Annotated in this window: 56 protein-coding genes, 1 tRNA gene and 2 pseudogenes (2 of these 59 cut by a window edge); 30 read left to right on the forward strand and 29 right to left on the reverse strand. The window is 51.0% G+C overall.

What is annotated here, in order from left to right; all coding sequences use genetic code 11:
* The 7 genes from CKO12_RS00230 to CKO12_RS00260 all read left to right on the forward strand — a co-directional run.
* Positions 1-474, forward strand: the final stretch of a protein-coding gene (locus CKO12_RS00230) for an XrtA-associated tyrosine autokinase (protein ID WP_200152725.1). 519 nt of this gene lie to the left of the window's left edge; 474 of the gene's 993 nt are visible here — the last part of the coding sequence; the start codon falls outside the window, past its left edge; the stop codon is at positions 472-474.
* 64 nt (positions 475-538) lie between these two features.
* Positions 539-1972, forward strand: coding sequence for a TIGR03016 family PEP-CTERM system-associated outer membrane protein (locus CKO12_RS00235; RefSeq protein ID WP_338032673.1), 1434 nt, complete (start codon positions 539-541; stop codon positions 1970-1972).
* A gap of 38 nt (positions 1973-2010) precedes the next feature.
* On the forward strand, positions 2011-2862 hold the full coding sequence (locus CKO12_RS00240; protein WP_200152726.1) for an XrtA system polysaccharide deacetylase: 852 nt from the start codon (positions 2011-2013) through the stop codon (positions 2860-2862).
* A 25-nt stretch (positions 2863-2887) separates the two neighbouring features.
* Entirely contained in the window at positions 2888-3931 is a 1044-nt protein-coding gene (locus tag CKO12_RS00245; RefSeq protein WP_200152727.1) for a FemAB family XrtA/PEP-CTERM system-associated protein, read from the forward strand.
* A 12-nt stretch (positions 3932-3943) separates the two neighbouring features.
* Positions 3944-5146, forward strand: coding sequence for a TIGR03087 family PEP-CTERM/XrtA system glycosyltransferase (locus tag CKO12_RS00250; RefSeq protein WP_200152728.1), 1203 nt, complete (start codon positions 3944-3946; stop codon positions 5144-5146).
* Positions 5143-6696, forward strand: a complete 1554-nt coding sequence (xrtA, locus tag CKO12_RS00255; RefSeq protein WP_200152729.1) for an exosortase A — start codon at positions 5143-5145, stop codon at positions 6694-6696. The genes CKO12_RS00250 and xrtA overlap by 4 nt, the downstream gene beginning before the upstream one ends.
* 49 nt (positions 6697-6745) lie before the next feature.
* Positions 6746-8635 carry an XrtA/PEP-CTERM system amidotransferase gene (locus CKO12_RS00260; protein WP_200152730.1) on the forward strand — a complete coding sequence of 630 codons (1890 nt, stop codon included), beginning with the start codon at positions 6746-6748 and terminating at the stop codon, positions 8633-8635.
* A 3-nt stretch (positions 8636-8638) separates the two neighbouring features.
* On the opposite strand, the gene CKO12_RS00265 is transcribed toward CKO12_RS00260, so the two are convergent.
* The 13 genes from CKO12_RS00265 to ffh form a co-directional block, all read right to left on the reverse strand.
* Positions 8639-9286 carry a response regulator transcription factor gene (locus CKO12_RS00265; protein ID WP_207146191.1) on the reverse strand — a complete coding sequence of 216 codons (648 nt, stop codon included), beginning with the start codon at positions 9284-9286 and terminating at the stop codon, positions 8639-8641.
* The gene (locus tag CKO12_RS00270; RefSeq protein ID WP_200152732.1) at positions 9274-11103 is read right to left on the reverse strand and encodes an ATP-binding protein; all 1830 of its coding nucleotides are present in this window, start codon (positions 11101-11103) and stop codon (positions 9274-9276) included. Before CKO12_RS00270 ends, CKO12_RS00265 begins: the two co-directional genes overlap by 13 nt.
* Before the next feature lie 91 nt (positions 11104-11194).
* A complete protein-coding gene (gene ubiB, locus CKO12_RS00275; protein WP_200152733.1) occupies positions 11195-12841 on the reverse strand; it encodes a ubiquinone biosynthesis regulatory protein kinase UbiB in 1647 nt (548 codons plus the stop codon).
* Positions 12838-13479, reverse strand: a complete 642-nt coding sequence (locus CKO12_RS00280) for an SCP2 sterol-binding domain-containing protein (protein WP_200152734.1) — start codon at positions 13477-13479, stop codon at positions 12838-12840. Before CKO12_RS00280 ends, ubiB begins: the two co-directional genes overlap by 4 nt.
* The gene (gene ubiE, locus CKO12_RS00285) at positions 13476-14225 is read right to left on the reverse strand and encodes a bifunctional demethylmenaquinone methyltransferase/2-methoxy-6-polyprenyl-1,4-benzoquinol methylase UbiE (RefSeq protein ID WP_200152735.1); all 750 of its coding nucleotides are present in this window, start codon (positions 14223-14225) and stop codon (positions 13476-13478) included. The genes CKO12_RS00280 and ubiE overlap by 4 nt, the downstream gene beginning before the upstream one ends.
* Positions 14226-14310: 85 nt before the next feature.
* Positions 14311-14670, reverse strand: a complete 360-nt coding sequence (locus tag CKO12_RS00290) for a gamma-butyrobetaine hydroxylase family protein (protein ID WP_200152736.1) — start codon at positions 14668-14670, stop codon at positions 14311-14313.
* Positions 14671-14800: 130 nt separating this feature from the next.
* The gene (locus tag CKO12_RS00295; protein ID WP_200152737.1) at positions 14801-15280 is read right to left on the reverse strand and encodes a DUF29 domain-containing protein; all 480 of its coding nucleotides are present in this window, start codon (positions 15278-15280) and stop codon (positions 14801-14803) included.
* 50 nt (positions 15281-15330) lie between these two features.
* The gene (gene xthA, locus CKO12_RS00300; RefSeq protein WP_200152738.1) at positions 15331-16146 is read right to left on the reverse strand and encodes an exodeoxyribonuclease III; all 816 of its coding nucleotides are present in this window, start codon (positions 16144-16146) and stop codon (positions 15331-15333) included.
* Between the two features lie 3 nt (positions 16147-16149).
* Positions 16150-17550 carry an FAD-binding oxidoreductase gene (locus CKO12_RS00305; protein WP_200152739.1) on the reverse strand — a complete coding sequence of 467 codons (1401 nt, stop codon included), beginning with the start codon at positions 17548-17550 and terminating at the stop codon, positions 16150-16152.
* Complete coding sequence (locus tag CKO12_RS00310; RefSeq protein WP_242466124.1) at positions 17547-18317, reverse strand: BON domain-containing protein; 771 nt, start codon at positions 18315-18317, stop codon at positions 17547-17549. The genes CKO12_RS00305 and CKO12_RS00310 overlap by 4 nt, the downstream gene beginning before the upstream one ends.
* Complete coding sequence (locus CKO12_RS00315) at positions 18295-18657, reverse strand: YraN family protein (RefSeq protein ID WP_200152740.1); 363 nt, start codon at positions 18655-18657, stop codon at positions 18295-18297. The genes CKO12_RS00310 and CKO12_RS00315 overlap by 23 nt, the downstream gene beginning before the upstream one ends.
* A gap of 4 nt (positions 18658-18661) precedes the next feature.
* The gene (gene mepA, locus CKO12_RS00320) at positions 18662-19516 is read right to left on the reverse strand and encodes a penicillin-insensitive murein endopeptidase (RefSeq protein WP_200152741.1); all 855 of its coding nucleotides are present in this window, start codon (positions 19514-19516) and stop codon (positions 18662-18664) included.
* Positions 19517-19527: 11 nt separating this feature from the next.
* Positions 19528-20922, reverse strand: coding sequence for a signal recognition particle protein (ffh, locus tag CKO12_RS00325; protein ID WP_200152742.1), 1395 nt, complete (start codon positions 20920-20922; stop codon positions 19528-19530).
* Between the two features lie 120 nt (positions 20923-21042).
* On the opposite strand from ffh, the gene CKO12_RS00330 reads away from it, so the two are divergent.
* From CKO12_RS00330 to CKO12_RS00340, 3 genes are read left to right on the forward strand one after another with little or no spacing between them, the layout of a single operon-like run.
* The gene (locus CKO12_RS00330; protein WP_200152743.1) at positions 21043-21852 is read left to right on the forward strand and encodes a cytochrome C assembly family protein; all 810 of its coding nucleotides are present in this window, start codon (positions 21043-21045) and stop codon (positions 21850-21852) included.
* A gap of 7 nt (positions 21853-21859) precedes the next feature.
* A complete protein-coding gene (locus CKO12_RS00335; RefSeq protein ID WP_200152744.1) occupies positions 21860-22255 on the forward strand; it encodes a DUF423 domain-containing protein in 396 nt (131 codons plus the stop codon).
* The gene (locus CKO12_RS00340) at positions 22255-22983 is read left to right on the forward strand and encodes a 16S rRNA (uracil(1498)-N(3))-methyltransferase (protein ID WP_200152745.1); all 729 of its coding nucleotides are present in this window, start codon (positions 22255-22257) and stop codon (positions 22981-22983) included. Before CKO12_RS00335 ends, CKO12_RS00340 begins: the two co-directional genes overlap by 1 nt.
* A 4-nt stretch (positions 22984-22987) precedes the next feature.
* On the opposite strand, the gene lgt is transcribed toward CKO12_RS00340, so the two are convergent.
* From lgt to CKO12_RS00355, 3 genes are all read right to left on the reverse strand, one after another.
* Positions 22988-23815, reverse strand: coding sequence for a prolipoprotein diacylglyceryl transferase (gene lgt / locus CKO12_RS00345; protein ID WP_200152746.1), 828 nt, complete (start codon positions 23813-23815; stop codon positions 22988-22990).
* A 13-nt stretch (positions 23816-23828) separates the two neighbouring features.
* Positions 23829-24047, reverse strand: coding sequence for a hypothetical protein (locus CKO12_RS00350; protein ID WP_200152747.1), 219 nt, complete (start codon positions 24045-24047; stop codon positions 23829-23831).
* Positions 24048-24214: 167 nt separating this feature from the next.
* Positions 24215-25153, reverse strand: a complete 939-nt coding sequence (locus tag CKO12_RS00355; protein WP_200152748.1) for a LysR substrate-binding domain-containing protein — start codon at positions 25151-25153, stop codon at positions 24215-24217.
* A 124-nt stretch (positions 25154-25277) separates the two neighbouring features.
* Between CKO12_RS00355 and clpB the strand changes: the two genes are divergently transcribed.
* A complete protein-coding gene (clpB, locus tag CKO12_RS00360) occupies positions 25278-27863 on the forward strand; it encodes an ATP-dependent chaperone ClpB (RefSeq protein ID WP_200152749.1) in 2586 nt (861 codons plus the stop codon).
* Positions 27864-27867: 4 nt separating this feature from the next.
* Here the strand turns inward: clpB and aat are convergent, their stop codons facing one another.
* The 6 genes from aat to CKO12_RS00390 form a co-directional block, all read right to left on the reverse strand.
* Positions 27868-28563 (reverse strand): leucyl/phenylalanyl-tRNA--protein transferase, encoded by a 696-nt coding sequence (gene aat / locus CKO12_RS00365; protein WP_200152750.1) that lies wholly within the window; start codon positions 28561-28563, stop codon positions 27868-27870.
* Between the two features lie 151 nt (positions 28564-28714).
* Positions 28715-30799 carry an EAL domain-containing protein gene (locus tag CKO12_RS00370; protein WP_200152751.1) on the reverse strand — a complete coding sequence of 695 codons (2085 nt, stop codon included), beginning with the start codon at positions 30797-30799 and terminating at the stop codon, positions 28715-28717.
* 217 nt (positions 30800-31016) lie between these two features.
* A complete protein-coding gene (locus CKO12_RS00375; RefSeq protein ID WP_200152752.1) occupies positions 31017-31916 on the reverse strand; it encodes a CoB--CoM heterodisulfide reductase iron-sulfur subunit B family protein in 900 nt (299 codons plus the stop codon).
* A gap of 14 nt (positions 31917-31930) precedes the next feature.
* Entirely contained in the window at positions 31931-32545 is a 615-nt protein-coding gene (locus CKO12_RS00380; RefSeq protein ID WP_200152753.1) for a 4Fe-4S dicluster domain-containing protein, read from the reverse strand.
* Between the two features lie 119 nt (positions 32546-32664).
* A complete protein-coding gene (locus CKO12_RS00385) occupies positions 32665-34947 on the reverse strand; it encodes a hydrogenase iron-sulfur subunit (protein ID WP_200152754.1) in 2283 nt (760 codons plus the stop codon).
* Between the two features lie 3 nt (positions 34948-34950).
* A complete protein-coding gene (locus tag CKO12_RS00390) occupies positions 34951-36234 on the reverse strand; it encodes a CoB--CoM heterodisulfide reductase iron-sulfur subunit A family protein (RefSeq protein WP_200152755.1) in 1284 nt (427 codons plus the stop codon).
* Positions 36235-36338: 104 nt separating this feature from the next.
* Here CKO12_RS00390 and CKO12_RS00395 point away from each other — a divergent pair, with 104 nt between their 5' ends.
* Positions 36339-37226 (forward strand): DNA ligase, encoded by an 888-nt coding sequence (locus CKO12_RS00395; protein ID WP_242466125.1) that lies wholly within the window; start codon positions 36339-36341, stop codon positions 37224-37226.
* A 1-nt stretch (position 37227) separates the two neighbouring features.
* On the opposite strand, the gene lspA is transcribed toward CKO12_RS00395, so the two are convergent.
* Genes lspA through dapA form a run of 3 tightly spaced genes read right to left on the reverse strand, consistent with a single transcriptional unit; the run spans position 37228 to position 39795 of the window.
* Complete coding sequence (gene lspA / locus CKO12_RS00400) at positions 37228-37728, reverse strand: signal peptidase II (protein ID WP_242466126.1); 501 nt, start codon at positions 37726-37728, stop codon at positions 37228-37230.
* Positions 37728-38915: an outer membrane protein assembly factor BamC gene (gene bamC / locus CKO12_RS00405; protein ID WP_200152756.1), complete on the reverse strand. Its 1188-nt coding sequence runs from the start codon at positions 38913-38915 to the stop codon at positions 37728-37730. Before bamC ends, lspA begins: the two co-directional genes overlap by 1 nt.
* A 4-nt stretch (positions 38916-38919) precedes the next feature.
* Positions 38920-39795: a 4-hydroxy-tetrahydrodipicolinate synthase gene (gene dapA, locus CKO12_RS00410; RefSeq protein ID WP_200152757.1), complete on the reverse strand. Its 876-nt coding sequence runs from the start codon at positions 39793-39795 to the stop codon at positions 38920-38922.
* 166 nt (positions 39796-39961) lie between these two features.
* Between dapA and ychF the strand changes: the two genes are divergently transcribed.
* The 17 genes and pseudogenes from ychF (at position 39962) to ubiT (ending at position 52824) form a co-directional block, all read left to right on the forward strand.
* Positions 39962-41053: a redox-regulated ATPase YchF gene (gene ychF, locus CKO12_RS00415; protein ID WP_200152758.1), complete on the forward strand. Its 1092-nt coding sequence runs from the start codon at positions 39962-39964 to the stop codon at positions 41051-41053.
* Positions 41054-41099: 46 nt separating this feature from the next.
* Positions 41100-41176: transfer RNA gene (locus CKO12_RS00420), tRNA-Met, on the forward strand.
* 93 nt (positions 41177-41269) lie between these two features.
* Positions 41270-41458, forward strand: a complete 189-nt coding sequence (locus tag CKO12_RS00425) for a hypothetical protein (protein ID WP_200152759.1) — start codon at positions 41270-41272, stop codon at positions 41456-41458.
* 76 nt (positions 41459-41534) lie between these two features.
* Entirely contained in the window at positions 41535-42968 is a 1434-nt protein-coding gene (gene gatB, locus CKO12_RS00430; RefSeq protein ID WP_200152760.1) for an Asp-tRNA(Asn)/Glu-tRNA(Gln) amidotransferase subunit GatB, read from the forward strand.
* 280 nt (positions 42969-43248) lie between these two features.
* Entirely contained in the window at positions 43249-44793 is a 1545-nt protein-coding gene (locus CKO12_RS00435) for a methyltransferase regulatory domain-containing protein (protein WP_200152761.1), read from the forward strand.
* A 41-nt stretch (positions 44794-44834) separates the two neighbouring features.
* Entirely contained in the window at positions 44835-45890 is a 1056-nt protein-coding gene (gene tssA / locus CKO12_RS00440) for a type VI secretion system protein TssA (RefSeq protein ID WP_200152762.1), read from the forward strand.
* A gap of 20 nt (positions 45891-45910) precedes the next feature.
* Positions 45911-46435, forward strand: coding sequence for a type VI secretion system contractile sheath small subunit (tssB, locus tag CKO12_RS00445; protein WP_200152763.1), 525 nt, complete (start codon positions 45911-45913; stop codon positions 46433-46435).
* A 3-nt stretch (positions 46436-46438) separates the two neighbouring features.
* Positions 46439-47935 carry a type VI secretion system contractile sheath large subunit gene (tssC, locus tag CKO12_RS00450; protein WP_200152764.1) on the forward strand — a complete coding sequence of 499 codons (1497 nt, stop codon included), beginning with the start codon at positions 46439-46441 and terminating at the stop codon, positions 47933-47935.
* Positions 47936-48064: 129 nt separating this feature from the next.
* Positions 48065-48118 (forward strand): annotated as a pseudogene (locus tag CKO12_RS15090) (hypothetical protein); the annotation flags it as partial.
* 20 nt (positions 48119-48138) lie between these two features.
* Complete coding sequence (locus CKO12_RS14795) at positions 48139-48294, forward strand: type VI secretion system baseplate subunit TssF (RefSeq protein WP_274599875.1); 156 nt, start codon at positions 48139-48141, stop codon at positions 48292-48294.
* Positions 48295-48300: 6 nt separating this feature from the next.
* Complete coding sequence (locus CKO12_RS00460; RefSeq protein WP_200152765.1) at positions 48301-48603, forward strand: type VI secretion system baseplate subunit TssF; 303 nt, start codon at positions 48301-48303, stop codon at positions 48601-48603.
* Positions 48567-49592, forward strand: a complete 1026-nt coding sequence (gene tssG, locus CKO12_RS00465) for a type VI secretion system baseplate subunit TssG (RefSeq protein ID WP_200152766.1) — start codon at positions 48567-48569, stop codon at positions 49590-49592. The genes CKO12_RS00460 and tssG overlap by 37 nt, the downstream gene beginning before the upstream one ends.
* A gap of 8 nt (positions 49593-49600) precedes the next feature.
* Positions 49601-49957: a cupin domain-containing protein gene (locus CKO12_RS00470; RefSeq protein ID WP_200152767.1), complete on the forward strand. Its 357-nt coding sequence runs from the start codon at positions 49601-49603 to the stop codon at positions 49955-49957.
* Between the two features lie 6 nt (positions 49958-49963).
* Positions 49964-51043 carry a cache domain-containing protein gene (locus CKO12_RS00475; protein ID WP_200152768.1) on the forward strand — a complete coding sequence of 360 codons (1080 nt, stop codon included), beginning with the start codon at positions 49964-49966 and terminating at the stop codon, positions 51041-51043.
* Between the two features lie 216 nt (positions 51044-51259).
* Complete coding sequence (locus CKO12_RS00480) at positions 51260-51556, forward strand: TusE/DsrC/DsvC family sulfur relay protein (RefSeq protein ID WP_200152769.1); 297 nt, start codon at positions 51260-51262, stop codon at positions 51554-51556.
* 149 nt (positions 51557-51705) lie between these two features.
* The gene (locus CKO12_RS00485; RefSeq protein ID WP_200152770.1) at positions 51706-52116 is read left to right on the forward strand and encodes a hypothetical protein; all 411 of its coding nucleotides are present in this window, start codon (positions 51706-51708) and stop codon (positions 52114-52116) included.
* A 240-nt stretch (positions 52117-52356) separates the two neighbouring features.
* A complete protein-coding gene (ubiT, locus tag CKO12_RS00490; RefSeq protein ID WP_200152771.1) occupies positions 52357-52824 on the forward strand; it encodes a ubiquinone anaerobic biosynthesis accessory factor UbiT in 468 nt (155 codons plus the stop codon).
* An 86-nt stretch (positions 52825-52910) separates the two neighbouring features.
* Here the strand turns inward: ubiT and CKO12_RS00495 are convergent, their stop codons facing one another.
* Both CKO12_RS00495 and CKO12_RS00500 read right to left on the reverse strand, forming a co-directional pair.
* Positions 52911-53564, reverse strand: coding sequence for a cytochrome b/b6 domain-containing protein (locus CKO12_RS00495; protein ID WP_200152772.1), 654 nt, complete (start codon positions 53562-53564; stop codon positions 52911-52913).
* Positions 53564-55201 (reverse strand): tetrathionate reductase family octaheme c-type cytochrome, encoded by a 1638-nt coding sequence (locus CKO12_RS00500; RefSeq protein WP_200152773.1) that lies wholly within the window; start codon positions 55199-55201, stop codon positions 53564-53566. Before CKO12_RS00500 ends, CKO12_RS00495 begins: the two co-directional genes overlap by 1 nt.
* 211 nt (positions 55202-55412) lie before the next feature.
* Here CKO12_RS00500 and CKO12_RS00505 point away from each other — a divergent pair.
* A pseudogene (locus CKO12_RS00505) lies at positions 55413-55972 on the forward strand (TIGR00645 family protein).
* Between the two features lie 66 nt (positions 55973-56038).
* Here the strand turns inward: CKO12_RS00505 and CKO12_RS00510 are convergent.
* Both CKO12_RS00510 and CKO12_RS00515 read right to left on the reverse strand, forming a co-directional pair.
* Positions 56039-56227, reverse strand: a complete 189-nt coding sequence (locus tag CKO12_RS00510; RefSeq protein WP_200152774.1) for a YgaP family membrane protein — start codon at positions 56225-56227, stop codon at positions 56039-56041.
* 108 nt (positions 56228-56335) lie between these two features.
* A protein-coding gene (locus tag CKO12_RS00515; protein ID WP_200152775.1) for a hybrid sensor histidine kinase/response regulator crosses the window boundary here: on the reverse strand, positions 56336-57671 show its 3' end. The gene runs 1526 nt beyond the window's last position; only the last 1336 of its 2862 coding nucleotides appear in the window; its start codon lies off the right edge, out of view; the stop codon is at positions 56336-56338.

Raw genomic sequence — 57671 nt, forward strand, 5'->3', positions numbered from 1 at the left:
AATTTTAAGCAAGGTCTCATTGATCTTTTAGAAAACGATCAGTTGTCCATTGCCGATGTATTAGTGAAAACTAACATTGAAAATATGCGAGTGATTCCGGCAGGGAAGCATCATGATCGCTCAACTGAGCTTTTAGCAAGCGAACGCATGTTGGCTATTATGGAAGAACTGTCAACGCGTTATCCAGATCGTATTGTTATCTTTGATTCACCACCACTTTTATTGACCACCGAGAGTGCGGTTTTATCAGAAATGATGGGACAGATTGTGCTGGTGGTGGCAGCAGAACAGACCGTACAACAAGCAGTTACTGAAGCCTTAGCCCGATTAGGACAAGATAAAATTAAAGGGTTAGTCTTAAATAAATATCGACCCAGTTTTGGAAATCGATATGGTACTGGATATGGTTATAGTTACAGCTATGGTTATGGTGATGCTCCAACAACTGATGTTAGTCATAAACCAAAAAATTAACAAAGTTTGGAGATTTAACTTGGTCACGTTGCGCACTAATCACAGTCAGTTAAAAACACTGATAGTGTGCCTATTGCTACTAGTAATACGTCCGGTTCTCGCTGCAGATTGGAATGTGTCTACACAACTTACCATGCAAACAACATACACTGATAACCTGCAGTTGACTCGTGATAATAACCTTGGTGAGGCTAAAAAAGAAGGTGATCTTTTTTTTGATGTTGCGCCAGGTGTTGTTGTGACGGGTAAAGGTCGTCATCTTAATCTGGATTTCGCATATTCTCCACAATATATTCATTATTTATCAGCACAAGCTGACGATCAAGTGAATCACCAATTACAGATGAATGCACAATCGGAAATATATCAGAATCATTTATTTTTTGATTTGAGTTTTAGTGCGCAACAAGAACTCATTGATTCGTTAGGAGTAGCTGGTAGAGACGCAGCAAATCCCACTGAAAATATACAAACAACCTATACCTATTCAGTTGCCCCAAATTATAAGAGTCGTTTAGGAAGTTTTGCTAATTTTAGTTTTACTTTTGAAAAAAATGGTGTGTTTTATTCTGAAGAGGGAGGAAACAGCAGCGGCTATCTAAATCAAGTTAATTTATCAAGCAGCACGGCTGCAACTGCTCTGAATTGGGCAATTAATGTCAAAAACCAAGCACTGAGTTTCGAGGATGAAACCGCTAACACTATTGCACAAGAACCTACTCAAGAATTTAATTCAGCAACTGCTTCTGTTGGTTATCAATTAAATGAACGATGGCAACTGATGGTTTTAGCTGGTTATGAAGACAATGACTATGCGGCGCTTTCAGAAACCAGTGGTGAACAGTGGCAATTTTCTAGCATCTGGACACCAACGATGCGTACTCGCTTATATTTGTCTGCGGGGCATCGTTACTTCGGATGGTCGCCTAGCTTAGAATGGACGCACCGCAGCAAACATTCTGCTTGGACGGCAAGTTTTTCGCGTGCAGTAACAAATGCTCACGCCGAGCGATTGAATAATGAGGCGTATAATTTTAAAGATGCTTTTGGTGATATTGTTGTGCCGGATACCGGTGAACGGTTGACGATTCAACCTGGAACTGCAATACCAACATCATTAAATTTTATTAACAGCCAGTTTCAAACTGGTTACGCAGTTCAGGCGCGTCGTAACACTATCGGGACAACGATTCGCTATTTGCTACGCGAATATGAAGGAATGGCACAAGACGAAAAAACAACTGGCGCAAGTGTATTTTGGACTCGTAAACTTACTGGACTTACAACCAGTCACTTAGCTGTGAGTTGGGATAAAAATCAACGTCAAAATTCTATCCTTTCTAATGAACAAAAAAGTGTTAATTTTTCTGTCGATACCGGCTTAACTCGTCAGCTCTCAGCCCGTACTAATCTCGATTTACAATATCATTTTCTTGATGGCGAACAATACACAGAAAATCGGTTTACTTTAGGACTACGCATGACGTGGCAAGATTAAAGGTTTTTAAATAAAATATTCATAAAGGTGTCTTTAGAATGAAAGAAAATTCTCTAAAGTTGACTAATGCGTTTACAATTGATGTTGAAGATTATTTTCAAGTATCTGCCTTTGAAAAACAGGTTCAACGTCAAGATTGGTCTCATTTGCCTTGTCGAATTGAACGTAACATCGCACGAATTTTGGCGTTATTGAATGAAAAAAATGTTAAAGCAACTTTTTTTACTTTAGGTTGGATTGCAGAACGTTATCCACACTTAATCCGAGAAATCGTTCAGGACGGACATGAACTCGCCAGTCACGGTTATGAACATATTCGCGTGACGCAACAAACGCAGGCGGAGTTTAATCAAGATATTCGGCGCACTAAAGCATTACTTGAAGATGTTGGCGGCGTTGCGGTGTTTGGTTATCGTGCTGCAAGTTATTCAATTGATCGAACCTGTTTATGGGCACATGCCGCACTATATGAAGCAGGCTACCGTTATAGTTCGAGTATTTACCCGATTTATCATGATTTATATGGCATACCTGATGCGCCACGTTTCTCTTATTATCCGTTGTTAAATAATAAAACCTTTGTTGAAATTCCTATTACTACCACTGATATTTTTGGTTATCGCTTACCCTGTGGTGGCGGTGGATATTTTCGGTTATTTCCTTATTGGTTATCTCGGTGGGCAATCGCTCGTGTCAATCAACAGGACGCTAAGCCGGCGTTGTTTTATTTTCATCCTTGGGAACTTGATCCTGAACAGCCGCGTCAGGCTGGATTGAGCGCAAAAACACAATTTCGTCATTACTTAAATTTGCACCTTACCGAATCTCGTTTGCGGCAATTGTTAACTGATTTTCATTGGGAACGCATGGATCGAATTTTTTTAACGTAACGTTTTTTATTTGGGGTTTGCCGCAATGAACGATACAGTAGCAACGCAGATTCGCCAACTGACTCCACGAGATATAAAACGTTGGGATGCTTTTGTTGAGCAACACGCAGAAGGCACTTTCTTTCATCTAGCGGGTTGGAAAACTGTTTTAGAACAAGCATTCGGGCATAAAGCCTATTATTTATTTGCTGAATCAACTACTGGTGAAATACAAGGCATTTTACCTTTAGGACAGGTTAAAAGTTATTTGTTTGGAAACGGGCTGATTTCAACGCCTTTTTGCGTTTATGGCGGCAGTATTGCTATTTCTAACGATATTTGTAACCAGTTAGAGCAAGCGGCTTGTATGTTAGCTACACAATTACAGGTGGCGCATTTGGAGTTGCGGCAGCGAATACCTCGAGAAACGAGTTGGCAACACAAAGACCTTTACGTCACTTTTCGTAAAGAAATTGATTCTGATCCTGAAAAAAATTTATTGGCAATTCCGCGCAAACAACGGGCAATGGTGCGTAAAGGAATTCAGTCTGGGTTAGTTAGCAAAATCAGTAATGATGTCGATGCTGTTCATCGAGTTTATTCGGAAAGTGTTCGCAATTTAGGAACGCCAGTTTTTTCTCAGCATTATTTTCGGATTCTTAAAGAAGTATTTGGTGATGCCTGTGAAGCACTTACCGTTCACCATGGCGATAACATTGTTGCCGGAGTGCTTAGTTTTTACTTTCGGAATGAAGTGTTGCCATATTATGGCGGAGGTAGCGTTGCGGCACGAGAACTAAAAGCGAACGACTTTATGTATTGGGAAGTTATGCGGCGAGCGAGTGAACACGGTTATCAGATATTTGACTTTGGACGTAGCAAACAAGGAACCGGTGCTTATGATTTTAAGCGTAATTGGGGCTTTGAACCACAACCAATGTCTTATGAATTTTATTTAGTAACCGCTAAACAGTTGCCTGATGTTAATCCACTCAATCCCAAATACCGATTTTTTATTAATCTCTGGAAACGTTTACCACTACCAGTGAGTCGTTTTATCGGGCCATTTTTATCACGCAATCTCGGTTAAGGCAGTTAATACATGGACGATCTCTTATTTTTGGTCCATCGCATTCCTTATCCACCCAATAAGGGCGATAAAATTCGTTCTTTTCATTTGCTCAAATATCTGAGTCAACACTATCGGATTCATCTTGCCACCTTTATTGATCACGCGCAAGATCAACAGTATTGTGACATTGTGCGTCAATACTGTACCAGTGCTTGGTTTGAGCGGTTGTCACCACGTCGTGCTAAATTAAAAAGTTTAACGGGGTTATTCACTGGCGAAGCCTTGACTTTACCCTACTATCGACAGCAGCAGTTATCGCAATGGATTCATCAACAATGCGCTCAATATTCGATTAAACGTGTTTTAGTATATTCTTCAGCAATGGCGCAATATGTGCTTGCTAAAGAATTCAGCGCGATGCGCCGTGTTATTGATTTTGTGGATGTTGATTCGGAAAAATGGCGGCAATACAGCGTTGTTAAATCCTTTCCCATGAATTGGATTTATCAGCGTGAAGCACGACGTTTAGGCGAATTCGAGCGCACTGTCGCGCAGTTATTTGACGCCAGTGTTTTTGTTTCAGAAGCAGAAGTACAGCTATTTCAGAAACAGTTTCAGCAAAAAGCTTCCTCAATATACGCTATTACTAACGGAGTTGATGCTGATTATTTTAAGCCAGATGCGCATTATTTATCTCCTTTTTGTTCAACTAATCCAAAATTAGTTTTCACTGGCGCGATGGATTATTGGGCAAATATAGAAGGTGCCGAATGGTTTGCACAGCATGTATTGCCCCTTGTGCAGCAAAGAATTCCAACCTGTGAATTTTATATTGTTGGAATGAACCCAACTCCGACAGTAAAGCATTTAGAACAACTGCCGGGCGTTACCGTTACGGGTGCGGTGTTAGATGTGCGTCCTTATTTATATTATGCGGATGCTGTTGTGGTGCCATTACGCATTGCGCGGGGCATTCAAAATAAAGTTTTAGAAGCTATGGCAATGGCGCGTCCGGTGCTTGCCACGCCGCAAGCACTTGAGGGTATTCCGGCAGTTATTGGTGAAGACGTATATGTTGCTGCTGAAGCCTTAGAATTTGCTGAACAAACTATTCAAATACTCAATAGTGATCATGCAGCAGTGGGAATGGCAGCGCGGCGGTTTGTAGAAACACATTTTTCTTGGGCAGCAAGTTTGCCCACTATGATGCAATTATTGGAAGCAACGCCATGATAAACAGTCGCGGATTTAATATCGGCTCCAAGGCTTGGATTCAGTTTGCAGGAGTAGGGTTATTTATTGCAGGGTTAATAGGTTCGTTTTGGTCAAGCTATACAGACATCATTTATATTTGGTGGCGTTCGGCAACGTTCGCGCACGGATTTTTAGTGTTACCAATCGTTGTCTATTTGATCTGGCGGAAACGTCATTTATTACAAACAGTGACGCTAGAAAGTGATTGGCGTGCATTGCCCGTATTAGGCGGAGTGGGATTAGTTTGGCTATTGGCGCGTTTAACAGAAGTCGCAGTCATTGAACAATTGATGGCTGTTGCTTTTATTCCACTTGTGGTGTGGTTGACGCTTGGAAGTGCGGCAACAAAAATTCTTGCTTTCCCACTTGGGTTTTTATTTTTTGCGGTGCCAATGGGTGAAGGCTTAGTTGAGCCTTTGATGCAGTTTACTGCCGCATTCACGGTTATGTTGCTGCGCTTCACAGGATTACCTGTATTTTGGGATGGTACTTTTTTTAGTATTCCTAGCGGTGATTGGTCGGTCGTTGCTGCTTGCAGCGGTATTCGTTATCTGATTGCTTCCCTATTTCTCGGCGTTCTTTACGCATATCTCAATTATCATTCCTTATGGCGGCGGCTTGCGTTTATTGCATTGTCAGCTATCGTGCCAGTCTTTGCGAATGGGGTTCGCGCTTATTTAATTGTGATGATTGGTCATCTCAGCGGCATGAAATTAGCAGTTGGCGTCGATCATTTAATCTATGGCTGGGTGTTTTTTGGTTTTATTATGTTTTTGCTGTTTGCGCTTGGTAATCTGTGGTCAGAACCAGCAATTGCTCATCCTGCTGCACAAGATACGCTGCCGCCATTGCCGTCATCAAAAGCACCATTACCAATCACGCATACCTTGGCAACATTCACCTTGGGTTTATGCGTTGTCGCACTGTGGCCAGTGTTAAATCACTATGTCGCGCATTCCAATTATCAGCGTGATTCCCAACTCAGTTTTGTGATGCCTACAGTGACGCCTTGGCAAATATCACCAGCACCTTTTACTACATGGACGCCACGTTATCTGGATGCGGTGATGGAAATGCGCCAAGAATACCAAGCGGGTGATGATGTTAATCAATCAGTTGGCATTTATCTTGCCTTTTATGACAATACAAATGATGGTGAGTTGGTTAATTCTGAAAATCAAATGGTGACGCAAACTGATTCCGTGTGGAAAATGCCAGCGCAATATTCTGTAACAGTCACTATTGCTGGTGCTGAAGTGAATCTGTATGAATCACGCATCCATTCAGAAACGCAAATGTTATTGGTGTGGCATGGCTATTGGATTGATGGTCATTGGGTTGCAAATGGCTATTTAGCCAAGTTGACTGAAGCCTGGGCAGCATTGTTTGGTCATCGGCATCGTCAAGTCGGTGTTGTATTTTATGCGCCGATGACTGACGATAAACTTGATGTAGCGCAGGCGCAATTGCAGCAATTCGTTAATGACGCTTGGCAGCCTTTGCATGAGCAGTTGCAACAATTGCCATAAATGCTATTCCCATTTTATTTCCGTTTTGATTGCATAGGACACCACGCGCATGTGCGGAATTGCCGGAATCTTTGATACCCAAGCACGTCGTCCCATCAATGCGGCGTTATTGGCGCAAATGAATCAAACGTTATTTCATCGCGGCCCCGATGATGGCGGATTACATATTGAGCCGGGCGTAGGATTAGCGCATCGCCGTTTATCCATTATTGATTTATCCGGTGGTCACCAACCGCTGTTTAATGAAGATCAATCGGTGGTGGTGGTGTACAACGGTGAGATTTATAACTTTCAATTGTTGATTAAAGAACTCAGCGCCGCCGGTCACAGTTTTGCTACCCATTGCGATACGGAAGTTATTGTTCATGCGTGGGAAGAATGGGGCGACCGTTGCGTGGAGCGGTTTCGCGGGATGTTTGCGTTTGCATTGTGGGATCGCAACCGCGAAACCCTGTTTTTAGCGCGAGATCGGCTGGGGGTGAAACCGCTGCATTACGCGCTGACGCCAGACGGTCGGCTGCTATTTGGTTCTGAAATCAAGGCGTTACTTGAAGATCCGACGCTGGCGCGTGATCTCGATCCGCGAGCGGTGGAGGATTATTTTGCTTATGGCTATGTTCCTGATCCGCGTAGCATTTTTAAGTCGATCCACAAGCTGCCCGCCGGTCATACCCTGACCCTGCACCGCGCTGACGGCAAATTGCCGGCGTCGCGTGAATACTGGGAGGTTTCATTTCAACCCAACGGCGTGACTGACCTCGGCGAGGCGACCGCGCAGGTGATTGCACGATTGCGTGAAGCGGTGGAGATGCGGCTGGTCGCCGAGGTGCCGCTGGGCGCGTTTTTGTCGGGCGGCGTCGATTCCAGCGCGGTGGTGGCGATGATGGCGGGGCTGTCAGCGCAGCCAGTGAATACTTGTTCGATTGCGTTTGGCGATCCGCGTTTTAATGAAACCGCGTTTGCCGAACGGGTGGCGCAGCGGTATCGCACCAATCATTTTGTCGAAGCGGTCGATCCCGATGACTTTGATTTAATTGAGCATTTGGCGACGTTGTATGACGAACCCTACGCCGACAGTTCCGCGCTGCCGACGTATCGCGTGTGCGAATTGGCGCGGAAACGGGTCACTGTGTGTTTATCTGGCGATGGTGGCGATGAAAGTTTTGCCGGTTATCGCCGCCATCGCTGGCATCTCAATGAAGAACGGGTGCGCGGGCGCTTGCCGCAATGGTTGCGTGGTTCGGTATTCGGCGCACTGGGTGCGCTCTATCCCAAAGCGGATTGGGCACCGCGCATTTTTCGAGCGAAATCAACGCTGTTGGCGCTGGCGCGAGATTCGGTCGATGGTTATTTTGACAGCGTGTCCATTCTCGATGCGCAAACGCGAGAAGCGTTGTTTTCGCCCCACTTCAAACGCGAGCGGCAAGGGTATCAAGCGGTAGAAGTGCTGCGTCACTACGCCGCCCGCGCTCCAGAACATCCGTTATCGCGGGTGCAATATCTTGATTTGAAAACGTATTTGCCCGGCGACATCCTCACCAAAGTGGATCGCGCCAGCATGGCACACGCGCTGGAAGTGCGGGTGCCGCTGCTCGATCACGAATTCATTGATTGGGTGTCGGGGCTGCCGCCGGAATTGAAATTGCAGGGTGGCGAAGGGAAATTTGTCTTCAAAAAGGCGCTGGAACCGTATTTGGGCGCGGACATTCTCTATCGCCCGAAGATGGGATTTGCAGTGCCGCTGGCGAGTTGGTTTCGCGGCCCGCTGCGCGAGCGTGTGCGCCATACCGTGCTTGGCGACCAACTCAACGACACCGGATTATTTGATCGGACGCAGTTGCAGTGGATGGTAGAGCAACATCAAAGCGGGGCGCGGGATTTCAGTCCGGCGCTGTGGAGCCTCTTAATGTTTGCAGCGTTCACCGCTCGCCATAGTTGAGCGTCACTCGGTGCCATACAGCGCCAGCACCCGTTGAAGATTTAAGCCACTGATTGGCTTCACTAAAAACGCATCGACGCCATAACTTTTTGCGGTTTTGACGTTGATGATGGTGGCGTTACCGCTGACGAGACACACGAAAGTTTCCGGCGACCACGATTTGACTTGTTTTAACACTTCCATGCCATCCAGCCCCGGCATTTCAATATCCAAAAAAACCATGGACGGGCGCTGCCGGAAAAACTGCACCAACGCCTGCCGCCCGTTATCCGCCTCAATAATGCGACCGAGCCGTTTTTCGCGCAGCAGCCGCATCAATAACTTCAGCGATAGCGACATATCATCCGCCACCAACGCCACCGTTTCGGTTAATGGCACCCGCGGGCGAAATCGCAATCGCACCCGCGGTTGTTCATCATATAACCGCGCTGCTTCTTCTGAAGGAATCGCGTTTTTTGGCAATTCATTGTCATGTTCGCTAAACGAGCGCCAACCTTGACGACGAAGCACTTCAATTTGTTCTTCCTCATCGAAAATTTGCCCACGACTCACCAGTGGCACACCATTGGCCAAATACAAGGAATACGGCAGAGGTTCACTAATCACGATGTCAGCGGCAACTGCTGGTGCCATAAGTGTTATTGCGGCCATAGATGCGCCATATCCTCAATTAAATTGGCGACTTCACTCAAGTCACCGCGTAACAATTGAAATTCCATTGCCCCAGCTAATCGCGTTAATTCTGGCATTCCAAAGCTACTGCCAACGCCTTTAATTTGATGCGCTTGAGAGCGTAAATCATCCCAATTCTCCGTCTTATACGCAGCACGGATTAACGCGAGGCGCGTTGGCAACTCAGCAAAAAACGCAGCCTGTAATTGTTTCAATTCTGGATCATCATCAGATTGTACCGGCACCGCAGTCACCAACGGCGCGTCAGTATTACGACGAGGTAAATAGTGTACTAGCATTTGATAAAACGCATCTAAATGAATGGGTTTGGGTAAATAGGTATCACAACCGGCAGCTAATGCTGCCTCCACATCACTACGGTCGATATTAGCACTCAGGGCAACAATGGGTTTATCAAAACCAGTGAGCCGCAACAGTTCCGTCGCGTCCAGCCCGCCCATAATAGGCATCCGCATATCCATCAACACCAAATCAAACACCGCCGCCTGCGCTTTTTCAACTGCCTCTTGACCATTTTTAGCAATCGCCACTTGCAGCCCACAACGACGTAAATATAGCGAAATTAAGTCTTGGTTGGCGATATTATCATCAGCAAGCAATACAAAACCTTGCAATGCGGGAGCGCGTACCGTGCGCACCGGTCGCACTCCAGAAGATTGATTAAATGCCTGCAAATCCCATACTAAATCTGCATTCGCAATGGTTCCAGTCGCCAAGGTCAAAATGAACATCGACCCATTCTCTAAAACACTCGTGACTTGAATAGTGCCACCTAAATGTTCAGCGAGTTCTTTAGAAATTGATAATCCCAAACCGGTGCCACCAAACTTGCGCGTGGTTGAATTATCGGCCTGTGCAAAAGGTTCAAATAACAATCCCAACCGATCATCAGGAATGCCGCAGCCGGTATCCTGCACCGTAATATGCAGCAATTCTTGTTCGGGATTAAAACTGACAATTAACCGCACCGAACCGCTATCGGTGAATTTAATCGCATTGCCCAACAAATTAAACAAAATTTGCCGAGCGCGAGTAGGATCAGTACGAATAATCAGCGGCAATGGCGGCATAAAGTGAACACTAAAATCCAAACCTTTTTCAGCCGTTTGCGCCCGCGCTGAATCAATGGTACACGCCAATAACTCTGGCAACGACGTATCAAGTAATTCTAACGCGATGCGTTTAGCGCGAATTTTTGAAAAATCCAGCACATCATTCAGCAATGATTGCAAATGGCGACCGTTACGAATAATGGTATCAACTGCACTCGCACGCTCGGCAAGCGTTTGGCGACTATCAATCATGGTTTCCGCAAAGCCAATAATCGCAGTTAATGGCGTACGAATCTCATGGCTCATATTCGCTAAAAATTGCGCTTTTACTCGCGCTGCATCTTCCGCAGCTTGACGCGCAATTTCTAATTCTTGCTCGCGTTGTACCTGACTTAAATCACCAAACATGCCGAGATAACCCACCACAACATGTTGCGGATTACGAATGGCTTGAATCGTTAAAATTTCGAGATACTTCTCGCCACTTTTACGCCGATTCCAGATTTCACCACGCCAATGCCCAACTTCAATTAACGTTTGCCACAACTCTTTATAAAACAGCGGCGAGTGATGACCAGATTGTAAAAGGCTGGGATTTTTACCACGCACATCAGCGAAGCTATAGCCGGTAATGCGCGTGAAAGAAGGATTCACCGCAGTAATACATGGAGCGCAATTAGTAATCACAATCCCATCGCGGGATAAATTAAAAATTTGTTTCACGGATTGCCGCAAACAAAATTCAATTTCACAGTGATCAGAAGCAGCTTTAAACATGGCGTCTCTCGTAACGCTTTTAGCATTTGATGACGATTCACGACTGACGATCTGCAATCAAAAACAGCAGTCCGCCAATAAGATAACTGCCCACAATCACTATTAAACTGCTGGATTCAGACAGAAATTGACCGGGACCAAATAACAGCACCAGCGTTCCACATAACAAGAGCATCGCACCTGCAATTGCTAACACTGATGTTGCCGCCGCTTGCGTATTCTGGGGCTTTGCTGCTGCGCCATGCAGCGGTTCAGTTTGGCGCAAGCGTTTGTCATACGCCATTAAAATCCGATAGGCAATTAACGGCAATTCTGGCGTTTGATCAGCAACGGAATAGATATTGCGTTTGGTGCGATCAAATAAGCCTTTAATGCCGATTTGATCTTTCATCCAGCGTTCCATATACGGCTTGGCAGTTGTCCATAAATCCAATTCAGGGTACAGCATCCGCCCTAAGCCTTCGATATTCAACAGCGTTTTTTCCAATAGCACCAACTGCGGCTGGATTTCCATATTAAAGCGCCGCGCTGTTTGAAAGAGCCGCACTAAAAAATGCCCGAATGAAATCTCTGCCAGCGGCTTTTCAAAAATCGGTTCGCTGACGGTACGAATTGCGGACTCGAATTCATCCACCCGCGTCCCGTGCGGCACCCAGCCAGATTCAACGTGCAATTCCGCTACCCGCCGATAATCGCGCTCAAAAAACGCCAATAGATTCTCAGCTAAATAACGCTGATCTTCTGTCGTCAAGGTACCAACAATGCCAAAATCAATCGAAATATAACGCCCGGAAGGTTCAACAAAGATATTACCGGGGTGCATATCGGCATGGAAAAAGTTGTCGCGGAATACCTGCGTAAAAAAGATTTCAACGCCGCGCTCGCCGAGTAATTTCATGCTCACGCCTTGCGCTTTTAGCGTGGCAACATCACTCACCGGCGTGCCATAAATGCGCTCCATCACCATTACATTCGGGCGCGTCCAATCCCAATACACTTCGGGAATATACAGCATCTCGCTATTCAACCAATTGCGGCGAATTTTGGACGCATTAGCCGCTTCGCGTTGTAAATCTAATTCATCAAAAACGGTCTTTTCGTATTCGCGCACCACTTCAATGGCGCGTAACCGTTTGCCTTCTTTCCAATAGCGTTCCGCCATTTCCGCCAGCGTGTACATCAATCCCAAATCTTGGCGAATCGTGCGCTCAATACCGGGGCGCAATACTTTAACAACGACTTCGGTGCCATCTTTTAAGCGTCCGGTATGAACTTGCGCAATTGAAGCGGACGCTAATGGAATTGGATCAAACGCATCCAATACCTCGCCAACCGGTCGTCCCCACGCTTTTTCAATTAACGCTTGCGCTTCTGCACCATCAAAAGGTGGCACCCGATCTTGTAATTTTGCCAATTCAACTGCTAAATCATCCGGCAATAAATCGCGGCGTGTGGACAAAATTTGCCCGAATTTCACGAAGATCGGACCCAATTCTTCCAACGCCTGCCGCACCCGCACCGGATAACTCGGCAGATCGCGCTCGATCCAATGCCAAGGCAGCAGGTACAAAATCCACCGCAACGGGCGGAACAAGTGCGTTGCTAAAATCACCTCGTCGAGGCCGTGACGCAGAAACACCCAATTGATGCGGAACAGCCGCAACGCCTGTCGCGGCCCCATCATAGTTGTAAACCAGCCACTGCGGCATGTTGCGTTAAACGTTCGACGCGAGCGGCGAGGCGTTCGCAGTCATCGCGCAGCAAATCGACCTGTGCCAAAAAAGCCTCAACTTCATGTCGCGTTGGCACAACACCTTGCTCACGTTGCAAATATGCCTTGAGCTGCGCGGTCATTTGCGCGGCAGTACGCTCTTGCCATTGTTGATTAGCGCGACATTGTTTGCCCACTTGCTGCGCAAATGGATCGCCAATAACTTGCGCTAATTGCTCCTCCCAATCGACATCCAACGCAGCAATAGCCGTATTAAATGCTTGCGCCAACGCAGTATCGCCGCTAATTTCGACTTCGCCAGCAATCAATTGCGCATTTTTACCGTCACCCATTCCTAATCGCGCCAATCCCAATGGCGTACCACGAATTAAACAATCTGGCTGCGCATCATAGTCACCAAATAATTGCAGCCCCTGTTCATTCGGAATAACGGTAATTCGCGTTCCAAATCCGTTTAATTCAATGGCAATTAAACGACCAGTCAACGCCGCAAATCCCGCACCGTGTTCTGCATCCAATGCGATATAACGATTGATGGCTTGCTCCAGCACGGCGAGCAGCGCATCTGGCAATTGAATTCCCTCGTTCACAGTTTATACCCCCGATGAATAGCGACAATACCGCCGCTGTGATTGAAGTATTCGCAGCGTTCAAAGCCAGCGGTTTCCATCATCGCTCGCAGCGTCTCTTGATCTGGGTGCATCCGAATTGATTCGGCGAGATAACGATAACTGCTCGGATCATTCACCACCAAGCGCCCCAAGGTCGGCAATACCGAAAAGGAATACAGATCATACACTTTACTTAATGATTTGCTGACCGGATGTGAAAATTCCAAAATCAGCGCCCGTCCACCCGGACGCAACACCCGATACATCTCATTAATTGCGTTCTGCTTTTCAGTCACATTGCGCAAGCCAAAACCAATGGTCACGCAATCAAAATAATCTTCTGGAAATGGAATTTGTTCGGCGTTAATGAGCGCGTAATGCAAATTGCCAACTCGCCCGCGATCTAACATCCGCGAGCGCCCTTCCGTCAGCATCGCCGCATTGATGTCAGACATCACCACGCTGCCTTCTGCGCCGACAATACCCGCAAAACGGTCGGCAAGATCACCAGTGCCAGAAGCGAGATCAAGCACCCGCTGCCCACGCCGCACGCCCGCTAATTCAATCGCATGACGTTTCCACAAACGATGAATACCTAATGACATTAAATCGTTCATTAAGTCATAGCGCGAGGCGACCGAATCGAATACCTCGCGCACCCGCACCGCCTTTTCTGTAACCGGCACCTGTTGATAGCCAAAGTGGGTGGTTTTTTCGTGTGTCATGCAACATTCCTTAATGCAAATAAAAGTGAATCATTAGGCAAATAAACTTGCCAATGTAATGAGAATACACGCGCCTGCCGTTTCATTAAGAAGGCTTGGTGTGCGGATAGCCAGCTTTTTCTAACGCGGCAAGATACGCTTGCCACAGTTGTTCATGTTCCGTGCCGAGCCGATATAAATACTCCCATGAATAAATGCCGGTGTTGTGCTCATCATCAAAATGTAAACAGACGGCGTAATTGCCAACCGGTTCAATACGATCAATCCCGACAGATTCTTTGCCGATTTGCAATACGCCCTGCCCGGGACCGTGCCCCTGCACTTCAGCCGATGGCGAATAGACCCGCAGATATTCACACGGCAAGGTGAATTGTGCGCCGTCTTCATAATGGATTTCTAACACGCGGGAATGGCGATGGAGATTGAGTTCAGTAGGTGTTGGCATAAATAACTCTTTATAGTTAAAAACGTGAATGATAAAAGCGTGATAAAACGGGTGCTTGCCGCCGTCACATCATCGCTACTATTTTACAACAGGACGCATACCGTTGGCATGATACAACTACCGAAATTGCTTAATTGCTGGCGTTGGCGGCGGGATAATACTGATTATCCAATACTTGCGCGATTGAATACGGACACGCAAGCGGAAATGTAGCGATTGGCAATCCAGTTTCATCACTCGCTAATTGCCGCGCCTCGGCATAAGCATCAATGAGCGTTGGCGCAAGTGCCGCTTTAAGTCCGGGTGCTTTTTGTAAATGTCGGGCAATGCGATTGCGTTGTTCAATAATGGTGACACGCCAACTGCGACCATCAAATTCACGCCAGCGTTCGGATAAGGTTGTCAGTTGATATTCCCATTTCAATAGGTGCGCAAGTAAAATTGTCAGCCGGTTTTCGAGTTCATGCCGGTCGCTTTTACTCATATCGCTTAATTCTTCCACCAAGTGCTCAATATCCAATTCCGTATAGCGACCGGCGCGAAGCAATTCGGCAGTGCGTATTGCCCAAGCGGAATAATCGGTTTGATAGAGCGCGTTGAGTTCAGTCATGGCTGTATCCAAATGCAGTTCAATCCGCGTTTCAATAATGCTGGTGCAGGTTATGCAAACACCGCCCACAGCGGGCAATGATCTGAGGGTTTTTCTAAACCGCGAATGGCGCTATCAATGCCAACTGCTTGCAGCCGTTGTGCTAATGGCGCAGTGATTAACAAATGGTCAATCCGCAGTCCACGTCGGGGGTGATCTTCAAATGCCCGTGAGCGGTAATCAAACCAAGTGAATTGATCGCTCACATCAGGATAATGTTCCCGATACGCATCAATTAACCCCCAGCCAATGAGCGTTTGAAACCAATCGCGTTCTTCGGGTAAAAAGCCGCATTTACCGCTGCGCCGCCAGCGTTGCGCATTTACTGCGCCAATGCCAACGTCATTTTCCAACGGCGCAACATTCAAATCACCGAGCACAATCAATAATTCATGCGGGGAATGCTGCGTCTGTAAATGCGTTAATAAATCAATATAAAACTGCTTTTTTGCTGGAAATTTGGTCGGATGAGCGCGATCTTCACCTTGTGGAAAATAGCCGTTAATCACCGTCACCACTGCGCCATCCGCTAATGAATAGCGCCCAATAATTAAGCGCCGCTGCGCATCAGCCGCATCGGTTATAAATCCTTTATGAATCTGCAACGGCGCAGCTTTACTCAATAGCGCCACGCCATAATGCCCTTTTTGTCCGTGAATTGCCGGGTAATAACCCAATTGTTGCGCCCATTCCAACGGGAATTGTTCATCAGCCACTTTGCATTCTTGCAGCGCCAGCACATCGGGATCATGCAACGTTTTAATCGCTTCAATTTGATGTGGACGAGCGCGAATGCCATTCACATTAAACGTCATTATTTTGAACATTTATCATACACTCTGAATCGGTAAGCCTTTGCCGGGATTGAGGATATTGTGTGGATCAAATCCCTGTTTAATTGCCGCCATTAACCGCAGCGCCACCGGATCCAATTCGCGGCTGACGAATTCGCGCTTTTCCAAACCGACGCCGTGTTCGCCCGATAAGGTGCCGCCGAGCCGCAATACGAGGCTGAACATCTGGTCAAGGCACACCGCAGCACGCGCCACTTCGTCCGCATTTTCTGGGTTAATCAATAAGTTGACGTGAATGTTGCCATTGCCGGCGTGACCAAAATTGACGATCCGAATGCCGGTCTCGCGCCCCAGCCGCGCCAGCCCGTCGATAAATGCGCCCATTTGCGACACCGGCACCACCACGTCTTCATTGATCTTTTTCGGCGCGATATGGCGCAGCGTCGGTGACAGCGATTTGCGCAGTTTCCACAGCGCCGTCACTTCCGCTGCCGTTTCCGCCCGCCGCAGTTCGCGCAAACCGGCGACGCTCGCCGCCGCGCTGACCGCCGCAACTGCCGCGTCAATCCCCGCCAGCGGCCCGTCCACTTCAATCATCAGCACCGCGCCGATGCTTTCCGGCAGCTCCAGCGGCGCAAAATGCCGCACCGTTGCCAGCGCGGCTGCGTCCATAAATTCCAACGCGCACGGCGTGAGCGGCTGCGCCATGATTGCGGCGACGGCGGCTGCGGCAGCGTGAATATCAACGTAGCTGGCGCGTAACGTGCGGCGCGTTTCCGGCAGCGGCGTCACTTTCAGCGTCGCCTCAGTCAACAGCGCCAGCGTGCCTTCTGAACCAATCAACAGCCGCGTCAGGTCATAACCAACCACGCCTTTCGTGGTCAACACGCCGGCACGAAAAGCATCGCCGCGTCCGTCAATCGCCCGCAGTCCGAGCGTGTTATCGCGGCAGGTGCCGTATTTGACCGCACGCGGGCCAGCGGAGTTGTACGCGAGATTGCCGCCGATGGTGCAGACCGCCGCACTGGTCGGATCGGGCGGCCAAAAAAATCCCAGCGGTTCAAGTGCTTGTTGTAATTGCGCATTTAACACGCCCGGCTGCACCACCGCCAATCGGTCAGCAGGCGCGAGGCGAATGATCTGCGTCATCCGTTCAAACGACAGCACGATCCCGCCTTGATCCGGCACCGTCGCGCCAGTGGTGCCGGTGCCGCGTCCGCGAGCAATCAACGGCGTCCCGGACTCCGCGCACAGCCGCACCACTGCGGCAAGCTGCGCCTCATCGCGGGCAAATACGACCGCCTGCGGCAGCGCGTGACGGCGGCTGTTGTCATAACCATACGCCCAACAATCGGCTGGATCGGTGCAGACACAATCGGCTCCGGCGCAAGCAGCGAGGCTGGCGCGGAATCCAGCCGAGAATTCAACGTGGCTCATTGATATTCAAAGAGTTTGACGACGCGGCGCACGCCGGGGAGATAACGCACGGCTTCCGCAGCGGCAGTCGCCTCGGCTTGGCGCACGATGCCGAATAAATAAACGACGCCGTTTTCCGTCACGATCTTGACGCGAGCGGCGTTGAAATCCGGCAGTTTGATTTGCGTGAGCGCGATTTTGGCGCGAGAACTGAGATACATATCTTCGGTTTGGCGAGCGAAGGTCAGCGCCGCGCCAAAGGTCAATTCATTGATAACTTGTTTGACTTTCGGCAAGCGGCTGATGCGCTCGACCACGCGCCGCGCATGAGCTTCGGCTTCCACCTGTCCCGTCACCAACACGCTGTAGTTGTAACTGGTGACATCGACGCGAGCGGCAAATGCCTGCGTTTTCGGGTCATGTTCCAGCGCATAACGGGCGGCGAGTTGAATCTGCTGATCGTCGAGAATGGTTTGCGCGGGGCGACGATCATAAATTGCTGCCACGCCCGCACCCGCTGCTGCGCCGCCGAGCATTACTGGCGCACAGCCCGGCAGAATGAGTGCCAGCAGAATAATTGCAAATCCGCCTAGCTGCCCGATCTCAAATCCCCCCAACCCCCCTTTTTCAAAGGGGGGCTTTTTGCGGGTTTCTTTTGCAAAAGGATGATTTTCAAATATGCCTTTGGCAAAAGTTGATATTTTAAGCGTGGGTTTTTCAAAAGCGGGCTGCAGCGCGTTCTTTGAAAAAAAGCGGGGGAAATGTTTAAGCCTCGGCTGTAAACGCATGTTGAATCCATTGAATCTGTTGTTGAGCGTTAATAGCGATGACATCAAAACGACACGGCAACGCAGTCGGATATGTTTGTAAATAATCCTGCGCGGCGAGAATTAACCGCTGTTGTTTACGGCAATCCACGCTCGCTGCCGCGCCGCCAAAACGTTGTGAGCGCCGAAAGCGCACTTCGACAAAAATTAACACCGTCGCCGCGCTCACAATTAAATCCACCTCACCAAAACGGCAGCGATGATTTCGCGCCAGCACCGTCAAACCCTGCGCCAGCAAAAAAGTTTCAGCCAGTCGCTCCATCGCAGCGCCCAGCGCGTTGACATCCGCCGCTGTTTTCACCGCTTTACTGCGCACCCAACACGGCGCGACATGCAGCCGGCTGTTTGGTGGGTTTGGCGGGCGGATAGCCGGGAATCGCCCGTTTTGGCCGCCGCGCTTCCTCGCTAAACCACCACTCCAATTCCGCGCCGCAGCCATCACCGGGCGGGAGCGGATTTTGCGCATCACACTGCGGGCTGTCGGGCGGACAGGCGAGGCGAACGTGAACGTGCGCATCGTGTCCTTTCCAAGGGCGCACCTTGTGCAGCCAGCCGCGATCTTCCGCCGTTGCGGACTGACACAGCGCCAGCTTGATGGCCGGATTGGCAAAAATCCGCTCCACCGAGCGATGCCGCGCCAACAGCTCCACTAAAGCGCGTTGATTTGCGCCCCAATATGTGCTCACCCGCATCCCGTCGCTGCGCACCATGCTGGGCGGATCATCCGCGTGATCCATCAATTGCCGCGCTGTCGCAGCGGAATCTGCCTGCGTCAGCCACACATCCACATCCAACCCGTTTTGATGACTGCGATGCGACGACGACATCAACCCGCCACGCGGCTGGCTGAGATCGCCGACCAGCAGCAACGCGCCGGTCAACCGCTGCTGCGCTTGCCCAACTTCGGCAATAAACCGCAGCAGCGTCGGATGCCCATAAAAACGATTGCGATAACGGCGGATGCTGACATAACCCGCGCCGATTTCAGGCAGCACCTGCGCTCCGCTGATGCAGCCGTTGGCGACGCTGCCGATGACTCGCGCTGCGCCAACAGTTGGCGTTTTCACTTCACCCCAAGGCGTCGCGCTGCCCACCAGCGGCACGGCGCAACAGACAACAGCGAGCAGGCTCTGCGCCAGCGTTACTCTCATTCTTCCCATCACATCACCACTTAAAATGGAAACCCGCCGCCCGGTGGTAAACCGCCCCCGGAACCAAAGCCGGGTGGCAAGTGACCTTGCATCGAGCGCATCAATTTGGCCATGCCGCCGCCCTTCATTTTTTTCATCATCTTTTGCATCTGCAAAAACTGCTTCAACAGTTGATTGATGTCCTGCACTTGCGTCCCCGAACCCGCAGCGATGCGGCGTTTACGCGAGCCTTTAATAATCGCGGGAAAGCGGCGCTCGCCGGGCGTCATTGAATTGATGATGGCGATCAATTTGCCCATTTCGCGGTCGCTGGCTTTATTTTTGACATGCTCCGGCAACTGCCCCATGCCGGGCAGTTTTTCCATCAAGCTCGCCATCCCGCCCATTTTGTTCATCTGCTCCAATTGTTCTTTGAAATCAGCGAGATCAAAGTCCTTGCCCTTTTTGAGCTTCTTGACCAGCTTTTCCGCCTGCTCGTGATCGACCCGCGCCTGCACCTCCTCCACCAGCGACACGACATCGCCCATGCCCAAAATGCGCGAGGCGACGCGATCAGGATGAAACGGTTCCAACGCAGTGGTTTTTTCGCCGGTGCCGAGGAATTTGATCGGTTTACCGGTGATCTGACGAATCGACAACGCCGCGCCGCCCCGCGCATCACCGTCAGTTTTCGTCAGAATCACGCCGGTGAGCGGCAGCGCCGTATCAAACGCTTTGGCGGTATTGGCGGCGTCTTGACCGGTCATCGCGTCAACAACAAACAGCGTTTCCACCGGCTTGAGCGCGGCATGAATGGCTTGAATTTCCTCCATCATCGCCGCGTCAACGTGGAGCCGCCCGGCGGTGTCCACAATCAACACATCCTTGTAATGACGGCGGGCGTAATCGAGCGCCCGCTGCGCGATGTCCACCGGCTGCTCAGTGCCGCTGCTGGGGAAAAACTCCGCGCCCACTTCGGCCGCCACCGTCTGCAATTGCGCGATAGCCGCCGGGCGATACACGTCACAACTGACCACCAGCACTGATTTCTTTTGCTTTTCCTGCAACCAGCGGGCGAGTTTGGCGACGCTGGTGGTTTTGCCGGAGCCTTGCAAACCGGCCATCAACACGACCGCAGGCGGCTGCGCGGTGAGATTGAGCTGTTCATTCGCCAGCCCCATGAGCGCGACTAATTCATCATTGACGATCTTAATCAGCACCTGCCCGGGCGTGAGGCTTCTGGCGACCTCTTCACCGAGCGCCTTCTCGCGCACGTCCTCAATGAACTGGCGCACCACCGGCAGCGCGACATCCGCCTCCAGCAGCGCCATGCGCACCTCACGCAGGGTGTCTTTGATATTGTCTTCAGTGAGCCGCCCTTGACCGCGTAATTGGGTCAAAACGTCGGCAAAACGGTCTTGGAGCTTGTCAAACATGAGCGACCTCAATCAGTGCGCTGCCTGCCTTGTGCAGAAAGTTGTGATTATAATTGCCGCGCCGGGTTTCCATCACAATCTCCCAATTCATTCACCTTTACCAATGAAGCTGCCGCCGCTATGACTCACACCTTATTTGCTACCGTCGCCACCCTTTGTTATCTCGCCGCCGCCGGCTTGATCGGTTTGCGGCTGTTTCGCAAAGAGGGTTGGATTCCAGAGCGCCAGCTCGCCATTGGCGTTGGCTTTGTCGGTTTACTGCTGCACAGCGGACTGCTGTGGGACAGCATTTTCAGTCAAGGCGGGATCAATCTGGGGTTTTATCACGCGCTGGCGCTGACCTCGTGGACGATTTGCGCCCTGCTGCTGGTGTCCAGCTTGACCAAGCCGGTAGACAATCTGGGATTGATTTTGCTGCCGGCAGCGGCGTTGAGTCTGATGTTAGAAGCGAATTTCGCCGAAGTCGCCTTTTTACGCCCGACGGCGAGCTGGGCGCTCAAAATTCACGTTTTGCTGTCGATGCTGGCGTATAGCCTGCTGACTTTGGCGGCGGGGCAGGCGATTTTGCTGGCAGTGCAAGATCGGCATTTACATCAGCGCCAGCCGCGTGGGTTTATCCGCACCTTGCCGCCGTTGCAAACGATGGAAAGCCTGTTATTTGAAATGATCGGCGCTGGTTTTGTATTGCTGACGCTGGCGCTGTTGAGCGGCTTTGCCTTCCTTGAAAATATGTTTGCCCAACATCTGGTGCATAAAACGGTGCTGTCAGTGCTGGCATGGCTGGTATTTGGCGGGCTATTAGTGGGACGGTTCCGCAATGGCTGGCGCGGAAAAACGGCGATTATTTGGACGTTGGGTGGCTTTGCCATTCTGATTTTGGCGTATTTCGGCACCAAGATCGTGCTGGAATTCATCGTGCAGCCGGGCTGAATCCAAAATGAATCACGCGCAATTGTGGTTGACAACGGGAGCCGTGAGCGGCGGTTTAGCGGTGGCGCTGGGCGCATTCGGGGCACATGGTTTGAAAGCACGGGTGCCGCCAGACCTGCTCGCCAATTGGCTGACGGCAACGCAGTACTTGGGTTTACACGCGGTGGTGCTGCTGATTTGCGGCGTCATCCTGCTGCACTTGCCGACAGCGCGACTGGTCAACGCCGCCGGCTGGGCATTTTTGCTGGGCAACCTGATTTTCAGCGGCAGCTTGTTCGTGTTGACGCTCACCGGCATCCGTCAACTCGGCATGATCACGCCCATTGGTGGCGTGGCGCTGATTCTTGGCTGGATATTGCTGGCGCTGGGTGTCTGGCGCAGCAGCGCGGCATTGCACAGCTAATGCGCACCCCGCGCATTTTTGTGGAGATGCCGCTGCGAGTGGGCGACACGGTGACACTGCCGGCGGGCGCAACCCGTCATGTCACGCAGGTGTTGCGGCTGACGACTGATGCGCCGGTGCTGTTATTCAATGGCGACGGTTGCGATTATTCGGCACGGCTGCTGACCGCATCACGAGGGATGACGCAAGCCGTGCTGGATGCCGTGACCACATTAGAACCGCTCGTCCCGCTGGAGATTCAATTGGCGCTGGGCGTGTCCAAAGGTGAGCGCATGGATTACGCGCTGCAAAAAGCGGTGGAACTGGGCGTGACACGGTTGATTCCGCTGTTCACGGCTCGCAGTCAGGTGCGACTCGACGGTGAGCGGCTGGCGCGACGCTGGGAGCATTGGCGCGGAGTGGTGATTGGGGCATGTGAACAATCGGGACGGCGGCGACTGCCGCAGCTTGATCCGGCAGTGCCGCTGGCGCAGTGGCTCGAGCAGTGGACAGATGGCGGTTATTTGCTTGATCCGCTGGCGGCGCAAGCCTTGACGGCTATTCCCGCTCCCGCCGCGTCCGTCACGTTGTTAATCGGCCCGGAAGGCGGTTTGAGTGCGCCCGAACGCGAGCAGGTGTTCGCACGCGGATTTCAGGGCGTTCGCCTCGGTCCGCGCATTTTGCGGACGGAAACCGCGCCACTGGCGGCACTTGCCGTGCTGCAAGCGTTGTGGGGCGATTTTATTTAAGCGGTCATGTGGACGCCGGGCGGTGGCGATACGCGAGCGCCAGCAAGATCGCACCGCTCACGATCATCGGCAGCGTTAAGAGTTGCCCCAGCGTGAACCAGTCCAACGCGAGATAACCGATGTGCGCATCGGGCAGACGGACGAATTCCACACTGAAGCGAAAAGTGCCATAACCGACTAAAAATAAACCAGAAACTGCCATCATCGGACGCGGCTGGCGCGTGAACAACCACAGCAGCGCAAACAGCACGATCCCTTCTAAAATCGCCTCATATAACTGCGAGGCGTGTACCGGCGGACTCCACAGCGTGCCGGCGACCTGATCGCTGCATTGTTCTGGAAACTGAGCGCACGGGAGCCGCATTCCCCACGGTAATTCAGTGCGCTGTCCCCACAATTCCCCGTTGATAAAGTTACCGATTCTGCCCGCAAATAAGCCCGGCGGCACCAGTGGCGCAACAAAATCAGCGACTTGGAAAAAGCGCAACTGATAACGTCGCGCAAAGAATAAAACCGCCACCAAGACGCCGATTAAACCGCCGTGAAATGACATCCCGCCTTCCCAAACTTTGAAGAGCGTCAATGGGTTATCAAGAATCTGCGCGAAGCCGTAAAACAGCATGTAGCCCAAACGCCCGCCCACGATGGTGCCGATGACGCCGTAAAAAATCAGGTCATCCACCTGTTCAGTTGTCCAGCCTGCGGCGGCGCTGCGCCACCGCGCCAGCATCCATGCCACACTGAAGCCAAAAAGATACATCAAACCGTACCAATGCACTTTGAGCGGGCCGAGCGCCAGCACGACGGGATCAATTTCAGGATAAGTCAGCATAGAGTTCTAAACATTACATGCGGTGATGAGAGAATGGAGAATTGGATACACGCTCAATTTCCCAATTGCATTGCTCAATTAAAGTGGTGAGCAAACGATTGAACCGTTTGCTTTCACAATCAGCCAGTTGGAAGCGTTGTCCGCTGCGCCAGCAGTGGGCGGCGTCTTCGGCGATGAATTGAAAACCTTGCCGACAAAGTTCCCAGATCGCTTGTGCTTGTTTGGTGCTCATCGTCCTTCTCCGGTGCAGAGGGCAGCGGATCAATGTGTTGCAAAAAAGACAACTTCAGTGCCCGTGCCTGTTGTAAAAAGTAATATGATCCAGCAGTTGTCTTTAGCATAGTTCACCTCGCGCACGCGCAATGATTGATTTTTACCACACGCCGTCTTAACGGCATATCAAAGACTTACTTGAGCAGGGGTTGGATAGCGCCGCACGGAGGACGGCAGTTGCGCCTGCACCATTTCCGCAAAGGCTTCCAACGCTTGGCGACGCGGGAAGCTGCGGCGAAATACTAAAGAAATCCGCCGAAAGGCGGCAGCTAATTCCAGCGGGCGCACGATGATCCCGCTCTCTCGCAGCCAGTTGCCGCGCAGCGCCAGCGCCGGTACCAGCGTGCAGCCGAAGCCAGCTGCGACCAATTGCAGCAAGGTTTCCAAACTCGCGGCGCGTAAATCCGCCATCTCGCCGTAAGTGGGACGCTCGGCGAGGCGGCACACATCCAGCACTTGATGGGTCAGGCAATGTCCGTCTGCCAGCAGCAGCAGATCAATGTGTTCCAAATCGGCGGCGTTGATGGTGGTGAGCGCGGCGAGCGAATGTTGCGGCGGATGCGCCAGCCAAAACGGTTCATCAAATAGCGGCAGGCTGACGAAATCCGGCGTATCCACCGGCGTTGCCAACAGCGCGGCATCAATATCGTGTCGCGCCAAGCGCAGCAGCAGCGAGTCGGTGATTTCCTCCGACAACACCAGCCGCAGCTTGGGATAAGCGCGTTTTAAGGGGATTAAAATCAAGGGGATGAGATACGGACTCAAGGTCGGAATCGCGCCGATCCGCAGCGGCCCGGCGAGCGGGTCTTGATGCGCCAGCGCCACCTGTTCAATGGCAGTCACCTGTTCCAGCGCCAGCCGCGCATGTGCCAGCACTGCTTCACCCACCGGCGTCACTTCGACTGAGCGATTGGTGCGTTCAAAAATGACCACGCCCAGCTCCTCTTCCAGCTTTTTAATCTGACCACTGAGCGTCGGCTGGCTGATAAAACAGCGCTTCGCCGCCCGTCCAAAATGGAGGGTTTCGGCGACGGCAAGAATATATTTCAGATCGCGTACATTCATTGGCGCATGATAGCGGAACTTGCCGCTGTTTTAGGCGCAAAACCGCAACCAAACGGCTTGATTCCAGCGCAACGCTGCCCACATTTCCCCGCCAATTCATTCAGCATTCACTCAGGAATCTACGATGCAACACGACAAATTCACTGCCAAATTGCAACAGGCGCTGGCCGCCGCGCAAAGCCTCGCCGTCGGACGCGATCACCAATTCATTGAACCGCTGCATCTGCTGCTGGCGCTGCTCGATCAAGACGGCGGCAGCGTGCGACCGTTGCTGGTGCAGGCAGCCGTCAACGTCAATCAACTGCGCTCGGCGCTCACGGCAGCGTTGCAACGGCTGCCGACCGTGCAGGGCACCGCTGGCGAAGTGCATCTCAGCAACGACTTGAATCGGTTGCTGAATGTGATCGACAAGCTGGCGCAGCAGCGCGGCGATCAGTTTTTATCGTCGGAGCTATTTGTGCTGGCGGCGCTGGAGGATCGCGGCGTGGTGGGCACGGCGCTGCGGGATGCAGGTGCGAATAAAACCGCGTTAGAACAAGCGATTAACGCCATGCGCGGCGGGCAGGCGGTCAACGATCAGAATGCCGAGGAGCAGCGGCAGGCGTTGGCGAAATTCACCATTGATCTGACGACCCGCGCCGAGCAGGGCAAACTCGATCCGGTGATTGGGCGCGATGATGAAATTCGCCGCACGATTCAGGTTTTGCAGCGCCGCACGAAAAATAATCCGGTTTTAATTGGTCTGCCGGGCGTGGGTAAAAGCGCAATTGTGGAAGGATTAGCGCAGCGGATTGTGAATGGCGAAGTGCCGGAAGGATTGAAAACAAAACGGCTGCTGGCGCTGGATATGGCAGCGTTAATTGCGGGAGCAAAATTTCGTGGTGAATTTGAGGAACGCTTAAAAGCGGTGCTCAATGATATTGCGCGACAAGAAGGGCAAATCATTTTATTTATTGATGAATTGCACACGATGGTTGGCGCAGGTAAAGCGGAAGGCGCAATGGATGCCGGCAATATGTTGAAACCGGCGCTGGCGCGGGGCGAATTGCATTGCGTGGGCGCGACCACGTTGGATGAATATCGCAAATACATTGAAAAGGACGCTGCATTAGAGCGCCGTTTTCAAAAAGTATTGGTGGATGCCCCGAATGTTGAGGATACGATTGCCATTTTGCGCGGCTTAAAAGAACGCTATGAAGTGCATCACGCGGTAGAAATTACCGATCCGGCGCTGGTGGCAGCCGCAGTATTATCTCATCGCTATATTGCGGATCGGCAATTGCCCGATAAGGCGATTGATTTGATTGATGAGGCGGCAGCGCAGATTCGGATGGAAATTGATTCGATGCCGGAAGAGATGGATAAACTCGACCGGCGTTTGATTCAGTTGAAGATTGAACGCGAGGCGGTGAAAAAAGAAAAGGATGATGCGTCACGCAAACGCTTGGCAGATTTGAAAGATCAGATTGAACGGCTGGAACGTGAGTTTGCTGAATTAAACCAGATTTGGACAGCAGAAAAAGCTGCGAGTCAGGGCACGGCAGCGATTAAAGAGGCGTTAGATCGCATTCGTTTAGAAATGGAAACTGCCCGCCGCGCTGGTGATTGGACGCGGATGTCTGAATTGCAATATGGACGGATTCCTGAATTGGAACGGCAATTGACTGCTGCCAACGCCATTGGACAGAGTGACCATCGTTTATTGCGTACCAAGGTGACTGATGAGGAAATCGCGGAGATCGTCTCGAAATGGACGGGCATTCCGGTGGCGCGCATGTTGGAGGGAGAACGCGAGAAATTGCTGCGCATGGAAACGGCAATTGAACAGCGCGTGATCGGACAAAAAGAGGCGGTGCGGGCGGTGAGTGATGCGGTGCGCCGTTCGCGTGCGGGTTTATCTGATCCGGGGCGACCGATTGGTTCATTTCTCTTTCTTGGCCCGACTGGCGTGGGTAAAACTGAATTATGTAAAGCTCTGACGCGCTTTTTATTCGATACTGAAGAAGCGATGGTGCGGATTGATATGTCGGAATTTATGGAGCGCCATTCGGTCGCACGGTTAATTGGTGCGCCGCCGGGCTATGTCGGCTATGAAGAAGGCGGCTATTTAACTGAGGCGATTCGGCGGCGTCCGTATAGTTTGATTTTGCTTGATGAGGTTGAAAAAGCACATTCGGATGTATTCAATATCTTGCTGCAAGTGTTGGATGATGGACGCTTAACGGATGGGCAAGGGCGGACGGTTGATTTTCGCAATACGGTGATTGTGATGACTTCAAATTTGGGGTCAAGTATTATTCAACAGCAAGCAGGTGAAGCGAATTATGCGGCAATGAAAAACGCAGTGATGGATGAGGTGCGTTATGCGTTTCGCCCGGAATTCATCAATCGCTTGGATGACATCGTGGTCTTTCATCCGTTGCAACCGGCACAGATTCGTGCAATTGCGCAGATTCAAATTGAGACGTTGCAGCAGCGTTTAGCCGAACGGGATTTGCAGTTGGCGGTGAATGATGCGGCGTTGGATCATCTTGGGAATGCTGGATTTGATGCGGTTTATGGGGCGCGTCCATTAAAGCGGGCAATTCGAGCACAATTGGAAAACCCGCTGGCGCAGGATATTTTGGCGGGTAAATTTGTGCCCGGCGATTTAATTCAGGTGGGAGCGGAAGCGGGAGAACTCACATTTAGTCGCGGCGCGGCTCAATAAGGCGTTATTTGGGAAGGCTGGTGGATTTGCCAGCCCAGCCCGGCAATGGACATAATTGATTGAGTTGTTGAATAAATGCTGATCTGGACATCAGCGTTGCGCCCATGCTGCGCAAATGTTCAGTCTCCATTTGACAATCAATTAAACCAAAATCCCATGCGGCGAGTTGTTCACATAAATGCACCAGCGCGATTTTAGAGGCGTCGCTGGCGCGGCTAAACATGGATTCGCCAAAAAAAACGCGCCCCAGCGCAATACCATAAAGCCCGCCAATTAATTGTTGCTCGCGCCAAATTTCAATGGAATGCGCAAAGCCGAGATGGTGCAAAGTTTCATACGCGGCAATCATGGCGGGCACCAGCCAAGTTCCACCGCTGGCGGTGCGGGGCGCGGCGCAGTGGCGAATCACGCGCCCAAAAGCGCCATCAATTGTCACCTCAAATTGTGCTTGGCGGAGGCGTTTAGTGAGGCTGCGGGAGCGGTGAATCTGCGTGGGCACGAGCACCAAGCGCGGATCGGGCGACCACCACAGAATCGGATCGCCGGGGTTGAACCAAGGAAAGATGCCGCGCCGATAGGCGTGCAGCAGCCGGGCGGTGCTCAATTCGCCGCCGACCGCCAGCAACCCGTTGGGATCGGTCAGTGCCTGCTCAGGATCGGGAAATGCGGCGGGATCATCGGGGTCGAGAAGTGTCAGCATTTTGTGGGGAAGTTGTCAGTTGTCAGTGAGCGGATGTCAGTGAAGTGCGTTAATGAGTGGCGGTTATTTTTTAATCCGGTGATGAAAAAAAGTTGGCAAGCAACAAGCAGCTTTTTTAGTTTTTTAACTGACAACTAACAACTCAAAAAAACTACCCGCTCACTTCCAACGTCGCCGATGGACGTTGCAAGAAATTCCCCTGCACATAATCCACGCCCGCCGTCCATAACACCGTTAATGATCGCGCATCTTCAACGCCAGTGACGATGGTTTTAACATTGAATTCATGCGCCAAAGTTGCCAGCGCCACCAGCCGCTGTTGTTTAGCGGGATCATCTGCCAGCCCTTGTGCAAAACTCGATTTTAATAACACATAATCCAGCGGCAGGTTTTGCAAAATCTGTTCTGGACGCGCCAGCATTCCAAAGCGTTTGACCGCCACCCGACATTTAATTTTTTTCAAGGTGTCCACTAAACGCGCCAGCGTCGCTAAATTGGGCGTGATGTTTTCTTCATAAAATTGAAACGCCAGCCAATTGCCGCGCACATCAAATTCCCGCAAACAATCGCAAATCCACAGCACGATATTTGGATTCAAAAAGCTATCGGTGGATAAATTCAGAAATAAACTGATGCGCTGTCCTGCCCGCCGCTGTTCACCAATCACTTGAATTGCCGACCGAATAACCCATTTTTCAATCTCTTCTAATAACCCCGCTTGCGCAGCGGCAGCAGTGATTTCTTGCGCTTCTAATGGCGGATCAAGCGCATCCAATAAACGCACCATGACGCTGTAATTCTCTTGATCGTCTCCCATTAAACTGATGATCGGTTGATACACCAATTGGAAATGCCCGTGTTGTAACGCCTGCTGGAGTCGCCGCACGACTTGCGCATCTGCGGGCGCGTCACTGGTGGTCGTCGTCGCCGCCGCAAGCTGCGCCGGACTGGTTTCGGTGTACAAACACAGCCGATATGCCGCGTTGAGCACGTCCTCAGCCGCGCCAGCTCGCTCCCGCACCACGTAATGTCCCAGCGCACAATCCGGCGCGTCCTCCGGCGTGCTGCCATAACGCGGCAACCGCGCCAGCGCCAATAACCGATCCGCGATGGCTTGCGCTTCCGCATCACTCACCTCGTCAACCAGCACCACAAAACCATCGTCATCTAGCCGCGCCCAAAATCCTCCTTCCGTCGCCACTCCCGCCAGCACTTGCGCCGTCAATGCCGCCCGCTGCGCCAAATGCTGCGTCAATCCCAACTCGCGCAGACTCGCTTGTGCCTCCGTTTTCAAGCGCAAATAAAAGATCGCAAACGGTCGTTGCACGCGATGTTCGGCGTCCAGATGATCGCCAATTGCCGCCAACAGTTGTGGTAAACCGGGCACTGCCGCTGGCGCGTCACCGGCTGGCACAGCCTCCGCCACCGCGACCGGAGGTGCCGCAGGCGCGAGTGCTGGCGCGGCGAGCGGATGCAGCAGCAAGCGCAGACACGGTTCTTGATCGACTTCAGCGGGAGCCGCCAGCAAACGAGCGGCAAATTGACTGGCGTCAGCGCGACAGCATTGCACCGTCAGCTCAACGGGTTCTCCCAGCGCATTGGCGTCACCGCCGCGCAACAACTCCCGAATTTGTTTTTGCTGCGCGGAGACAAAAAGATCAAGGAAAGGAATGGATTGCAGTTCATCGAGATCGGGATACCCAAACAGCGCGAGATACGCGGGATTGGCATCCAGATGTAAACCATCTTGGACGAAAGCGACCCCGGCGCTGGTGACAGCGATCAGCTCACGGTCGCGCTGTTCACACAACCGCAGCCGCTGCTGCAAACCGGCAGCCTCACGGCGACGCTGTAAATCGTTGAATTCACGCGCAACTGCCAATTTCAACTGCTCGTGATCGTGGCGACGCAACAGATCGCGCACCCCGCTGCGGCGAATTTTGGCGAGATGCGCCGCGTGTTGCTCCGGCTCCTCCAGCAACAGCAACGGAATATCACCCAACAACTTGCGATGCGCACTCAACACGCTATCCAAATCAATTTCGCGCTGATAACTGCAACACAGGATCAGATCGCAATCGCGCTGGGCAATCACCTCAGCGAGGCGTTCGACGTGGGGCACGGTCACGCTGTTGGTGGCAATTCCATCCTCACGCAGGGCACCGATCAACCGCTCGGCGTCACTCGCGTCGGAAGTAATGATAAGCAGGGTGGCGGTTTGCTTGTGCGCAGACATCTGGTGTGGCGGCGGAACCTAAATAATCACTAACTGGGATTATCGGCTTTTGCGTCCAGTGAGGAAATAATTTTACGGCGGCGGGCGCGGTGCGGTGCGCAATTGTCCGCCGTAACGGACACCTTGCGCAATAGCGTCATTGCAAAAAATGTGCATTGAATACGCAATAAAAAAGCCCACAAGTGCGGGCTTTTTTCATTCAACCATTCCAGCACTGCTATTTGCCAGCAATCGCTGCCAATTTTTCCGCTGGAATGACCTGTCCAGTCAATGCTGCATCTTGCGCCGAGCGTCCAAACGCAATCGCCATTAACGTCGAATAATACACCACCGGCATCTTAAAATTGGTGCCATAGGTCGCGTTAATTTGCTCCTGATAGACCTCAGCATTCATCTGACACACCGGGCACGGCGTCACAATTAAATCCGCACCATTATCATGCGCAGATTCCAAAATCCCTTTAATCATCTCCTGCGACTTTGCTGGCTCTGAAAACGCCAACGCCCCACCGCAGCATTGCACTTTCTTTTCAAACTGCGGAATAGAATCAGCGCCGAGTGTTTCAATTAAACGATCCAGATATTGCGGATTCTCAAATGACTCGCCAGCAATTCCAAACGGGCGATTGGTTTGGCAGCCCACATAACCCGCAATTTTCAATCCCGCCAGCGGACGCTTCACCTTGGTTTTAATGGTGTCATAGCCGATGTCTTGAATTAAAACCTCCACCATGTGTTTAATTGGCGTCTGGTTTTTTAAGGTCAAACCTGCCTCAGCTAATGCCGTATTCGCATCCTTCGCTAATGCCGGATTATGCTGTAACCGCTCGGCAGCTTCTCGCGTCGATAACCAACACGCAGCGCACGTCGCCACAATGGATTGACCGGGATTGTGCTGTTCAGACAACGCGATATTCCGCGCCGATAACGTCAAGCGCGGCAATTCACCGCCACCCGCATAACCAATTGACGCCCCGCAGCAATTCCAATCGGGGATTTCATTCAATTGAATATCCAACTCTTCGCACATCGTTTGTGCAGAGATTAAATAATTCGACGAAGACGCGCCCTTTTGTGAAGAGCAGCCGGGATAAAACGAGTATTGGCGTTTAGCCATGAAAAAACCTCCGTTCAGGGGCGCTGATTAGCGAGACGTTGATCTTCAAGTTCCTGCGCTTTTTGCATTACCGCATGAAACCCTTTGACATCCTCTAACGCATGACCGCCAATCGCTTCCATTGGATTCATGCGCTTGGTTTTCATCATCCCCAAACCGATGTCTTTCATCTTCAAACTGGTTTTGAAACCCTCGCCGATCCCGTTCATAAAATAGAGCTTGACGCCGAGTTTTAATTCGTTCACGCGCCCTTTTTTCATCAGATTATTCCAGAACAATTGCGCAAACTTCGCTGTTGGCTGGTGCGCAGGAGCGAGACCGAGGCGCTGCGCATAATGCGCCAAGCCGTGCATGATATGCGTAATTGGCAATTCACGCGGGCAGCGCACGATGCAATTATAACAAGAGGTACACATCCACATTGCATTCGAGGTTAATACTGCATCGCGTTTGCCAGCGCGAATCATCATAAAAATCTCTTGCGGCGGATGATCCCAAAACTTGCCGAGCGGACAGGAGCCAGAGCACACGCCGCACTGCATACACATCTTGACCCATTCGCCTTCTTCTACATTCGCTTCAACTTCTTTCAAAAAGTTGAGGCGGTAATTCTTGCTGATATCGCCCATTTTCATTCTCCGCGAATTCTAAAATCGGGGCAGTGTGTTCATTCCTTCTGGCTGGTAGCGTATAACGCAGGCAATGACACAATCATCATTGTATTGCCTGCGTTTACATACAGATTGCCTCAGAACTTGAATGAACTCATGCCGATTTTTTCAATGGTTGCTGCCATGTCATTTAACAGACGTGGTGCGCGTGCTAAATCGGTAATGGCGACTTCGTGTACCACGATGCGCTCCGGTTCTAAATTGAGCTGGGTTAGCGTATCGCCCACTTTACTCAAGCGTTCCGCAGCAATTGCCGAGCCGCGCACGAAATGACATTGGTAATCTTCATCGCGGCGACATCCCATCAAAACAATGCCATCAAAACCAGAACTCAATGAATCGGTAATCCACGACAAACTCACCGAACCTAAACAACGCACCGGAACCACGCGCACAAATGGCGTCGTTTCAATTCCCGCTTGCGCCGCCATATCCAATGCTGGATACGCATCGTTTTCACAAGCCAAGACTAAAATACGCGGCTTTTCCGAAAACTCATCGGGAATATCGACCGCTTTAATCTGCTGATTCACCGAATCAATTGAATAGTTCTCGAATGAAATCACCCGCACCGGACACGCGCCCATGCACGTTCCGCAGCGCCGACAGCGCGATTCATTGAAGACCGGGTACTTCTGCTCGTCTTCATTGATCGCACCGAATGGGCATTCAACCGTGCAGCGTTTGCATTGCGTGCAACCTTCTTTACGGAATTTCGGATAACTCAAATCACCCACTCGCGGATGTACTGCGGCGCTATTGGCAGCACTTTCTGCGGCTTGAATCGCTTTCATTGCCGCACCAGCCGCATCATCCATTGCCTGTTTCATATCCATCGGACGGCGAACTGGACCGGCAGCATAAATACCGGTGCGCCGTGTTTCATACGGGAAACAAATGAAATGGCTATCGACAAAACCGTGCTTTAATTGCGGTAAATCCGTGCCCTGCCGATAATCAAGATTGAGAATGGACGGTGGCGCAACTTCTAATTTACGCCGCGCAGCTTCTTTCTCTTCTTCCGTCTCCGCCTCATCAACCGCCAATTGCGCATAAGGATCGGGGCCATTATTCGGCACCTGACCAGTCGCCAAGACCACCAAATCGCAATTCAATTCGGTGTCTTCATTCAGGATCAAATCCTTAAATTTGACCGTTAAACCCGCGCCATTTTTCACCACTGCGCTGGCTTTTCCTTTCGAGAACGTCACCATCTCTTGTTGACCGCAGCGATAAAAATCCTCGCCTGCTGCGCCGGGTGTGCGCAAATCATCAAATAAAATCGTCGTGTCGCAATCAGGATTCTGCGTTTTGAAATACAACGCTTGTTTAATTGACTCGGTGCAGCAAAATCCAGAGCAATACGGCAAATGTCCGTCTTGTTCTGAGCGTTGTCCGGCGCATTGAATAAAGGTGACGGATTCAACCACCTTGCCATCCGATGGACGTTTTAAGGGCGCACCATTCGCCGCTTTTGCCAGCCGTTCTAATTCAAAATTGGTGACAACATCTGGAGTTTTTCCATACGCAAATTCAGGCAATTGTTGCGCATCGTATGGCTTGAAATCGCTGGCTTGAATAATGGCGCCGAAATTCTCGGTCACGGTCGCGCCAGCTGTGTTGCAAATATCGGCGGCAAAACGTCCCGGTGCGCCGGAAGTTTTCGCTAAATGCGCGTTCAAATGCACGGTAATCCGCTGATTTGCTTGCACTTGTGCGATCATTTCTGCGATGCCCGGCTCCTCCGGCAGCGGTAAATCCACATCGCGCCCGTTCGGCACTTCAGATGCAGCAGCGCGAAATGGCACGCGCTTGTACAAATCTTTCCACGCGCCGCCCAGCTCGCCCTCGTCGCACACCAGATGCGCCGGATAACCTGCGGCGGCAACTTCCAACGCAGCGGTCATGCCGGTGACGCCACCGCCAACGACAAGAATGTTTTTATTGAGTTTTTGCTCCGCCGACGGGCTGGCAATGTTGAGATATTTGAGTTCCGCACACGCCATGCGGATGTAATCGGCAGCCATTTCCTGCGTGGTTTCCTGATGTTCCGGCGCATTCGGCCGTGCCCAGATCACGCCTTCGCGCAGATTGGCGCGAGACATCGCCACCTGCGGAAAATTGAACACCTCCATCTTGGAACGCCGCGAGCAGCCGGCGATCATCAGATGGGTCGCGCCAGCAGCGATGTCGTCACGAATGAGCTGCACACCGTCGGGCGCACACAGCCGAGCGTGTTGTTTTACTTCAGCAATTTTGCCCTCGCGGGTGGCGACAGTTTGGAGTTGGTTGACATTCAGCCGCTCGCTGATGCCGCAGCCGGTGCAGATGTAACCGGCGAATTTCTTCTCAGCAGCCATGCGTTAAACCTCCGCTCTGGCGACGCGGTTGATGACTTGAATGGCGCGAAGTGCCGCACCGGTGGCGTGTTGCGCGGAGCGATTCACGTCCAACGCATCGGCAGCGCAGCCGGCCGCAAAGATGCCGCCGTTTTCTGGCGCAGCTTCGATGAACCCTTCGCGGTTGATTTGCACCGAAATCGGGAAGGCGTCCTTTTTGACTGCCGGTTCCATGCCGACTGCGAGCACCACCAAATCGTGCGGCTCGGCATAACGGTTGTAGCCTTCGGTATCGACGCCATGCACGATGGGATTGCCGTCTTTATCGGCGACGATGGACGACGGTTTGGACTTGATAAACTTGATGTTTTGATTGGCACGGACTTTGTTATAAAAATCCTCGAAACGGTCAATCGAGCGCAAATCAATATAATAAACATTGACTTCGGCTTGCTCGGCGAACGCATCAAGCACATAAGTCGCCTGTTTCAGCGATGCCATGCAGCAGATGCGCGAGCAGTGCAGCAGATGATTGCGGTCGCGTGAGCCAGCGCATTGAATAAACGCGATTTTCTTGGCTTCTTTGCCATCCGACGGACGGACGATCTTGCCGCCAGTCGGGCCATTCACATCCGCCAGCCGCTCGAATTCGACGCTGGTGATGACATTCGGGAAGCGGTCGTAGCCGTAAGGTTGAATCTTGGCCGCGTCATACGGCTGCCAGCCGGTCGCCCAAATCACCGCCCCGCAGCGCAGTTCCAGCGTCTCCTCGCGCATCTCCAAATCAATCGCATCATATTTGCAGGCGGCCTTGGCTTTTTCAGCGTCGGCAGTGCCAATGATTGCAGGATCAAGCACATAGCGTGCTGGATGCGCCATTCGGTACGGCAAATACGCGCCCTTGCGCTTGCTCAAACCGTAGTTGTACTCGTCAGCAAATTCCGCCTCCACTGCCGTCGCGCAGTCACCGCAGGCGGTGCAACGCTCATTCACATAACGCGGCGCGAGCGTGATCGTCGCGGTGTACGCGCCCGCGCTGCCGGTCAAGCCGGTGACTTCGGCGAGCGTCAAAATGGTGAGATTGGGATTTTGCTTGGTGCGACGCTGGTTGATTTCCAGCCCGCAGGTGGGAAAGCACAGCTTCGGGAAGTATTTATAAAGCTGGGTGACGCGCCCGCCTAAATAAGGACGCTGTTCCACCAGCACGACCTGTTTTCCGGTCTCGGCGGCTTCGAGCGCAGCGGTCATGCCGCTGATCCCGCCACCGACCACCAAAATGGTCTCATTCGTTGCGATGACTGCCGTCATTCATATCCTCCGGTTGAAACCCCAGCGCAGCGCCGGGCACAAAATCCCAATATCAGGATTTGCTAAGATAACCCGTCACTTTGCGCTAACGCTATGGAGAACCATTGAATTTTTCTATCGTAGTTTTTGATGCGCTAATAAAGCCGATTATGCGCAGCAGCGGCTGGCTGTGGTTATCGCTGCTGCTCTTTGCGCCGAGTGGCTGGGCGGATGGCGTGACCAAACCGGCGTTGCTGCTGGCGCAGAGTTATCACGAAGGCGTTGATTTATCAGCGTATTGGGTCAGCGAAAAGTTCGACGGCGTGCGAGCATTGTGGGACGGAACCCAGCTCATCAGTCGCGGCGGGCAGCCAATCCACGCGCCAGCTTGGTTTACTGCCGAGTTTCCGGCGCAGGCGCTCGACGGCGAGCTGTGGATAAAACGCGGCAGTTTTGAGCGGCTTTCCGGCACGGTGCGCCAGCTCCAGCCCGATCCGACAGCGTGGCGCGAAGTGCGCTTGATGGTTTTTGATGCGCCGGAAATCGCCGCGCCATTTAGCGAACGGTTGCGGCAGTTGCAGCAGCTTTTCACTACGCAATCAAGCGATTATCTCGTGCTGGTGGAACAATTCCGCGTTGCCGATCACGCCGAATTGCTGGCGCGGCTCAACGCAGTGATTCAGGCAGGCGGCGAGGGATTGATGCTGCATCGTGCGGATTCGGCATATCGCGCCGGACGCAGCGCCGATTTGCTCAAAGTCAAACCAGATCAAGATGCGGAGGCGACCGTGCTGGCGCATCTGCCCGGCAAAGGCAAATACAGCGGAATGCTCGGCGCGTTATTGGTGCGAGATGATGCGGGGCGAGAATTCCGGCTCGGCACCGGTTTTACTGACGCCGAGCGCCGCGAGCCGCCGCCAATCGGCAGCCGCGTGACGTTCAAATTTCGGGGATATACCAATCAGGGAAAGCCGCGATTTGCCAGCTTTTGGCGGCGGCGAGCGCCCGAATAAGTCACTCAGCGCGGAGACTCACGCTTAACAGCAACATCACGCCAACGGTGATCGCGCTGTCAGCGAGATTGAACGCCGGCCAAGGATTGAACAGCGCCAGCGGAATGACCGGCACATAAATTTGAATGAAATCAACAACGTGACCGAGCAACATCCGATCAATGAGATTGCCGACTGCGCCGCCCAGCAACAGCGCCAAACCCAGCGCCAGCCAGCGTTCACTACGTCGCAGCCGCAGTAGCCACACCGTCAACACGCCGCTGACTGCCAGCGCCAGCGCCGTAAACAACCAGCGTTGCCAGCCGCCCGCATCGGATAAAAAGCTAAACGCAGCGCCCTCGTTAAACAGCAGCGTCAGATTCACGTTTGGCACCAGCACGACCGTCTCAAATGGATCAAGCGTCGCCAACACCAGCCACTTCGTGACCTGATCTGCCAGCGCAATCACCAGCGCCAACAGCAGCCACCGTCGCGCCTGTCCGGGTTCGTGTTCGTCCATCATCACCGCAGTTCTTCCTGAATTAACAGCAAAATCCGCCGCCCGCTTGCCGATTGATCGGGTTTGCCGTTGGCATCCAATACACTCACCCGCGTCTCGGTCGCCTTGCCGGTGACTTGAATCTGGTATTTCTGCACCGGATCAATCTCATCCTTGCGCCAAAACGCCAACCGCGATCCCAAACTCGGCTTGGTCACTGCCGACCGCTCGGCGCTGTCCTTGCCGGCATAACGCACATAAAACAGCCCGCGACTCTGATCCCGATCTTCCACCGCAAAGCCAGCGCGATCCAACGCCGTGCTGGTCAAACGCCACGCGCTGCGCAATTCCTCGGCAATCAGCAAGCGTTGCTGACCGTCTTCCGTCACCAACTTGGCGCGAGATGCCGCCGCTGGCGCAGTTCCCGCAGCGGTCGTCGCCGTCGCCGCTTGTTTGGGCGCAGCGCCGAGAAAGACCATCAAGCGCCGTAGCATTTCCGCCTCTTTCGCCGTATCGCTGCCGCTCGGCTCCCAAATCGTTTGCCCGACGTTGGCGACCGTGTTGTCGCGCAATTTCTCCGTCATGCCGCGATGTATCAAATGCACATCCGTCACGCCGGGGCGCAATCCTTCTTCAATCCGCACCGTGTACTGATCGCGGTTGCCGGTTGAATACGCGCCAGCAATCACCTTGCTCATCATCCGCGTCACAAAATCCTTGCGCACCTCAGCGCGATTATCCAGCCAATCCGTGCGCATCACGCCCACCGCCGGATTTTGCTCCACCAACAAAATGCCCTGCTCGCGCCAAAAGGCGATCAATTTTGCCCACAACGGCTGCGGCGCTGACTGCACCTCCAGCCAGCGACTGTCCGCCGTCCGTTTCAAGCTCACGTTGGCCAACGGCGGCAACACGGCGTCAGCACTGGCGGCAGTCGCAGTCGCTGGGGTTTGGGCTTTGGTGGTGGCGTAAGTGGAGAGCGTGGCGGAACCGCGTGCTGGCATGTCGAGCGCGTCATCAAAATGACTGCCGGCGAGATCGGGCGGAATTTCGAGATTGGCGCTGACTTCGCGCTGTTGCTTGTAAACCAGCCGTTGATCGGGCAGCGCCTCGTCAACGCCCAAGGCGCTGCAACCACTGAGCGCCAGCGTCGTCAGTAACACGGCGATGAAGTTGCGGGCGGACAACGCGGTGAAAGTGGGCGCAGTCATGGTTTTAGCGCAGTTGCGCCTGCGTCAACGCCGCTAGCACCCGCGCTTCGTGTTCCGCAGATAACCACGTCAGCGGCAGGCGAATCCCGGTGCCACACAAGCCCAACTCCGCTGCCGCCCATTTCACCGGAATCGGATTGGATTGCACGAACAGATCGTGATGCAGCGCGTCCAGCGGTTGATTGAGCGCGTGCGCCCGTTCACGGTCGCCGGTCAGCGCCGCCACGCACATCGCCTGCATCTGTTGGGGCGCGAGATTGGCGGTGACGGAAATCACGCCGTCGCCGCCGAGCAGCATGAATTCGCAGCCGGTGGCGTCGTCGCCGCTGTAAAGCAGAAAGTCTGCGCCGCACAGATGGCGCAGCCGCGTCACTCGCGTCAGATCGCCGGTGGCTTCTTTGATGCCGATGATGTTGGCGATGGACGCCAGTCGCGCCACCGTTTCCGGCTGCATGTCGCAGGCGGTGCGTCCGGGCACGTTGTATAAAATTTGTGGAATATCAACCGCTTCGGCAATGGCGCGGTGATGCAGATACAAGCCTTCTTGCGTCGGTTTGTTGTAATACGGGGTGACGAGCAGGGCGGCGACGGCACCGGCATCTTTGGCGCAGCGGGTGAGATCAATCGCTTCGCGGGTGGAATTCGCGCCGGTGCCAGCGATGACGGGAATGCGTCCGGCGGCAAATTCGACGGTGCGGCGGATGACGTGGCAATGCTCAGTGGCGTCGAGAGTGGCGGATTCGCCGGTGGTGCCGACGGCAACGAGCGCCGTCGTGCCCGCTGCCACATGACACTCAACGAGACGACGCAGGCTGATGTCATCGACCTCGCCGTCGGGGTGCATGGGCGTTATCAGTGCAACGATGCTGCCGCGAAACATGCGCGAACTCCACTTAATCCAGTGCATTAAAGCGGTCATGTTAGCTGTGCGACCGCGTTGAAACAACCAACGGGCGCACGGCGCTGGCGCACACATTTGCGCTAAATCTGCCAGATTCAGGCGCTAATCGGCTAAAATCGGCGCTTTTTCTAGGCGGATATTCATCATGGGATTCAAGTGCGGCATCGTTGGTCTGCCGAACGTCGGCAAGTCCACGCTATTTAATGCCCTGACCAAGGCCACGATTGCGGCGGAAAATTACCCGTTTTGCACCATTGATCCGAATGTGGGCGTGGTGCTGTTGCCCGATCCGCGTTTGGACGTGATTGCAGCGATCACCAAACCACAAAAGGTGCTGCCGACCACGATGCAATTTGTGGACATCGCCGGGCTGGTGGCTGGCGCGTCGCAGGGCGAAGGTCTCGGCAATAAATTTCTCGCCAATATCCGCGAAACTGACGCCATCGCGCATGTGGTGCGCTGTTTCGTCAACGATGATGTGATTCACGTCGCCGGGCGGATTGATCCGCTGGATGACATTGAAGTCATCAATACCGAGCTGGCGCTGGCGGATTTGGAGTCGGTGGAGCGGGCGTTGGATCGCGCCCAACGGACGGCGAAAACGGGTGATAAAAAAATCTTGCTGCGCAAGGGCTTGTTGGAACAGGCGCAGGAACAGTTGAATGCCGGTAAACCGGTGCGGGCGCTGGGATTTAGCGACGAGGAAATGCTGGAATTGCGCGATCTGTTTTTGCTGACCGCCAAGCCGACGATGTATATCGCCAACGTCGCTGAAGATGGGTTTGTGGACAATCCGCTGCTGGATAAAGTGGTCGCGCTGGCGGCGGCGGAAGGTGCGGAAGTGGTCGCAGTGTGTGCGGCAATTGAGGCGGACATCGTGGCGCTGGAGGAGGCGGAACGGGTTGAATTTTTAGCAGATTTGGGGCTTGACGAGCCGGGGTTAAATCGCGTGGTGCGGGCGGGTTATCGGCTGCTGGGTTTAGAAACCTATTTCACCTCCGGCCCAAAAGAAGTGCGAGCGTGGACGATTCCCAAAAATGCCAAAGCGCCCAAGGCTGCTGCCGTCATTCACACTGATTTTGAACGCGGTTTTATTCGCGCTGAGGTGATTGGTTATGAGGATTTTGTGGCGTATAACGGCGAGCAGGGCGCGAAAGAAGCGGGCAAATTGCGCTCTGAAGGCAAGGAATACGTGGTGAAAGACGGCGACATCGTGCATTTTCGTTTTAATGTTTAAGCGTTGACGGCTGCGACTAACCCGCCTAGAATCCGCGCTCTTGTTTGGCTACGTAGCTCAGTTGGTTAGAGCATCGCACTCATAATGCGGGGGTCGGTGGTTCAAGTCCACCTGTAGCCACCACAATTCCTCAAAACAATCAGCCGCTTTCATAAGCGGCTTTTGTTTGTGCGCTAGAATTGCATCACCATTCTCCGCACACTCCGCTTCAATTCCATGTTAATTCGCATCTTTGGCGCGATAATTCTACTCTTACTCTGGCTCGTGATCGGCAGCTTTATTGGTTGGCTGGCGCTTTTAATTGGCAGCAGTATTCACACTGCCGTCACTGTGGGCGGTTTAACGCCACCGTTGCTTATTATGCTGTGCAACATCTTGGGCTGTTTCAATCGCCATCGCAGTTAAAAAATTGTCAGTTGCCAGTGTGCAGTTGTCAATAAATACTAACGTCATTGCAATTATTGAATAGGTGAAACACGTCATGGTTTGGGAAACAGTCATCGGTTTAGAAATCCATACTCAATTGGCAACGCAAGCCAAAATTTTCTCCGGTGCAGCAACTGCATTCGGTGCTGAACCCAATACGCAAGCCTGCGCGATTGATCTCGGCTTGCCGGGCGTATTGCCGGTGCTCAATGCCGAAGTAGTGCGGCTGGCGGTACGCTTTGGTACAGCAATCAATGCTGACATTGCACCGCGTTCTATTTTTGCCCGCAAGAATTATTTTTATCCCGATTTGCCCAAAGGCTATCAAATTAGTCAATTCGAGCTGCCAATTGTCGGTAAAGGACAGGTAGACATCATCGGCGCAGATGGCAGCATTAAAACGATTGGCGTCACTCGCGCTCATTTAGAAGAAGATGCTGGTAAATCGCTGCATGAAGACTGCGATGGCTATACCGGCATCGATTTGAATCGCGCCGGCACCCCGCTATTAGAAATCGTCTCGGAGCCAGATTTGCGCTCGGCAGCAGAAGCGGTTGCGTATGCCAAAAAGATTCATCAATTGGTGCGTTATATCGGCATTAGCGACGGCAATATGCAGGAAGGTTCCTTTCGTGTTGATGCGAATGTTTCCGTGCGTCCGCTGGGGCAAACTGAATTCGGCACTCGCGCTGAGATTAAAAACGTTAATTCGTTTCGTTTTCTGGAAAAAGCGATTGAATTTGAAGTTGAACGCCAGATTGAACTGATTGAAAACGGCGGGCGCGTCATTCAGGAAACGCGCTTATATGACGCCGTGAAAGATGAAACGCGCTCGATGCGTACCAAGGAAGAGGCCAATGATTACCGCTATTTTCCCGATCCTGATTTATTGCCGGTAGAACTTGATGCGGCGTTCATTGCCGCAGCGCGAGCAGAATTACCAGAATTGCCGGACGCCAAACGCGCTCGTTTTCATGCTGAGTATGAATTACCTGTTGCTGACGCCAATTTATTAACCAGCAGCCGTGAATTAGCTGATTATTTTGAAGTGGTTGCTCGCGCTACGGGCAATGCTAAACTCGCTGCGAATTGGCTTGGTGGCGATTTAATGGCAGCTTTGAATAAAACGGAAACTGACATCGTACACAGTCCCGTGACCGCTGAACAACTCGCCGGTTTAATTCAACGCATTCAAGATAACACGCTGTCGGGTAAATTAGCCAAACAGGTATTTGAAGCGATGTGGAATGGCGAAGGCGACGCCGATCAGATTATTGCCGCCAAAGGTTTAACGCAGATCACCGATACTGGCGCAATTGCAACATTACTCGCTGCAATTGTCGCCGCCAATCCTGAACAGGTCGCGCAATATCGCGCTGGCAAAGACAAGGTATTTGGGTTTTTTGTGGGGCAAGCGATGAAACAGAGCGGCGGCAAAGCGAATCCAGCGCAGGTCAACGAGATACTGAAACAATTATTGCAAGGTTAGTGTATTTCATTCCGCATCATCCGCAATCACAGCAAGCAATTATTCCAACTTGATAATGCTTGCTGCCGCTTTCAATTCAATCCTGCGGCGCGTTTCTCAGAGTGAGAAATTGCGCCGCCCATCTGTTTGAACCGCAAAGAGTAATTGTCTGTTTTGCCGCAGTGGTGTAATAAGGAGCGGCGTTCGCTACAAGTGCGGGGTATGATTTGCACAGCGGGCGCTGCACCGCAAACCCATTTTAATTGTGCATTCAATACGTTAACCGCTGCGAGAACGCCAAATGACAACAGCTTGGTCTGACGGCTACGTCACCGACATCGACTACACACACGGCTACTACACCGAACTTAACCCCTTGCGGTTACAACTCCTTTTCCTCAATCTCGGCCTCACGCCGCCAGCAGTCGCCACCGCCTGTGAACTTGGGTTTGGGCAAGGATTAAGCGCCAACATTCACGCCGCCGCGCAAGCGAACTGTCAAATGTGGGGCACCGATTTTAATCCCGCACAAGCTGGATTTGCGCAATCATTAGCCGCTGCAAGTGGTGCAAATGCGCACTTATTTGATCAATCATTTAGTGAATTTTGCAGCCGCGATGATTTACCCGATTTTGATTACATCGGTTTACACGGCATTTGGAGTTGGATTTCCAATGAAAATCGCGCTGTGATTGTCGATTTCATTCGCCGTAAACTCAAAGTCGGTGGCGTTTTTTATCTCAGTTATAACGCATTGCCGGGCTGGAGCACCTTTGCTCCGCTGCGACATTTAATGACTGAACATACTGCACACATGAGTGCTTCCAGTGAAACAATTAGCACGCGCATTGATGCCGCGTTAGTATTCACCAATCAGTTATTAGCAACCAATCCACTTTATGCGCTTGCTAATCCACAAGTAGCAGAACGCGCTAAAAAACTCAGTGAACACAATCGCCATTATCTCGCGCACGAGTATTTCAATCGTGATTGGGAGCCAATGCACTTTGCAACGCTGGCACAGTGGCTGGAACCAACCAAACTGAATTATGCGTGTTCTGCGCATTATCTCGATCACGTTACGGCAATGAATTTGACCGAAGATCAACAGATGTTTTTACAAACAATCCCCGATCCGCTATTCCGCGAAACGGTGCGAGATGTCATGGTTAATCAACAATTTCGCCGCGATTATTGGATTAAAGGCGCACGGCGACTCAATCCCGTCGCCCAGCTTGAACAATTGCGGGCGCTGCGGGTGATGTTGGCAGTGCAGCGTGCCGATGTGTCATTCAAAGCAACTGGCGCTCGCGGTGAATGCACGATGAGCGCCAAGGTGTATGAACCTATTTGCGATCTTTTAGCTGATCACATTCCCAAAACACTCGGCGAAATTGAATTAGCTGCACAAGCGTTGGGAATTCAATTTGCAGAAGTGGTGCAAGCGGTTTTGGTATTAACTGGCAGTGGTCAACTCGTGCCCGTGCAGAATGCGGCACACATTGCGAATTCAAAACCGTATACCGACCGACTCAATGCAAATTTGATTGATCAAGCGCGGGGACGGAGTGACATCAATTATTTGGCGAGTCCCGTCAGCGGTGGTGGCGTCACCGTGGGGCGTATTCAGCAACTGTTTTTGTTAGCAAAAAATAAAGGTTGCCAGCGCCCTGATGAATTGGCAGCGTTTGCGTGGCAGGTTTTGGCAGCACAAAATGCCAAATTAGTGAAAGAAGGGAAGCCGTTACAAACGGCTGAAGAAAATCAGCAGTTATTGTTGGCAGAAGCGACATCATTTATTGACAAGCAATTGCCCATTTTAACCGCGTTGCAGGTTGTGATTTAATTCAAGCGGGACCCACATTCATTCTCGCGGGAGGAATCGCTTTGATTGACGTTGATGTATTATTGAGAGAACTATCACCCGGGCAACCATGCGGTGAAGATTTAGAATATGACGCGAATTATGGCGCATTAGAACGCGCCACTCGCGGCAAACCAGAACAGGTCTTTGGTAATACCATTGTGCCTGCTGAAGCGCCAGATTGGGCGCAAGTACAGCGATTGGCGCTGGCACTTTTTGAGCGCACTAAAGATTTACGCGTCGCTGCGTATCTCACTCAGGCGTTAATTCGTACACAGGGTTGGAGCGGATTTCGTGATGGTTTAACGATTATTCACGGCTTATTGGTTCAGTATTGGGAATTGCTCTATCCGCTGCTTGATCCTGATGATGATAATGACCCAACGTCGCGGATTAATACGCTCGTGACGCTGTGCGACCAAGAAATGACGCTTGATGGATTGCGCTTTGCACCATTGGTTAATGCACGGGGAGTTGGCAGTTTTAATTTGCGGGATTGGCAAATCGCCAATAAAGAAATTGCACCACCTAAAGATGCACCCGCACCAGAATTAAATGTGATTGAAGCCGCCTTTCAACAGGTTGAATTTTCAGCGTTGCAAATGACCGCTGAAGCAATTGGGCAATCGCGCAAGATAATAGCGGAGATGGAGGCGCTATTATTAGAGCGCGTGGGCGTGGGCGCTGCACCTGATATGATGGCATTGAGCAGTTTAATGAAAGAAGCGGAGAAGGTAATTGCTGCGCCATTGGCACAACGTCCAGAGCACGCAGCAGAATTGGCAATTGAAGCTGAGTTAGAATTGGTAACGTTGCCAGATGAGGTTGCGGTGAATCATCAAATTGCAGTTGCGGCTCCCTTGAGTGCAATTAATAATCGCACAGAAGTGCTGCGTGCATTAGACTCGCTTTGCGATTATTATCAGCGGCAAGAGCCGTCTAGTCCGGTTCCGTTGTTTTTGCATCGCGCCAAGCGGTTAGTGAATAAAGATTTTATGGCAATTTTGCAGGACTTAGCTCCAGATGGTTTGTCACAGGTCGAGATCATTCGTGGTTTCGATGATGACTCTAATTCGTGAACCGCTAAAGGAAAAATACTGTGGCACAAATTAGTCAGAAGTTCGTTGTAAGAAATCGCGCTCCGCGTGTGCAGATTGAATACGATATTGAGTTACACGGCGCAGAAAAAAAGGTTCAGCTTCCATTTATTGTGGGCGTGATGGCTGATTTATCTGGTAAACCTGCCGAAGCCTTGCTACCGGTGACTGATCGCAAGTTTTTAGAAATTGATATTGATCATTTCGATGATCACCTCAAGGCGATAAAGCCACGCACTGCATTTCAAGTTCCGAATACATTAACTGGTGAAGGGAATTTGAGCGTTGATATTACTTTTGAGAGCATGGATGACTTCTTGCCTGCGGCGATTGCGCGTAAAGTTGGCGCATTAAATAAACTACTGCGAGCGCGGGAACAGTTATCTAATTTATTGAGTGATATGGATGGGAAAACTGGTGCTGAGGAGTTAATTGCCAAAGCATTACAAAACCCTGCACTGCTGCAATCGTTGGCTTCTGCACCCAAGCCGCAGGACGATGCCGCATCAACGCCAATTGAGGGTTAAAGCGTGGCTGACTCTGAATTTCAAAAACAAACTCAAGTGGGCGCAACGATTTTTGAGCCTAATGATTTCAGTGCGCTATTAGAAAAGGAATTTCGTCCGAAATCAGAACGGGCAAAAGAAGCAATCACTGAGGCAATAAAAACCTTAGCGGAACAGGCGCTTGCTGGTTCGGTGACGACATCTGCTAATGTTGTCAATACCATCAGTTCAATGATTGCTGAGATTGATAAAAAACTGAGTGAACAGGTGAATTTAATTCTGCATCACCCTGAATTTCAACAATTGGAAGGAGCATGGCGCGGTCTGCATTACATGGTCAATAATACTGAGACCGATGAAATGCTCAAGATTCGGGTGATGAACATTTCTAAGAAAGAAGTGCATAAAACCTTGAAGAAATTCAAGGGCACGGCGTGGGATCAAAGCCCGTTATTTAAGCGGATGTATGAAGAAGAATACGGGCAATTTGGTGGTGAACCCTTCGGTTGTTTAATCGGCGATTATCATTTTGATCACAATCCGCCGGATGTTGAATTCCTCAGCGAGATTTCAAAAGTGTGTGCAGCAATGCACGCGCCATTTATTGCTGGCACCGATCCCAGTGTGATGCAAATGGATTCTTGGAGTGAATTGACGAATCCGCGTGATTTAACTAAGATTTTCCAAACGCCAGAATACGCAGCCTGGCGTTCGCTGCGTGAATCCGATGATGCGCGTTATATTGGTTTGACGATGCCGCGCTTTCTCGCTCGTTTGCCCTATGGCGTAAAAACGAATCCGGTTGATGAATTCGATTTTGAAGAAGATACCGACGGTGCTAATCATAACAAATACAGTTGGGCCAATTCTGCGTATGCAATGGCGACCAATATCAATCGCTCATTCAAATTGTACGGCTGGTGTTCGCGAATTTACGGAATTGAATCCGGCGGCGCAGTAGAAGGTTTGCCAACGCACACTTTTCCGACTGATGACGGCGGGGTTGATATGAAATGCCCGACCGAAATTGCAATTAGCGACCGGCGCGAAGCTGAATTAGCTAAAAGTGGATTCATGTCGCTGATTCATAAAAAGAACTCGGATTTTACCGCATTCATCGGGGCACAATCATTGCAAAAACCGTTTGAATACGATGATCCAGACGCAACTGCAAATGCGAATCTCGCAGCGCGATTGCCATATTTATTTGCGACTTGCCGGTTTGCGCATTATTTGAAATGTATCGTCCGCGATAAGATTGGTTCATTCAAAGAACGCGACGATATGCAGCGTTGGCTCAACGATTGGATTTTGAATTACGTTGATGGCGATCCAGTGCACTCGGGTGAAATTACTAAAGCCAAGCGTCCGTTGGCTGCCGCTGAAGTTATAGTGGAAGAAGTAGAAGGTAATCCTGGTTATTACACATCTAAGTTTTTCTTGCGTCCACACTATCAGCTTGAAGGATTAACTGTTTCATTGCGTTTGGTTTCAAAGTTACCGTCGGCGAAAGGAGGTTAAGTGAAATTCCATCATCGATTTATTCGATACGATGGCGGTATGTCGGTATGGCGATTGGCGCACTTATGATACGAAAGTGTGTGATTTTATTAATCAACTGAAATGAGCAGTGAAGCAATGGCTGTTGACATGTTTATCAAGATCACGGGCATCACTGGTGAGGCTCAAGATAAAACACACAAAAATGAGATTGATGTTCTTGCTTGGTCTTGGGGTCGCAGTCGTTTCAAGGTTATCGGCTGTTGCAGGAATACTTCGCCTTTCCAGAGCGTTATTTGTTTATTGATTTCACCGGGCTGGCGGACGCAGTGCGGCGCTGTACGACGACGGAATTAGATGTGATCGTTTTACTGGATTAAGGCGGCGTGTTTGAAGAAAATGCGTTTGATGCCAGCTATTTCGCGCTGCATTGCACGACGGCAATCAATCTGTTTCCCCCTTTGAAAAAGGGGCGGGGGATTTGCTTTGCGCGAGGTCTGCAAATCACGTTACTGCTTGATCCAGCGGCATTTGAAGGCAGCGGCGTCTTTCTGCTCGGCGCAGTGCTGGAGCAATTTTTCGCCAAATATGTCTCGGTCAACTCGTTCACCGAGACCATCGTCACAACCCCAGATCACGGCGAGGTGATGCGATGGCCAGCGCGGATCGGACGCCGTCACACCTGTTAACGCTGCTGCGGACGCTGCACGACGCACCGCATCGGTTTGATTTTTTGCAGGTGCTGCGGCAATTGGAATGTGCATATCGCCAGCAACCTCGGCTCGGACAAACCACGCGCCCGGCGCAAGAAGCGCTGCGGCTAACGCAGCAACCCTCATTGAGTTTTGCACCTTCCACGCTGGCATCTTTTCAATTAGAAAATGACACACATCCCGCTCGGATGGCGGTTTATTTTCTCGGTTTATTCGGCCCCAATGGCCCGTTGCCGCTGCATTTAAGTGAATATGCCCGCGACCGCCAACGCAATTCAAATGATGCCACTTTTGTTCATTTTGCTGATGTTTTTCATCATCGCATTTTAACGTTATTTTATCGCGCTTGGGCGAATTCGCGCCCAACTGTCAATTTTGATCGCCCCGAAACCGACCGCTTTAGTATTTATCTTGGCGCATTATTCGGGCAAGGAATGCCAACGTATTGCGAGCGCGACGCGCTGCCGGATTTAGCCAAACGTCATTACGCCGGACGTTTCGCTGCCCAAACCCGTCATCCCGAAGGATTGGTTGCAATTTTAACTGACTTTTTGCAATTGCCAATTCGCATTGAAGAATTCGTTGGACATTGGCTACCATTGCCACGCGAATCACAATGGCAACTCGGCATTTCACCCGATACTGGCAGTTTGGGATGCAGCACCATTGTTGGCTCACGCATTTGGGATCGCCAATATAAATTTCGCATTCATATCGGTCCGCTCAAGCGCGTTGAATATCAGCGGTTATTGCCGGGTGGCGATAGTTTGCCGCGAGTGATTGCCATTGTGCGCAATTATTTAGGCGATGAATTGGATTGGGATATTCAATTGATTTTACAACGAGAAGAAACGCCACCGCTGCAACTGGGAATTCAAAGTCAATTAGGCTGGACAACTTGGCTCACCAGTCGCACTCCCGCACATGATCCGGCGGATTTACAATTGCAACCGCTGCATTGGTAAGCAACGCCATGAATGCAGACCACCACCTTGCCGGCAACCTGTTTACGCAACTGCTTATTCCAGAAACAGGTGAACTATTTACAACGCTATTGCATCACTCTTGTGTGCGCATTGAACGCATCATTAGCAGCGATACTCCAGAATCACAGTTATACGACCAAGCGCAGGATGAATGGGTTTGTTTACTACAGGGCACGGCGCAATTATGGTTAGCTGGCGCTGAAGTGACATTGACCGCTGGCGATTATTATTTCATTCCTGCCCACACTCCGCATCGCGTTTTATCGACATCAACGACGCCGCCTTGCTTGTGGTTAGCCGTGCATATTCACGCTACCAATACCAGTTTTTTATCCAATGAATGATGAAGCATGACCAGTCGCACCAGTTTATTTTTAGTTGTTAGTCTCTTTGTTATTAGCAGTAACGGGATTTTTGTTTGGATAAACTATCAAGCAGAACGGAGTCGCTTTCAATCGTTTTTAGAAGAAAAATCGCAATATCTTGGCAGATTATTTGAAGCGACGTTAGAAGATACTGCATTGCGAATGCAACAAACGGCTGCATATATTGCTTCAGTTCCTGAAATACAACAGACCTTTTATGCAGGTCGTCAAGCAGTGATAGCAGAGGGTGGTGGCGGTGGTGGAATGCAGGCGCAATTAGCACGTTGTAAATTGTTAATGCTGGTATCTAATCCTTGGGAAGAATTGCAACGGCTATATGATACCCGTCAACTGCATTTCCAATTCGGTACTGCCGCTACTTCATTTTTGCGCGTGGAACAGCCAGATGAATTTGGCGATGATCTTGCTGATGTCCGCTTTACGATTCAAGATGCACTGCGTTTAGAAAAACCAACGCTTGGTTTTGAATGTGGGCGGGCACTGTGTGGTATTCGTGGTGTAGTGCCGGTAAAAATGAGTGATCCGGCTGCAACCGAAAAAGTATTACAAATTGGTGTATTAGAAGCGGGCACTTCTTATCAATCCTTATTGACGCTAGTTGAAAAATCTAGTCTGGCGCATTTTGCAGTGTTATTAACGCTTGATCATCTTCGTGAAACCATGTGGCCGCACCATCTCACAAATTATGTTGCTAATAATCCGGCAATTGATGGCTATTTAGTAGAAGCGAGTTTACATCAAAGAACGCATACACTCTTAAATGATGCGTGCGTACAAGCAATTGTGCATCATTTTAGCGTGAGTTGGTGTCATATTGATCAAAGCGATATTGCTTTGGCAGCGTTTCCATTACGCGATTATCGCGGTCAAAATGATCTGAAAAGAGCGCCAGTAGGCGTCATTTTGAGTTGGTATGATGTTACCAATGACATTAAACAATTAAAACAAGACTTATACACCAATATCTTTTACGCTGTCGCTGTATTGATAGTGATTGAAATTTTACTGTTTTTTACATTTCGCACCATTACGCGCAAATCCTAGTCACGCTGCGAGTGTATCGCTAACGCACTCTGATGATGGATTGCCTCCCTTGTAAAATGACCACATGACACCATTGCTATACAATGCTGGCTAAAGTGCGGTAGAGCAGTGATGCAGATAAAAAGCAGAGCCGCGCTATTGATTTATGCGCGGTTGTCACCATCTCCATAATCGTAAAAGATGGGTTGATGTGATTAACAACATGAGGATAAACGGATGGCAATCAGTGTTCCGCTTGATAACGAAGGCTTTTTATTGAACCGCGACGATTGGAGTGAAGAGATCGCTATAGAACTGGTACGCAGCGATGATTTTGAGATGACAGAACAGGTGATGACATTCATTCGTGAAGCGCGGGCGATGTATGAAGAAGATGGCGTGGTGCCACCAATTCGTATCTTTGCAAAAAAGCAAAAGGTATCAACCAAAGACCTGTATGACATTTTCAAAAAAGGACCGATGAAGCTCATTTGTAAGTGGGGCGGATTACCAAAACCCACTGGGTGCGTGTAATTCGGTTAGGCAGATTTTAATCCCGGTGCGGCAGAATAGCTTTCTCTTCATGCCGGGATATTTTTAATTGAATACGCTGGGTTGTCAGAGTAACCGCTGACAATAACCATTAAATACGCAGTATTTTAACTATAATTAAAGAGCGGCTTTTGCCAGTATTCTTTACTAATCAGCGTCAAGGCTATCATTACCGCGATTTCCTATTTTCGCAAGATGGAAAAATAGCAAAAAGTGCCGGTATTGAATACCGCGAACGCCCCTTTTCTGCGATTGCCCGTCGCCGCTTTCATCTGTGGTTGGCGCTAGTGCTTTTTAGCACCGTTTTTGGAATTCCATTATTAGCTGCGGTCGGTTTACAGCAGTGGTTACTGTGGATTGTGATGCCTATTATTGGAATGGCGTATTGGTTACATCGGCGTATTCACGCTTGCCCACGCTGCGGTCGGGCGTCGCAACAACTCAAAACGCCACACATGGGCGCACCGGTGCTGTACTTGTGTTCACGTTGTCGCACGTTTTTTGCGCATGGAGAAATTGACGGCGGCTTACCTTGGAAGTGACTGTTGATTAACCTTTTTTGTACAACATTTCACAATTAAAATACGCACTACTATTAAAAGTCTGCGCCATTTTTTAAGCACTGTGCTTCACAAAATTTCAGTTAAATCCGCACCGTTAATACGGTGCTGCATGTAGTCGGAAGTGATTTTTCTGCCAATACTGTGGCAATCTGCTTGTCTTATTTGGCAAGAGTGTGGAAAATCCACCGCCATCCTATGACATATCACGCGAGATCATCAATGCTTACCCCGCAACAACTGTTATATCCGTTTACCTTGCCACTCCGATTGGTGCCGAGTGTCATGCACAGTCGTGCGTTGGCCGCCATTCTTAATCAAGTAATGAAAGATGCCATTTTAGAAGGTGATCTGGATTTTTTACAGGGACGGCAGGTTGCAATTGAAATTGATGATCTTGGAGTGCGTTATTTATTGGGTTTGACGAATGGACGCATTCAAGGTCATGGCAATGAAGCGCCAGCAGATGCGACGATTGCAGGCGGAGTGCGGGAGTTTTTATTATTAGCAGCGCGGCGTGAAGACGCAGATACGCTCTTTTTTCAGCGGCGGTTGCGCATGTCTGGTGATACTGAATTGGGATTGTATTTGAAAAACTTTTTTGATGCGTTTGAACCACCAGCGCGGTGGTTGCCATTAACGCAGGCATTAGAGCGGGTGGCAAGTTTACGGTTCCCGGGCGCTAAATAACTGTCTTTTATTCTGCTGTGTTAATTAAAAAAAACCGCTGCTTATAGGACATAAGCAGCGGCTTTTTAATTGATGCAAAACGCGATTTAGCGGATATTCTCCGGTTCATCGTTTTGCAAATAGGCTTCTTCTTCTGGAGTTAAATCTACTTCATCAAAACCGTTAATCATGGGCATCACATGCGATTTGAATGAATGACCTGTGGTGAGCATATACACATGAATCATCACAAACATCAGAATGGTAAATGCCGCTCCGGTGTGTACTAATGCTACTCCATCTAACCATAGCGTCGCATGGGGTAAATCCCGCCAGACAAAGTAGAATAGATAAATCAAGCCCGATCCCCAAATTAAGGGAAAGAGCACGATTTTAAGCATTAAATACGTCAGGGCTTGCAGTGGATTGTGTTTACGCCAAAATGCTTTGCGATAAGGGTGATGTTCGCCCTTAAAGATGCCGAGAATGTAAAAGCGCAACACGCCCCACATTCCTTTAACCGTAGGGATAAAATGTCGCCAGTGACGAGTAGTGAACAGCCAGAAAATACTGAATGCCCACAGCAATAACAAAGCAAAGGCGGCAAGGGTATGTAAGGTGACGGCGATTTCAAAATCTAGGAGATGATGAAAGCCATGAATGCCAAATCCGGTAATCATCAACAAGACAATTAACAGCATCTGTGACCAGTGCCAGAATCGTTCAAACAGCGTGAAAATTTTAACGCGCCGAATAGCCATTAGTGTTGTGCTCCTCTTGAGGAAAACAGGCGAATTAAGGCATGGCTAATGATGCCAATGAGAGTGCCCAATACCGCCAAGACTCCAATTAAATCTACCCATTGATTGCTATCACGTCCCGGCAAGTACAATCCTTCAACTCCTTGTAAACGTCCATCTTTTGCGTGACAACTTTCGCAAGAAAGAGAGTCTTCTTTTGGTGCAACCATGTGGGTAATGGGCCAATAGGAAAGCGTTTCTACAAAACCATATTGACCAGAATAAGGTAGCCCAAATTCTTTCATGCCATGCGCAATGGCTTTCCCCATATCATAATTGCCCCAATAAGAATCGCTGTCTTCACCCCATAAATGGGCATAAACCAAGGTGCCATTACCAATATCAGCCGGCAACCACGTCCGCATCTGTTTGAATGGCCAAATGCGCGAATGTCCGTCATCACGCGAGCCATTAAAATCATTCACGGCAACTGGTTTAGTGACATCAAACTTGGTATCAATGGTGGTGTAGTTCATTTGCCCATTAAACCAGCGATATAGCGGCACTAAATTCTCAGCATAAACGAAAGTGCCTTTAATGGATTTGTAGGTATAGCGATGTTCACCATTGCCTTGCGTATATCCATGCTCATGATAGCCTTCACCATTACGGGTGCGACCAGCGGTGCGCCAATCCCAATCGGTCATGGTCGCGACGCCACCGCGTGCGAATTCAGGAATATGGCAGGTTTGACATGCAACGCTGGAAATATGGTCATTGCGTTTGAATGCAGCAAGTGAATCAACCGGATGCGGTTTTAAGCCATGACAGGATTCACAAGTTGCTACATCGCGGCGTTGTCCCGGTTTTCCTGCGCCTTTATGGTCTTTCGCATCCATGCGATACCGACTGCCCGCCCAAACGTGTTGTTTGGTGACATGACAGGCAGTGCAAGCGAAATTCAAACCATCAATACCCATGTGTACATCTAATTGACGCGGTGGATTTTTTAATGCGGAAGATAAATCGCCATGTTTTACATTATCGCCACCACCGCCATTAAAATGACAGGCACCGCAATTGGCACGTTGTGGCAAATCAACACTCTGTGCAACCAGTGATAAATCAATTGCTGGCTTGCCTTCAAACATCACAGAACAGGCGGGACTGCCGGCGCTGTTTGGCGTTTTATAATAGGTGCCAGTCGTATCGTGACAGACTAAACAATCAATGTTGGTTTCATCTTTGAAATCAAAATTTTCATCTTTCCAACCATATCCAGCATGGCATTGAGCGCACATGCCTTCATTGCCCCGCGCATTCGTACAAAAGTTATTGATGAGATGTTTTTTGCCGAGCATTTGTCCAGTGTCGGGATTGCGCCATTCCCAAGTCCAATGGATGTTTTTCATAAAATGCTTGCCAGTTTCTGTATGGCAACTGAGGCAGGCTTTGGTCACTTCTGGTCCAGAAGCAAAGGGCTTTTTCAAGACCTCAAATTTCGTGTGATCGGCAGTGCCGCCCGTGAGCGGACCGGAAATTTGCACTGGCGCAGGCTGCACCGTTGCCGGTGGAGTCGGCCAATTATCCGTTGCCATCAGTGCCGAGTGAATACATAACCCCATCAATAATAAAAGAATTTTTCCAAGCGGTCGCATAACGCCCTCCAAATTGTGCTGCTATAACCTAGCGATGAAACACGCAGATGTGCAGCAGCATCCTGCGAGAAGTTCGTCACAGTTTCCATGACGTGCGGCAAGCGCGATGCGGAATGACAAGTGCAAAGATCACTTGACGCGATGCAGCTTGATTCGGACACTTAGCACAGTTTGAAAATATCACTGAATACTTAGAAATTGGAGACATCACGTGCTTGAACAAATTACCGAACGCCTGTTGTATGCCAGCCGCTGGTTATTAGCGCCGATTTATTTGGGATTATCGTTTACCTTAATGGCGATAGGAATCAAGTTTTTTATGAAGTCTATCACTTGCTCACGCATATCCTCACCATGAGTGAGTCGGATATGGTGCTGATCGTCTTGGCGCTTATTGATTTATCATTGGTTGCCAGTTTGGTCGTGATGGTGATGTTTTCTGGGTATGAAAATTTCGTTTCTCGGATCGACGTGCGCGAGGGTGACGATCAATTGGATTGGTTGGGAAAACTTGATTCCAGCACCTTAAAATTGAAGGTGGCGGCATCCATCGTGGCGATTTCTTCCATTCATTTGTTGCAGGAATTTGTGAATGTCGTCAATGTGCCGAATGATAAACTGATGTGGTATGTCATCATTCATTTAACCTTTGTGGTCTCGGCAGTTTTGATGGGCATTTTAGATCGCATTGCGTTTTCATCCCACCGCAGTCCCGATCACAATGTGGCTCCCACTATTGCAACAGCGCAACGTCCGCCGCATTCGCATTAACGAATCGCAGCGACATAAAAAAACGCCGCTTAATGCGGCGTTTTTTAATCTCACTGTACGCAATGCTTATTTTTTATTGGTGTCCATATTCACCAACGTATAAGCAGGACAGGTGCGCAAATACGCAGTGCCAATCAACACCAATCCGACCAAACCAATCAGGTTGTGATCGATCAGACCGAATAAAATCACTGCGATGCCCGCACCAAAACGCACATTCCGATCCATTTCACCGATATTTTTAGGCATATTCATTCGTTTTAATCCCATTTAGAGTGAAGTAACAGTGATTGCGAACACGGCTGCAAACCGTGTGTCCGAAGTGTACGCGAATCTGGCGCTCAACTCCCTGACATTTGTGCATCACTGCGATGTGTTCTCTGTTGTCCACAGCGCCAGCAGTGCATCCAAATCATACTGATCCGTCCAATGCGCCAACGTCGCATACAGCGCCGCATCACGGTCTGCGAGCGTCTTGATGAGCGCGTTAATCTGCTCGAAATCTCCCAAATCAACCGCCTGCTTTAAGGCGCTGCGCCATGTGCCAGCACAATGATGCAACCGCTCCTGCACCACATCCGCTGCCAATAACACCGGCACTGGCGGCGCATATTCAGCGTAAATAAACCGCAGCGCGGCAAGCCGTTCCAAAATGCCAAACAATTCCTCAGCACGAAATGGTTTGCGGGCAAATTCATCGCAGCCGCAGGCAAGCATGTGCTGACGATCATCTTCAAAGGCGCTAGCGGTCAGCGCCACCACCACCGAGCGCACCGTGTCAGGACGTGCCGCCATGCGCAGTTTGATGTCGCGGGTCGCTTCCTCGCCCGACAGCACCGGCATCCGCATATCCATTAAAATCACCTGCGGCTGCCATTCTTCCCACAGATCAATCGCTTCCTGTCCGTTGCTCGCCTCGCGGAACTCCAGCACCGGCGGCTGCGGATTCAACGACTCCAGCAGCGCCCGCAGCGGTTCACGGTTATCGGCGAGATCATCGACGATCAGCACGCGGCACTTCGGCTGCCCCGGCATCAGCCCGATCACGGGACGAATGGGCATCATCACTGCCACTTCCGGCGCAGTGACTGCCGCCAGCGGTAACACAAACGCAAAACAGCTCCCCACGTCCGGCACACTCTCAACCCGCAACTGTCCACCCATCAGCCGCACCAATTGTTGGCTCAACGCCAAACCCAGCCCGGTACCACCCTGCACCCGGCGACCGCTTTCGGTCTGCGTAAAAGGATCAAAAATCCGCGCCAGCTCATTCGACGCAATCCCAATTCCAGTATCGTGAACGCTGAACTGAATCCCCGCCGCCACCGCCTCAACCCGCACCATCACCTGACCGGCGGGGGTGAATTTGACTGCGTTATTAACCAAATTGATCAGCACCTGCCGCAGCCGCAGCGCATCGCCGAGCACCTGCGGCGGCAATCCCGCCGTCTCCACGCTCAAGCGCAATCGCTGCTCGCGGGCGCGGGGTTGAAACAGGCTTTCAATTTCCGTCATCAAGCCAATTACATCGAACGGCGCATTGTGCAACTGTACGCGCCCAGCTTCGATTTTCGCCATGTCGAGAATGTCATCAATCAGCGTCAACAGGTGTTCGCCGCTACGCAAAATGGTGCGCAACTGTTTGCGCTGCGCCGTGCTAAAGCTGGCATCCCGCGCCAGCACCTGCGCAAAACCCAAA

Source organism: Chromatium okenii, assembly GCF_016583745.1.
Taxonomy (GTDB): Bacteria; Pseudomonadota; Gammaproteobacteria; order Chromatiales; family Chromatiaceae; genus Chromatium; species Chromatium okenii.

What these genes read in the sequence shown, in the direction of transcription:
- CKO12_RS00240 (WP_200152726.1), top strand. Translation starts at nt 2,011, where the DNA reads ATGAAAGAAAATTCTCTAAAGTTGACTAATGCGTTTACAATTGATGTT.
- CKO12_RS00245 (WP_200152727.1), top strand. Translation starts at nt 2,888, where the DNA reads ATGAACGATACAGTAGCAACGCAGATTCGCCAACTGACTCCACGAGAT.
- CKO12_RS00250 (WP_200152728.1), top strand. Translation starts at nt 3,944, where the DNA reads ATGGACGATCTCTTATTTTTGGTCCATCGCATTCCTTATCCACCCAAT.
- xrtA (WP_200152729.1), top strand. Translation starts at nt 5,143, where the DNA reads ATGATAAACAGTCGCGGATTTAATATCGGCTCCAAGGCTTGGATTCAG.
- CKO12_RS00260 (WP_200152730.1), top strand. Translation starts at nt 6,746, where the DNA reads ATGTGCGGAATTGCCGGAATCTTTGATACCCAAGCACGTCGTCCCATC.
- CKO12_RS00265 (WP_207146191.1), bottom strand. Translation starts at nt 9,286, where the DNA reads ATGGCCGCAATAACACTTATGGCACCAGCAGTTGCCGCTGACATCGTG.
- ubiB (WP_200152733.1), bottom strand. Translation starts at nt 12,841, where the DNA reads ATGATGGGGCCGCGACAGGCGTTGCGGCTGTTCCGCATCAATTGGGTG.
- ubiE (WP_200152735.1), bottom strand. Translation starts at nt 14,225, where the DNA reads ATGACACACGAAAAAACCACCCACTTTGGCTATCAACAGGTGCCGGTT.
- CKO12_RS00290 (WP_200152736.1), bottom strand. Translation starts at nt 14,670, where the DNA reads ATGCCAACACCTACTGAACTCAATCTCCATCGCCATTCCCGCGTGTTA.
- CKO12_RS00295 (WP_200152737.1), bottom strand. Translation starts at nt 15,280, where the DNA reads ATGACTGAACTCAACGCGCTCTATCAAACCGATTATTCCGCTTGGGCA.
- xthA (WP_200152738.1), bottom strand. Translation starts at nt 16,146, where the DNA reads ATGTTCAAAATAATGACGTTTAATGTGAATGGCATTCGCGCTCGTCCA.
- CKO12_RS00305 (WP_200152739.1), bottom strand. Translation starts at nt 17,550, where the DNA reads ATGAGCCACGTTGAATTCTCGGCTGGATTCCGCGCCAGCCTCGCTGCT.
- CKO12_RS00310 (WP_242466124.1), bottom strand. Translation starts at nt 18,317, where the DNA reads ATGCGTTTACAGCCGAGGCTTAAACATTTCCCCCGCTTTTTTTCAAAG.
- mepA (WP_200152741.1), bottom strand. Translation starts at nt 19,516, where the DNA reads ATGGGAAGAATGAGAGTAACGCTGGCGCAGAGCCTGCTCGCTGTTGTC.
- ffh (WP_200152742.1), bottom strand. Translation starts at nt 20,922, where the DNA reads ATGTTTGACAAGCTCCAAGACCGTTTTGCCGACGTTTTGACCCAATTA.
- CKO12_RS00330 (WP_200152743.1), top strand. Translation starts at nt 21,043, where the DNA reads ATGACTCACACCTTATTTGCTACCGTCGCCACCCTTTGTTATCTCGCC.
- CKO12_RS00335 (WP_200152744.1), top strand. Translation starts at nt 21,860, where the DNA reads ATGAATCACGCGCAATTGTGGTTGACAACGGGAGCCGTGAGCGGCGGT.
- CKO12_RS00340 (WP_200152745.1), top strand. Translation starts at nt 22,255, where the DNA reads ATGCGCACCCCGCGCATTTTTGTGGAGATGCCGCTGCGAGTGGGCGAC.
- lgt (WP_200152746.1), bottom strand. Translation starts at nt 23,815, where the DNA reads ATGCTGACTTATCCTGAAATTGATCCCGTCGTGCTGGCGCTCGGCCCG.
- CKO12_RS00350 (WP_200152747.1), bottom strand. Translation starts at nt 24,047, where the DNA reads ATGAGCACCAAACAAGCACAAGCGATCTGGGAACTTTGTCGGCAAGGT.
- CKO12_RS00355 (WP_200152748.1), bottom strand. Translation starts at nt 25,153, where the DNA reads ATGAATGTACGCGATCTGAAATATATTCTTGCCGTCGCCGAAACCCTC.
- clpB (WP_200152749.1), top strand. Translation starts at nt 25,278, where the DNA reads ATGCAACACGACAAATTCACTGCCAAATTGCAACAGGCGCTGGCCGCC.
- aat (WP_200152750.1), bottom strand. Translation starts at nt 28,563, where the DNA reads ATGCTGACACTTCTCGACCCCGATGATCCCGCCGCATTTCCCGATCCT.
- CKO12_RS00370 (WP_200152751.1), bottom strand. Translation starts at nt 30,799, where the DNA reads ATGTCTGCGCACAAGCAAACCGCCACCCTGCTTATCATTACTTCCGAC.
- CKO12_RS00375 (WP_200152752.1), bottom strand. Translation starts at nt 31,916, where the DNA reads ATGGCTAAACGCCAATACTCGTTTTATCCCGGCTGCTCTTCACAAAAG.
- CKO12_RS00380 (WP_200152753.1), bottom strand. Translation starts at nt 32,545, where the DNA reads ATGGGCGATATCAGCAAGAATTACCGCCTCAACTTTTTGAAAGAAGTT.
- CKO12_RS00385 (WP_200152754.1), bottom strand. Translation starts at nt 34,947, where the DNA reads ATGGCTGCTGAGAAGAAATTCGCCGGTTACATCTGCACCGGCTGCGGC.
- CKO12_RS00390 (WP_200152755.1), bottom strand. Translation starts at nt 36,234, where the DNA reads ATGACGGCAGTCATCGCAACGAATGAGACCATTTTGGTGGTCGGTGGC.
- lspA (WP_242466126.1), bottom strand. Translation starts at nt 37,728, where the DNA reads ATGATGGACGAACACGAACCCGGACAGGCGCGACGGTGGCTGCTGTTG.
- bamC (WP_200152756.1), bottom strand. Translation starts at nt 38,915, where the DNA reads ATGACTGCGCCCACTTTCACCGCGTTGTCCGCCCGCAACTTCATCGCC.
- dapA (WP_200152757.1), bottom strand. Translation starts at nt 39,795, where the DNA reads ATGTTTCGCGGCAGCATCGTTGCACTGATAACGCCCATGCACCCCGAC.
- ychF (WP_200152758.1), top strand. Translation starts at nt 39,962, where the DNA reads ATGGGATTCAAGTGCGGCATCGTTGGTCTGCCGAACGTCGGCAAGTCC.
- CKO12_RS00425 (WP_200152759.1), top strand. Translation starts at nt 41,270, where the DNA reads ATGTTAATTCGCATCTTTGGCGCGATAATTCTACTCTTACTCTGGCTC.
- gatB (WP_200152760.1), top strand. Translation starts at nt 41,535, where the DNA reads ATGGTTTGGGAAACAGTCATCGGTTTAGAAATCCATACTCAATTGGCA.
- CKO12_RS00435 (WP_200152761.1), top strand. Translation starts at nt 43,249, where the DNA reads ATGACAACAGCTTGGTCTGACGGCTACGTCACCGACATCGACTACACA.
- tssG (WP_200152766.1), top strand. Translation starts at nt 48,567, where the DNA reads ATGGCCAGCGCGGATCGGACGCCGTCACACCTGTTAACGCTGCTGCGG.
- CKO12_RS00470 (WP_200152767.1), top strand. Translation starts at nt 49,601, where the DNA reads ATGAATGCAGACCACCACCTTGCCGGCAACCTGTTTACGCAACTGCTT.
- CKO12_RS00475 (WP_200152768.1), top strand. Translation starts at nt 49,964, where the DNA reads ATGACCAGTCGCACCAGTTTATTTTTAGTTGTTAGTCTCTTTGTTATT.
- CKO12_RS00480 (WP_200152769.1), top strand. Translation starts at nt 51,260, where the DNA reads ATGGCAATCAGTGTTCCGCTTGATAACGAAGGCTTTTTATTGAACCGC.
- ubiT (WP_200152771.1), top strand. Translation starts at nt 52,357, where the DNA reads ATGCTTACCCCGCAACAACTGTTATATCCGTTTACCTTGCCACTCCGA.
- CKO12_RS00495 (WP_200152772.1), bottom strand. Translation starts at nt 53,564, where the DNA reads ATGGCTATTCGGCGCGTTAAAATTTTCACGCTGTTTGAACGATTCTGG.
- CKO12_RS00500 (WP_200152773.1), bottom strand. Translation starts at nt 55,201, where the DNA reads ATGCGACCGCTTGGAAAAATTCTTTTATTATTGATGGGGTTATGTATT.
- CKO12_RS00510 (WP_200152774.1), bottom strand. Translation starts at nt 56,227, where the DNA reads ATGAATATGCCTAAAAATATCGGTGAAATGGATCGGAATGTGCGTTTT.